Here is a 46,906-nt window from a genome sequence, read left to right on the forward strand (position 1 = left end):
CGACAGCGCCGCACCGGGCAGGAACAGCGGATTGCGATGCTCGGCGTTGATCGCCGCCACGACGTCTTCCTCGCGCGCCCACAGGCGCACCGGTGCGCCCTCGGCGGCGAGAAGCTGGGCGAGTGCGGTGCCCCAGGCGCCGCCGCCGACGACGCCGAACTTTTCAAATGACGTCATGCTGTCGCGCGTCATGCCTTTACTCCGGCGCCGCGCACGGTTTCGGCGGCGGGATCGAGCGGCCAGCGCGGCCGCGCCGCCGTGTCGAGCGGATCGCTGAGCCCCGCGGCGAAGCGCTCGACGCCCGCCCAGGCGATCATCGCGCCATTGTCGGTGCAGAGCCACAGCGGCGGCGCGACAAACGGCTTGTCGAACGCGGCGGCGAGGCCGGTGAGCGCGGCGCGGATCGCACCATTGGCAGCGACGCCGCCCGCGACGACAAAGGCGGTGGCTTCGGGGCAGGCGGCGAGTGCGATGCGGCTGCGATCGATCAGGCAGTCGACGACCGCTTGCTGGAAAGACGCGGCTACGTCTGCGGGACGGTGCGCGCCCGATGCGACCGCGCGCGCCACGGCGCTCTTGAGACCGGCGAAGGAGAAATGCGGTTCGGCGCTACCGACCAGCGGGCGGGGGAGCGGCACCGCATGCGGATCGCCGTCCGCCGCAAGCCGTTCGACCGCCGGACCGCCCGGATAGCCGAGCCCGAGCAGCTTTGCGGTCTTGTCGAAGGCCTCGCCCGCGGCGTCGTCGATCGTGGTGGCAAGCCGCCGATAATCGTCGACACCGCGCACGAGCAGAAGCTGGCAGTGCCCGCCGGAGACGAGCAGCAGCAGATAGGGAAAGCGAAGGTCGGGGTCGGCGAGCCGCGGGCTGAGCGCATGGCCTTCGAGATGGTTGATCGCGATCAGCGGCTTGCCCGCGGCATGGGCGAGCGCCTTGCCGGTGACCAGCCCGACCATGACGCCGCCGATCAGCCCGGGGCCGGCGGTCGCGGCGATGGCATCGACGTCGGCGAGCGTCACCCCGGCATCGGCGAGCACGCCTTCGACGATCGGGGCGAGGCGGTCGACATGCGCGCGCGCCGCGATTTCGGGAACGACGCCGCCATAGGGCCGGTGCTCGGCCTCCTGTCCCGCGACCCGATGCGCGAGGATGCGCCTGTCGTCGGTGACGAGCGCTGCCGCGGTTTCGTCGCAGCTCGATTCGAGGCCAAGGATGAGAGACATAATGTTGCGCCCCCTTACCCGTGCCAGGGGGGCGGGGGCAAGCGGCGGACGATCGAGTCCCTGCAAGACCGTGCGCCACCTTTTCTTTCGCGCGCCGAAGCCCTAGCAGGCGCGCATGGCATCGATTCCGCTTCCCACGCCCGACCGCCCGCTCCGCCTCGGTACGCGCGCCTCGCCGCTGGCAATGGCGCAGGCCAATATGGCCGCCGCGGCGCTGATCGCCGCCTATGGCATCGCGCCCGAGGCGATCGAAATCGTTCCGATGACCGCCACCGGCGACAAGATCCAGGACCGCGCGCTCGCCGAGGTAGGCGGTAAGGCGCTGTGGACGCGCGAACTCGACGCGGCGCTCGACGGCGGGCGGATCGACATCGCCGTGCACAGTCTGAAGGATGTCGAGACGCTGCGCGATCCGCGCTTCGCGCTCGGCGCCATGCTCGAACGCGCCGACCCGCGCGACCGGCTGGTGGTTCGCGACGGGATCGCGGCTGCGGCGATCGCCGACCTGCCGCACGGCGCGCGGCTGGGCACGAGCAGCCCGCGCCGCGCCGCGCAGGTCCGCCGCCTGCGTCCTGACCTCGAAACGACGCTGCTGCGCGGCAATGTCGCGACGCGGCTTGGCAAGCTGGCGGCGGGGGAGGTTGATGCGACCCTGCTCGCCGCGGCGGGGCTCGAACGGCTTGGCATGCATGCGGTCGGAACCGTGCAGCCGGCGGAGATACTCTTGCCCGCCGCGTCGCAGGGCGCGATCGGTATCGAATGCCGCGCCGACGATGCGGCCACGCTGGCGCTGCTGCGCGGAGTCGATCACGAACCCACCCACCGCGCGGTTGCGGCCGAACGCGCGTTTCTGGCGGCGCTCGGCGGCGATTGCCGGTCGCCGGTCGCGGCCTATGCGCGCCGGCTGGCCGACGGGACGCTGCGCCTCGACGCCGAAATCTATTCCGAAGATGGCGCCGACCATGCGATCGGCGAGACGCTGGTGCCCGATCCGGCCGCGGCCGAAGCGCTGGCGCGGCGTCTGCTGGTCGAAGCGCCCGAATCGGTGCGGCGCCTGTTCGCGGCATGACCGAATCGCTGCCGCTGCTCGTGACGCGCGCCGACCCCGGCGGCGCGGCGACGGTGGCGCGGGCGCGGGCGCTGGGGCTCGATGCGCGCAGCATGCCGCTGTTCGCCGCGCGCGCGATCGACTGGACCTTGCCCGATCCCGCGGGTTTCGACGCACTGCTTGTCACGAGCGCGCAGGCGATGCGGCTGGCCGGACCCGGTTTGCAGGCGCTTGCCGCGCTGCCCGTTCATGCCGTGGGCGCCGCGAGCGCTGCAGCCGCGGAAGCGGCGGGCCTGCGCGTCGCGGAAGTCGGTACGCGCGATGGCCAACAGCTTCTTGATGGCATGACGTCAAGAAATTATCGCCATATCCTGTGGCTTTGCGGCCGCGATCATAGCGTGCTGGCGGCGCGCGATGCTGCGTTGACCCCGCTGCCCTGCTATGCGGTCGATCCCGTCGAGCTGCCCGCCGATTGGGCCGCGCTGATCGCTGCGCCGGCGGTGCTGCTCGCCCATTCGGGGCGCGGTGCGGACCGGATCGCGGCGCTGACCGAAGGGCAACGCGGGCATTTGACGCTTGTCGCGATAAGCCCCGCTGTGGCAGCAAGGGCCGGGGGGGATTGGCAGGCGATCGCGCTTGCCGACCGGCCCGACGATGCGGCGATGGTGGCACAGGCCCGCGCTTTGTGCCACAAGAGCCCCAGACAGGGTCGTGCGAAAGAATAATATGGCAATCGAAAACGACAAACCCGTGCGTATGGACGATGGCGTCCGCAGCAGGGGGCTATCGTTCCGGACGTTGATAATTGCGGCGCTCGCGCTGCTCGTGGTCGGGATCGTCGGCGGCGGCTGGGCGATGAGCCGGCTGCTGACCGGCAAGGATGTGCCGCCGGTCGCCAAGGTCGCCGATGTCCCCGCGACCGGCACCGCGCCGGCCGCGGCGCCCGCCGGAGCCGCACCCGATGCGGGGCAGAGCGGGCAGCCGGCGCTGGTCGTCGCGCCTGTCGATGGCGCGAACGCGCTGGCGGCGCGCGTGGCCGAGCTGGAACAGCGGCTGTCGCGCCTCAATCTCGAAGCGGCGTCGGCGTCGGGCAATGCCTCGCGCGCCGAAGGGCTGCTGGTCGCCTTCGCGGTGCGCCGTGCGCTCGATCGCGGTCTGCCGCTCGGCTATCTCGAGGCGCAACTGCGCCTGCGCTTCGGCGACGACCAGCCCAATGCGGTCAAGACGATCATCGATACGTCGCGCGACCCGGTGACGCTGGAGCAGTTGCGCGCCGAACTCGACGCGCTGGCGCCCGAACTCGTCGGCCGCAGCGACGGCGATGGCAGCTTCTGGACCGGCCTGCGCCGCGAGGTCAGCGAATTGTTCGTTGTCCGTCCGGCGGGCACCCAGTCGCCGCGCGCCTCCGAACGGCTCGACCGCGCGCGCCGCTATCTGGCGGGCGGGCAGGTCGACAAGGCGATCGAGGAGGTGCAGGCGATGCCCGGCGCCGCCGAAGCGAAGGACTGGCTGATCGCGGCGCGCCGCTATCATGAGGCGCGGCGCGCGCTTGACCTGATCGAGACCGCGGCGATATTGGAGCCGCGCGACGGACCGACCGCCGCGATGGCCCGCAAGCCGGGCGATCCGACCTCCTGAGCGGGCCTGTATCGACGGGTCCGCGCTTTTGAAGAAAGCTGACCCATGGCCCTCGCCGATCCGCAGCGCATCGAAGCGCTCGACCCGTTCGATCCTCTCGCGCTCGACGCGCAGCTTTCGGAAGAGGAGCGGATGGTCCGCGATGCGGCGCGCGCCTATGCGACCGGCGAGCTGTTGCCCCGCGTCACCTCGGCCTTTCTCGACGAACGCTTCGACCGCGAGATCATGTCGGAAATGGGCGCGCTCGGCCTGCTCGGCGCGACGATCGACCCCAAATATGGCGGCGCGGGGCTCAATTATGTGAGCTACGGCCTGATCGCGCGCGAAGTCGAGCGCGTCGATTCGGGCTATCGCTCGGCCTGTTCGGTGCAAAGCTCGCTCGTGATGCACCCGATCAATGCCTATGGCAGCGAAGAGCAGAAGATGCGCTTCCTGCCCGGCCTCGCCTCGGGCGAGCTTGTCGGCTGCTTCGGCCTGACCGAACCCGACGCCGGCAGCGACCCCGCCGGGATGCGCACGCGCGCCGAAAAGATCGCGGGCGGATACCGGATCAAGGGCGCGAAGATGTGGATCACCAATTCGCCGATCGCCGACGTCTTCGTCGTGTGGGCGAAGTCCGACGCGCACGACGGCGCGATCCGCGGCTTCATCCTCGAAAAGGGCATGAAGGGCCTGTCGGCACCGAAGATCGAGGGCAAGGTCAGCTTGCGCGCGTCGATCACCGGCGAGATCGTGATGGACGGGGTCGAAGTCGGCGAAGACGCGCTGTTGCCGCATGTCTCGGGGCTGAAGGGGCCGTTCGGCTGCCTCAACCGCGCGCGGTACGGCATCGGCTGGGGCGCGATGGGCGCGGCCGAATTCTGCTATGAGGCGGCGCGCAATTATACGCTCGACCGCAAGCAGTTCGGGCGCCCGCTGGCGGCGAACCAGATCGTCCAGCTCAAGCTTGCCAATATGCTCACCGAAATCGCGCTCGGCACCCAGGCGGCGCTGCGCGTCGGCCGGCTGATCGACGAAGGGCATCTCGCGCCCGACATGATCAGCTTTCTGAAGCGCAACAATTGCGGCAAGGCGCTCGATATCGCGCGGGTGGCGCGCGACATGCACGGCGGCAACGGCATCTCGGCCGATTATCATGTGATCCGCCACGCGGTGAATCTGGAAACCGTCAACACCTATGAAGGCACGCACGACGTTCACGCGCTGATCCTCGGCCGTGCGATCACCGGCATCAGCGCCTTTGCCTGAGGCATCGTCGCCGGCGCCGGTGGCCAAGCCCCTCGCGGGACTGCGCGTCGTCGAACTGGCGCGCGTGCTCGCGGGGCCGTGGAGCGGGCAACTGCTCGCCGACCTCGGCGCCGAGGTGGTGAAGGTCGAGCGTCCCGGTGCGGGCGACGATACGCGCCAGTGGGGCCCGCCCTTCGTCACCGGCGCGGCGGGCGAAAATCTGGGTGCGGCTTATTATCACAGCTGCAATCGCGGCAAGCGCAGCGTCGCCATCGACATCGCGACCGCCGAGGGGCAGGGCGCGGTGCGCGCGTTGATCGCCGAAGCCGATGTCGTCATCGAAAATTACAAGGTCGGCGGACTCGTCAAATATGCGCTCGACCCTGCGACGCTGCGCGCCGATTTCCCGCGTCTGATCGTCTGTTCGATCACCGGCTTCGGCCAGACCGGCCCCTATGCGCACCGCGCCGGTTACGATTTCATCGTCCAAGCGATGAGCGGCTTCATGTCGCTGACCGGTGAACCCGACGGGCCGCCGCAAAAGGCGGGGATCGCCTATGCCGACATCTTCACCGGCATGTATGCGACCGTGGGCATATTGGCGGCGCTGCGGCGTCGTGACGCCACGGGGGCGGGCGCGCATGTCGATATGGCACTGCTCGACAGCCAGGTCGCGGTGCTCGCCAATCAGGCCGCCAATTATCTGGCGAGCGGCGTCGCGCCCAAGCGGATGGGCAATGCCCATGTCAATGTCGTGCCCTATCAGCTGTTCGCGACCGCCGACGGTCAGCTCGTCATCGCGGTGGGCAATGACAGCCAGTATCGCAAGCTGTGCGCGATCCTCGGCGCACCCGAATGGGCCGAAGACCTGCGCTTCGTGACCAATGCGGCGCGGCTCGCCAATCGCGCCGCGCTCATTCCGCTGCTCGCCGCAAGGATCGCGACGTGGGACGCGCAGCCGCTTTCGCTCGCGCTCGAAGCCGAGGGCGTTCCGGCGGGGCCGATCAACGATCTGGCGGCGGTGTTCGCCGATCCGCAGGTCATGGCGCGCGGCATGCGCATCCGGCCCGACGGCGCCTTTATCGACGGCGTGGCGAGTCCGATCGTGATCGATGGCGAGCGCATGGTTGCCGCCACCGGCGCGCCGCCGCTGCCCTGAACCGCCGAGCCTCTGTCCGGCGACCAAAAGAAAAGGGGCGCCGCAGCGGGCGCCCCTTTCCGTTTGTTTTGGCTGTTCGTCGGCAGGTCAGAATTTGACCGTGCCGGTGACGAAGACCTGGCGCGGGTTGCCGTAGAAGGCGGTCAAAATGCCTTCGAGGCCGAGCGTCGAGGCGCCCGCCGCATTCTGATAATTATAGCCCGACGTGATGTAGCGCTTGTCGGCCAGATTCTTGCCATGGAGGCCGATCGAATAATTGCCGCTGTCGGCGGTCCAGACGAGGCTGGCATCCCACAGCGTGTAGCCCGGCTGGTCGAGCGCGGGGATCGGCACTTCGAACTGGTGCGTCAGGCTGCGATAGGACAGCGTCGTCGATGCGTCGATATTGCCGCCCATCGCCGGAATGCCCGCGGCGAGCGTGCCCGACACCGTCCATTTCGGCGTGTTCTGGAAGGTCCGGATATTCGAGACGTCGGTCCCGGTGGGGCCGATGAAGCGCTTGTACTTGGCGTCGATATAGCCGAGCGATCCGTTGAAGCGGATGGCCGAACCGGCGCCGGCAAAATCGCGCGCAAGCACTGCATTGGTTTCGGCCTCGACCCCCTGGAGGCGCGCCTTGGCGGCGTTGGTGGTGATGCCGCAGAAGCTCTGCACCCCGCCGACGAGGCAGCCGACCGACCCCGGAATCTGCACATCTTTATAGTCCATGTAGAAACCTGCGAGGCTGAGCGTCAGGCGGCGATCGAGCAGCGATCCCTTGTAGCCGATTTCATAGCTGTCGACCTTTTCGGGGTCGAAGGCGAGGAAGTTGTAGATATCGTCATAGGTGCGGCCCGCCGACGGGTTGCTGATCGGCGCCGAGGTGCCCGAACCGCGCGGATCGAAACCACCGCCCTTGAAGCCCTTCGAATAGGAGGCATAGACCATATTGTCCGCATTGGGCTTGAAGCTCAGCGAGGCGCGCGGGGTGAATTCCTTGAAGGTGCGCTCGCCGCGGAAATTGGTCGCCACCGCGATGGCGATCGGGGTCAGCGTGCCGCCGAACTCCGGCGACAGGCCGGTGATGCGGTTCGCCTTGTAGACAAAGGCGTTGCGATTGTCGCTCGTGTAGCGACCGCCGACCGACAGGCTGAGCTGATCGGTGAAATCATAGGTGAAATCGCCGAACACCGACCAGGTCTTGGTCCGCACGTCGCCCGCCGTATAGCCGTTGAGGCCGGGCAGCGGCCCGCCGAACGCCGGCGGCAGCGCGGCGCCCGTCAGGCCGAGCAACACGTCGAACGACGTCGCGGCCTGCGCATCGAGATAATAGAAGCCGAGGAGGCCCTTCAGCTTGTCGCCTTCATAAAGCAGCTGGAATTCCTGGCTGATTTGCTCGTTGCGGTAGACCGCGGGCACGTCGACGTCGACCGACGGCAGCGAGTCGAAGTCGATCGGGGTGAAGCTGCGGTCCTTGCGCCACGCGCTGATCGAACGCAGCGTAAGCGTATCGGTGAGATTTGCCGTGACATTCATCGCCAGGCCATAGGCCCGGACGTCCTGCTTCGGATCGTTGAGCCCGGCGCGGGTGTCATAGACATTGTCGAGCACCGGCGCGCCCGAGAAGAGGCCCGGGATCAGGCGGTGGCCGTTGCGCGGCGATGATTTGTCGTGGGTATAGTCGCCCGAGATGCGGATAAGCACCGGCGCACCATTGCCGCCGAATTCCAGCGTGCCGCGGCCGGCCCACACATCCTTGTTGTAGTTTTCGAGGCCGGGGATGTTGAGATTGTCGCCGAAGCCGCCGCGCGACAGGCGCGCGACCGACCCGCCGACGCGCAGCATGTCGTTGATCGGCACGCTGGCGGTGACGACCAGATCGGCCTGATTATAACTGCCATAGGTGCCGCGGATGCGCAGCTCGGGCGAATCGGGGTTGAGCGCGCGCGTCACATATTTGACCGCGCCGCCGATCGTGTTGCGGCCATAGAGCGTGCCCTGCGGGCCCCGCAGCACCTCGATCCGCTCGACGTCGTAGATGTCGAGCACCGCTGCCTGCGGGCGGTTAAGATAGACGTCGTCAAGGTAGATGCCGATGCCCGCTTCGAAGCCGGGGACCGGATCCTGCTGGCCGACGCCGCGGATGAAGGCGGTGAGCGTCGAATTGGTCCCGCGCGAATTTTCGAGCGTGGTGTTCGGCGTCATGTTCGCGACATCGGTGATGTCGATCGCGCCGCGCGTTTCAAGCGCTTCGCCCGAAATGGCGGTGACCGCGACGGGAACGTCGATCAGCCGTTCGTCGCGCCGGCGGGCGGTGACGATGATCTCCGCACTGTCGTCGGCGGAGTTGGCGCCTTCGTCCTGAGCGAAGGCAGCAGGGGTGAAAGCGATCATCGAGAGCGCGGTCGAGGCCAGAACGGCACGACGCAGCGGGCGAGCGAAGGAACGCATGATGTGTCTCCCATGTGACGGGTGACCCCTCGTCACCCTTTGCGTTTTTTTGGGCCGGTCCTTGCCAAGCCGCGCCGCACCCAATAATGAAACCTGAACCAAGTTTCAACTTGGAAGTTGTGAAGGCTATATTTTGCCCTCCGGTGATGCAAAAAGGCCACGCAAGGGGGCCGCCGGACTTTCGGGGCGGAGAGGGAAGGCACAAGATGGATCAGCCGCGATCATCGGCACCACCGGGCGAAGGGGGCGCAGGCCCCGTCGATACGGCGGCGCCGGGCAATCCCGACAAGGCGCCGCGCACCGAACGCGGGCGGCGCACGCTGCGCAAGCTGCTCGACGCCGCGGCGATCGAATTCGGCGAGCGCGGGTTTCACGACGCGTCGATCAGCGGCATCACGCGCCGCGCCGGAACCGCGCTGGGCAGCTTCTACACCTATTTCGATTCGAAAGAGGAAATCTTCCAGGCGCTCGTCCGCTATATGAGCGAGCAACTCCGCGACCATGTCACTCCGCTGGTGCAGGCGGCGCCCGACGAAATCGCCGCCGAACGTGTCGGCCTTGAATCCTTTCTGCGCTTCGTGCGCGAGCACAAGGAAATCTATCGCATCATCGATGAGGCCGAATTCGTCGATTACGCCAGCTATCGCCGCCACTATGAAACCACGGTCGAACGTATGCGCCAGCGGCTGGAAAATGGCGCAGCGCGGGGCGAAATCCGCGCCGACGCGGGCGAGGTCCACGCCTGGGCCATCGCCGGCATGAACGTCTTTCTGGGCATGCGCTATGGCCTGTGGGACGAAAGCGCCGACATCGCCGACGTCGCCCGGATCGCCAACGACATGCTGGCGAACGGGCTCAGGAAGAAGGATTGATGCGGACTGGCGACGGCAATATTCGCCGAAAACAATGACATTGCCGGGCGTTGCGATTGACGGCCCGCGCCGATGTTCTAGCGTCTGGCACCGTTCGCCATAAAGGATCGTCATGACTTACGCGCAATCCGCCCGGATGACCTTCGCCAACATGCTGGGCACGCTCGATCACCTCGCCGGCAAGGCCATCGATGCCGGAGTGTCCGATGACGTGCTCGCGGACAAATTGACCGACGACATGTTTCCGCTCGAACTGCAGTTCCGAGTTGCCCTCAATCAGGTGGTGTTGGCGCTCAATCAAGTCGGCGGACAGGCGCTACCGCTCGAAGAGGTAGCCTACCGGTCGCTCGCCGAGGTGCGCCAACGAATTTCTGCGATTCGCTTGCTGGTCGAACAAACCGGCCCTGCCGAATGGGCCGACGCCGATGCCCTCGTCGACCTGACCTTGCCCAATGGCGTGCGCTTCCTGATGTCGGCGGAGGAAGACATCCGCGACTGGATCCTTCCGAACTTCTACTTTCATGTCACGATAGCCTATGCCTTGCTGCGCAATGCGGGTTTGGTCATCGGAAAGATGGATTTCATACCCCATATGGCGCGCTACAGGGCATCGACAGCGGAATAGAAAGAATGTCCCGGGCTTCTTGATGCCGCGCCTTCGCGGCTCAGACGCGCGAGATCAGGAAGATCGCATGTTCGGCGCGCCAGGTTGCGGCGGCGGCGCTGGTCGGCTTGTCACCCGACAGATACCAGGCCGCTTCGACGCCGATCCCGCGTGCGCGCACCAGGTCGCGAAAATCGGCGACGGTGACATGGTGGATGTTCGGCGTTTCATACCATGCGACGGGCAGCAGGCGCGTCACCGGCATCCGCCCGTTCCACAAGAGCGCGAGCCGCACGCGCCAATGCGCGAAATTGGGAAAGCTGACGAAGGCGCGCGGGGCGATGCGCAGCAGTTCGGCAATGACGCGGTCGGGGCGCTCGGTCGTTTGCAGCGTCTGCGACAGGATCGCATAATCGAACGCATCGTCGGGATAGTCGGCAAGGTCGTGGTTTGCGTCGCCCTGCACCACCGATTGGCCGCGCGCGATCGCCGCGGTGACGTTGGCCGCATCGATTTCGAGTCCGCGCGCATCGACGCCCTTATCGCGGAGCGCCGCGATCAGGTCGCCGTCGCCGCAGCCGACGTCAAGGACGCGGGTGGCCGCCGGCACCGCGCCGGCGATGATCGCAAGGTCGGGACGCAGCGCCATGCTCAGCCGCCGTTCCGCAGCGCACCGGCGACGAGGCGGTCGAGCGCCGGGACGTCGAGCAGGAAGCTGTCGTGGCCGAACGGTGCCGACAGTTCGACGAAGCTTGCCGCCGCGCCGACGCTTTGCAGCGCCTGGACGACGCGGCGCGATTCGCTGGTCGGATAGAGCCAGTCGGTATCGAAGCTGACGAGCGTGAAGCGCACGTCGCGCGCCTTGGCGAATGCGCCGGCGAGCCGCCCATCGTACGGTTCGGCGAGGTCGAAATAGTCCATCGCGCGCGTGATGTAGAGATAGGCGTTGGCGTCAAAGCGGTCGGTAAAGGCCAGCCCCTGATGGCGCAGATAGGATTCGACCTGGAAATCGGCGTCGAAGCCGAAGCTCTTGGCATCGCGCGCCTGCAGCCGGCGGCCGAATTTTTCGGTCAGCCCGGCTTCGGACAAATAGGTGATGTGCGCCGCCATGCGCGCGACCGACAGCCCTTTGGTCGGGGCGCGGTCGCTGCCGTAATATTGGCCGTCCTGCCAGTCGGGATCGGCCATGATCGCCTGCCGCCCCACCTCGTGAAAGGCGATATTCTGCGCCGAATGGCGCGCGGCGCTTGCGATCACCACCGCGGACGCCAGCCGCTCGGGATAGGCCGCGGCCCAGCCGAGCGTCTGCATTCCGCCCATCGACCCGCCGATGACGGCATGAAGCCGCGCAATCCCCAGATGATCGAGCAGCATCGCCTGCGCGCGCACCATGTCGGCGATGGTGATGACGGGAAAAGCCATGCCGAGCGGCGCGCCGGTGGCCGCATCGGGGGTCGCCGGCCCGCTCGTCCCCATGCAACTGCCGAGGACGTTGGCGCAGAGGACGAAATAGCGGTCGGTGTCGACGGGCTTGCCGGGGCCGACCATGCGCGCCCACCAGCCCGGCTTGCCTGTCGCCGGGTGATCGCTCGCGACATATTGGTCGCCGGTCAGTGCGTGGCAGACGAGCACCGCGTTCGACCGGTCGGCGTTGAGCGTGCCATAGCTTTGATAGGCGATCGTTACCGACGGCAACGCCTGGCCGCTGTCGAGCGGCAGGGGCCGGTCGATCGTCACGCTCTGGTGCCGGATCTGGTGGAGGAGGCTCGCCATGCTTTCCGGGGCGCTAGGCCGGTGCGCGAAGGCTGTCAACGTACTGGACTCGGCGCGCACAGCCGTTAAACGGCGCCGCATGACCGGTGACAGCAAAACCCTCGCCCCCAAGCCGTGGATCAGCGGCATCGCCCCCTATGTGCCCGGCAAGTCGGCGGGCGCCGACGGCCGGCCGCTGATCAAGCTTTCGGCGAACGAAAATCCGCTCGGCACCGGGGACAAGGCGCGCGAAGCCTTTCGGGCGTCGCAGGCCGCCGCCGACGCGCTCTCGCGCTATCCCGATCCGGGCGCCGACGTGCTGCGCGCGGCAATTGCAGCGAAGTTCGGGCTCGATCCGGCGCGCGTCATCTGCGGCAACGGGTCGGACGAACTGCTCCATCTGGCGGCGGGCGTCTATGCCGGCGAAGGCGACGAAATCCTGTATGTCCGTTATGGCTTTGCAGTCTATGAAATCGCGGCTCGGCGGGTCGGCGCGGTGCCGGTCGAAGCCGACGATCGCGACTATGCGACCGATGTCGATGCGCTGCTCGCCGCGGTGACCGACAAGACGCGCGTCGTCTATCTCGCCAATCCGAACAATCCGACCGGGACGCTCGCGACGAAGGAAGAGGTCGCGCGTATCCACGCCGGCCTGCCCGGCGACGTGCTGTTCGTGATCGACCAGGCCTATGCCGAATATCTGGATGCCGATCAGGATGATGGCGGGCTCGAACTGGCGAAAAACGCGCCCAATGTCTTCGTCACGCGCACCTTTTCCAAGATCCACGGGCTGGCGGCCGAGCGGATCGGCTGGGGCTATGCGAGCGCCGAAGTGATTTCGGCGCTGCACCGTATTCGCCTGCCCTTCAACGTCACGCGCGCCGGACAGGCGGCGGCGGTCGCGGCGCTGGCCGATGATGATTTCGTCGCGCGCAGCCGCGCGCATAATGCGAAATGGCGCGCTTGGCTGGCGGGCGAGATCGAAAGCCTGGGTAACCACGGGCTGCGTATCGTCCCGTCGGCGACCAATTTCCTGCTCGTGCTGTTCGAAGGCGCGATCAGTGCCGAGACGGTCTACAACCGGCTGATGGAGGCGGGCTATATCGTCCGCTGGCTGCCCGGACAGGGCATCCCGCAGGCGCTGCGCATGACGATCGGCACCGAAGACGAGACGCGCGGGCTCGCGGCGGCAATCCGCGCCGCGATCGCCGCGGGCTGACCGGCATGGCGCGCGCGATCGGGTGGGTTGCGATCGTCGGGCTGGGCCTGATCGGATCGTCGGTGGCGCGCGCGATCAAGGCGAAGCTGCCCGATGTGGCGGTGACCGGCCATGATGCCGATCCCGATGTCCGCGCCGAAGCGCGGGCGCTCGGCTTTTGCGACGCGGTGAGCGACGATGCGGCGGAGGCGGTGGAGGGCGCCGATCTGGTGATTCTGGCGGTGCCGGTGGGGCGTATGGCGGAGGCCGCCGCGGCGATCGCGCCGGGCCTGTCCGCGCATGCGATCATTTCGGACGTCGGATCGTCGAAGGCGGGGGTCGGCGCCGCGCTGCGCGCCGCACTGCCCGATCATGTCGTCGTGCCCGCCCACCCGGTCGCGGGGACCGAGAACAGCGGCCCGGCCGCGGGCTTTGCGACGCTGTTCGACGGGCGGTGGTGCATCGTCACCCCGGCGCCGGACGCGCCCGCCGATGCGGTCGCCGCGGTGACGGGACTGTGGCAGGCGCTCGGCGCGAAGGTCGAGACGATGGACGCGGCGCATCACGACATGGTGCTGGCGGTGACAAGCCATCTGCCGCACCTGATCGCCTATACGATCGTCGGCACCGCCAGCGAGCTGGAGGAAGTGACCGAGAGCGAGGTCATCAAATATTCGGCGGGCGGTTTTCGCGATTTCACGCGCATCGCGGCGAGCGACCCGGTGATGTGGCGCGACGTGTTCCTTGCCAACCGCGACGCGGTGCTCGCGACGCTGCAGCGCTTCAACGAGGATCTGACGGCGCTCCAGCAGGCGATCCGTCGCGGCGACGGCGACCGGCTCGAGGATTGGTTCACGCGGACGCGGGCGATCCGCCGATCGATCATCGAGCAGGGTCAGGACGATGCAGCCGCCGATTTCGGGCGCAAACACTGACCGTCGCCCCCGCGAAGGCGGGGCGACGACCGTTATTCCTATTGCTCGGCCGGCCTTTCCAGCAGTGCTTCGGGCGGGTTGAGCGCGTTGATCGCGCGCCAGACGCGTTCTTCGGCTTCCTCGCGCGGCAGGCCGGCGGGGATGGTGTCGCCGATGCGATAGGTGATGGTTCCCGGCCATTTGACCCAGCGGTGCGGCGGATAGGCGATGCCGCTGTTGACGGCGACGGGGATCACGGGGACGCCCAGCATGCGATAGACGCCCGCGAAGCCCGACCGCAGCGGCGGCGCCTTGCCGTGCGGCACACGCGTGCCTTCGGCGAACAGCACGAGCGGGCGACCGATCGCAAGCGCCGCCTTGGCCGCGTTCAGCATCGCGCGCATCGCCTTGCCGCCGCCGTCGCGGTCGACCGGGATCAGCCCGTAAAAGCGCGCCGCCTGTCCCCAGACGGGGATCGAGAATAATTGTTCCTTGGCGAAGACCGCGGGCCATTTGAACAGCATCGGCTGTTCGATCGTCTCGAACGCGCCCTCATGCTTGAAGACATAGAGGACGGGGATGTCGGGCATCTCGCCCTCGACGATCACGCGGTGCCCCAGGATGAAGCGGCAGATCAGCCGGTGGAACTTCGCCCAGGTGCGCACGAACCCGCGCGTCGCATGGTGCGAGATCGGCAGCGTGACGATCGCGCCGATCGAGCAGATGCTGCTCATCAGGACGAAGGCGATCCAGAACAGGATCGAACGCACCAAGGCGATCGGATAGCTCACAGCCCGAGCAGGCCGCCCGCCAGACCGGCCAGATATTTGTGATATTCGCGAAACAGCGTCGAAAAGCTCGGCTGGCTGCGCACCGCATCGGGAAGGATCGTCACCTTCTTGTCCATCGCGCGGCCGAGTTCATATTCGGCGCGGCGCATGTGCCAGTCGGTGGTGACAAGCCGGATGCTCTTGTAGTTGCGCCGCGCAACCCAGCTCGCGACCTCGGTCGCGTTCGAGCGTGTATCCTCGGCTTCGAAGCCCAGCGCGACACAGCAATCGAACAGCTTTTGCGGTCGTTTATATTCGGCAGCGAGTTCCTTCGGCTTCACTTCGCGCGCGACGCCGCTGATCAGGAGCCGCTTGGCGCGCCCCGCCTCGAGCAGTTCCAGCCCGCGGTCGATCCGGCCGGGGCCGCCGGTCAGCACGACGATCGCGTCGGTCGTCTGGTCGCCCGCGGGCAGCGGCAAGAGCAGCGCGAACCACGCGAAGCCCAGCACCCAGGCCAGGAACAGGAGAGAGATCAGCCGTTTGATCATAAAATCTTCTTGAGCGCGGCGAGCAGGGTCTGCCGCGCCGTCAGTGCCGCGAGCGCGATAGCCAATAGCGGCAGCGCCAGCAAGAGCGCCCAGCCGATCGGCCCGAGCGACGCGGTCGCGGCAAGTCCCGATGTCACGCGCGACCATTGCCAGCCGATCAGCAACAGGATGGCGGCGGCCACCGCGGTACCGAGCGCGACACCATAAGCCGTATCGATCGTGATACGGCGCTGGAACAGGCGGGCGATCTGCTGGTCGGTGGCGCCGATCAGGTGCAGCATCTCGATCGTCGCATAATGGGTGCCCAGCGCGGCACGTGCCGTCATGATGACCACCGCGGCGCTGGCGAGCGTCATCAGGATAACGAGACCGCCCGCGATCCAGGCGAGCGAGCGGATCAGCCGCGCGACGGGGCCGAGCCAATCGGCATGCGGGATGACGCGCGCGCCCGGTGCCTCGCGGGCGACGAGCGCACGCAACTGGCCCATATGGCCCGACCGATCCTCGCCGACGAAATCGACATCGACGAGCGCCGGCATCGGCAGCGAGCGCAGCACCGGATCGTCGCCGTCGGCGGTGCCGAACCATTGGCCGAGCGTCGCCTGCAACTCGGCCGGATCGACCGCGCGCGCCGATCGCACGAAGGGTTGTGCAGCAGCCGCGCGGCGCAGCGCCGCCGCCTGCTCTGCGCGCAGCACGGGATTGGCGGTAACGATCTGCACCGTGACGCGCCCCGCGATTGCCTCGCCGATCCCATCCGCCGACCGCGCAAGGCCGACGCCGCCCGCGGCGGCCAGCAGGGTAAGCATCATCAGGATCGCGATGACCCACGGTGTCGGGCCCGACAGGCGGCGATCAGGAAGCAGGCGGCGATGCTGGACGGGAACGCGCGCGAAGATCATCGGCCTTCCATCCTAGGCACGGTTCGGCGGATAGCGCAGCGCGCCGGTGGGATCCGACAGCCGCCCCTTTTCGAGCCGCATCATCTGGGCATTGTCGATGCGGCTGATCAGATGGATGTCGTGGGTCGCGACGACGACCGTGGTGCCGAGGCGGTTGAGCGCCTCGAACAAGCCCAGCAGGCGCATCGCCATCTCGGGATCGACGTTACCCGTCGGCTCGTCGGCGACGAGCAGTTGCGGGCGGGCGATGACCGCGCGCGCGATCGCGACCCGCTGTTGCTCGCCGCCCGACAGTGTCGGCGGAAAGGCGTGCGCGCGTTCGCTCAGCCCGATCCAGCTCAGCATCTCGCCCACCGGGCCCGACAGATCCTCCTCGCTGACCCCGGCGATGCGCAGCGGCAGCGCGATATTGTCGCGCGCGCTCAAATGCGGGATCAGCCGGAAGTCCTGGAACACGACGCCGATGCGACGGCGAAAGCCGGGCAGGCGCTGGCGCGGCATCGTCCCCAGATCCTCGCCGAACAGGCGCACGATGCCGCGGCTCGGCCGCTGCGCGAGGTAAAGCATCTTGAGCAGCGAGGTCTTGCCCGCGCCCGACGCGCCGGTCAGGAAATAGAAGCTGCCGGGCTGAAGGTTGAAACTGATGTCGGACAATGTCTCGGCATCGGGCCCGTAACGCAGGCCGACGCCTTCGAATTCGACCATTGCGCCGCCGGGTCGGCCGGGGGTGGTCGCCGTCATGACGCCACCATCGCGTGCCGCGATGCGCCTTGGTGCCGGTCGAAAAGGGGCGCCCCGCCGCTCATGTCGCTGCCTGTCGCACGGCTGTTTCGCGAGGACAAGCGCCAAGCGTCGGCTTTTCGACCGGCGCCCGCCATGCCTTGCCGGCACACCCGGCGCACGCGGCGCTTGCAACACCGCGAATCAGCGTGTTTAGAGAGACCCCATGATCCTGTCCTGCCCGTCCTGCCATACGCGCTATGTCGTCCCCGACACGGCGATCGGACCCAATGGCCGAACGGTGCGCTGTGCCAGTTGCCGCCATAGCTGGTTCCAGGAACCCGCTGCAGCGGTCCCGGCGGCGCCCGTGCCTGCAGCGCCGCCGGACCCGGAGCCGGTTTCGGCGCCCGAGCCCGCGCCGTCCGCCCCCTCGTCTGTATACGCCGCGCCCGCAGTCGATCGCGAACCGGCCGCGCCGCCAGTGGTCGAAGAGTCCGCGCCGCCGCCGCCGCAGGCCTTTGCGGTGACCGAGGCCGAGCCGCGCGTCATTCCGGCCAGCGAGGCCGAGCCGCCGCTGCCCTTCCGCCGCGCCCGGCGCAATCCCGCCAAGCGCTGGACGATGATTGCCGCTGCCGCCGCGCTGCTGATGATCGGCGCGACCGGGGCGTTGTACTGGTTCGGCCTGCCCGGCTGGGCGCAGGGTCTAGGCATTCCGGGGATGACGGGCGAGCCCGATCTGGTGATCGAGCTGCCGCCCAACCAGGATCACCGCGAACTGCCCGACGGCACCATCTATTTCGCGGCGAGCGGGGTCATCATCAACCCGACCGATCGCGAACAGCGCGTACCGCCGATCCTCGCCGAACTGCGCGATGCGCAGGGAACGATCGTCTATAGCTGGACGATCAAGCCGCCGGTACGGATGCTGCCGCCCAACGAAAAGGTCAATTTCAGCGAGGCGAAGCTCGATATTCCGCGCCGCGCGACGCAATTGACCGTTAGCTGGGCGCTCCCGAAAGGCTGAGCCTCAGCTACACCGCCGTGACGTCACGGCGTCACAGGCTGACGGCGGCGGCAAGCGACAGCAGAAAGCTGGTCAGCGTTGCGACGATGATCGGCGCGAAGCTGCGCCACCCCTGATCGAGCAGCAGCGCAAGCCGTGCCTTCATCGCCGTCGCGACGATCGCGAGCAGCAGCAGCGCCTGCGCCCCGGTCGCCGCCGCGCCCTGCACCGGCTTCGGAATCGCGACGATCGAATTGATCGCGGCGATCAGCAGAAAGCCGGTGATGAACCACGGCAGGCGCAGCGGGATCTTGCGCTTTCCGGCGGGCGCATCGCCGGCGCGGCCGAGCCACACGGCGACGAGCATCAGCATGGGGGCGAGCAGCGCGACGCGGGTCAGCTTGACGATCGTCGCGACCTCTCCCGCTTGCGGCGAAAAGGAAAAGCCGCCGCCGATCGCCTGCGCGACGTCATGGATCGACGCGCCGATCAGAAAGCCGGCCTGCGTGTCGGTCAGACCGATTTCGGCGGCGAGAATGGGATAGAGCGACATGGCCAGCGCGCTCGCGACCGTGATGCCGACCAGCGTCAGCGTGAAGCGCGCCTGGTCGATGCGCTTGTCACCGATCAGCGAATAGAGCGCGAGCGCCGCCGACGCGCCGCAGATGGCGGTCGCGCCGCCCGCGAGCAGCGCGGCGTGACTGTCCTGCCGGAACAGTCGCGCGCTCGCGACGGTGATCAGGATGACCGCGAGCATGATGACGACGAGCAGCGCAAAGGGAAGCGGCCCCAGTTCGACGAGCTGTTCGGCGGTAATCCGGGCGCCGACGAGGACAATGCCGATCCGCAGCGCGGTCTGCGACATCAGGTCGAGCCCGGCGTGGGTGCGCTTGTCCTGCGACAGAAAACTCATCGCGAGGCCGATGAGCAGCCCCATCAGAACAAGCGGGGCGCCATAATGATCGGCGAGCCACGCAGCGGCGAGCGCCGCGATCGCGGTCGCAAAGGCGCCGGGGAAATAATCGTGCCACCGCCGCGCGGCCGGCGGCGTCGTTTCGAGTTGCAGTTCGCCATAAAGATCGGCGGCCATCGGCCAGCCCTGGTTCGTATCCGCCATCACCGTCCCCGCAGCGGCCGCCGCATCGCGACCCCGACGCCGCTTCGCATATCCGCGCCGCGCGGTCGATAGGCCATTGCTGGCAAGCGAAGCTCTTGCTAGAGGCCGCGCTCTACCGGCACCCGTAGCTCAGCTGGATAGAGCGCTGCCCTCCGAAGGCAGAGGTCACAGGTTCGAATCCTGTCGGGTGCACCATTTCCGTTCAGCTTTGGGCACTGGGGCCGTAGGCGTCTGCGAAGCGATCACTGCGCGCTCGAGAGCAGCGTTTCGCCCCATGATGCGGATTTCACGATCACCGACCTCCACTTGGTCCACCAGCAGGTGGACGTATTCTCGACGCACCTTTTTGTCGGGGCCGCGTAGCTTGCGATTCAGCAACTCGCCAAACTCTGCAACCACAGCAGGCGTTATCCGGCGATCGCTCGCGTCCAGTTGGCGTTCGAGCACGACAATGTCAGCTTTCGCGCTGACGCGCTGAGCGCGGATATTGGCCAACTCGGTCGCAACCTGTGGGTCATCGGGGCTGAGAACCTCGTTGCGCACGAGCTTGATGACTCGGGCACTCTCGCCCTCAAGCTGGGTCAACCGAGCGCGAAGACGCTTGAGGTCGGTCTCACGCTCAGCGACTGCTGTCGCTGAGCGATCGAGCCACGTCTGGAGCAAAGCGCTCAGTCGCTCAGGTTGAGTCAGATGCTCGGACACCGCGTTGACTACAATGTCATCGAGCGCTTCCATCGGAATGCGGCGGCCTGGGCAGGCGTCGGGCCCCTGTTTCACGCGCGCCGAACATGCGTAATAGCGATACCGACCGGACTTGCCGGTGCTGGTCATCATCCCGGCGCCGCAGCCATCGCCACCGCAGCCGCACGTGGCGCGCTCGGTTAGAAGATTGGTATTGGTCTTGACCGCGGCCTCTCCCATGCGAGGATCGCGATCGGCCATCTGTTTGCGGACGGCGTAGAATACGTCCTCGCTGACGACTGGAGGCACCGGGATCGGCACCCATTCGTTCTCGGGCCGGGCTTCGCCTGTGCGCGAATTGCGTCGGTTGAAGAGGACGTAACCGATGTAGGCGGTGTTCGTGAGAATTCCGTGGACGTTAGAGACACTAAAGCGCTTCCCCCGCAGCCGCTCGCCACGATCGTTGAGCAACTGTGCCAGCACCGTGAGGCCGATCGGACCTTCTGGAGTGCCATTGTGATAGGTGTCAAAGATCCACCGAATGAGATCGACTGTTTCGGGGTCATGCTCGAGCCTCTTGCGGTCCTTGCCCCCGTCCTGCGGCACAACGAACGTCCGGAAGCCGAGCGGTGGCGTCTGACCGTTCCAGTAGCCCCGCACCGCATTGGCGAGCATTGCGCGGCGCACATGCTTGGCGTTCTCGGCTGAATGATATTCGTCAAATATCGCCAACATCGCAACGGCCATATCGGAGGCGGGGTCGTCTCCGAAGTTCTGGGTGATCGAGAGGATTCTTACGCCGCGGCGCTTCAGGCGCTCGCGATATTGCATGAAGTCGAGCGCATTTCGGAAGCCGCGCGACAAGGAGTGAACGAGGACGATATCTGCCGGCCGGCCCTCGCTATCGACCATCGCAATCATTTCGCGGAAGGCGCGACGCTCGTCCGTGGTGGCACTGCCGGACTCGGAGAAGACCCGCACCCGCGTTGCCCCATTTTCCTCAATCCAGCGATCGGCGGTCGCGATCTGATCGGGGAGCGAAATATCGTTCTTCTCCTGCCGCGTGGTCGACACACGGGCATAAACGACGACCCGCTTGCCCTCAAACGATGTCCCTGCCGCTACCATGGCTCATTTCCTTTCGAGCAGGGCGGCGAATTCGCCGCCGAAAAGCCGGTCGATTAGTGCGACTTCGGCATCCAGTATCGCCCTCCGGTTCCGCTTCGTTTCACCTGTGGCCAGCACTGGCGATGATGGCGTCATTGCACCAACATTCCGTCCGGGCCACTCAGTGGGGGCCGGTCACTTGGGATTCTCCGCAGATTGATATTCATCAAATATCGCCATCATCGCAATGGCCATATCGGAGGCGGGGTCGTCTCCGAAGTTCTGGGCGATCGAGAGGATCCTGACGCCGCGGCGCTTCAGGCGTTCGCGATATAGCATGAAGTCGGTCGCATTTCGGAAGCCGCGCGACAAGGAGTGAACGAGGACGATATCTGCCGGCCGGCCCTCGCTATCGACCATCGCAATCATTTCGCGGAAGGCACGACGCTCGTCCGTGATGGCGCTGCCGGCCTCGGAGAAAACGCGCACCCGCGTTGCCCCATTTTCCTCAATCCAGCGATCGGCGGTCGCGATCTGATCGGGGAGCGAGATGTCGTTCTTCTGCTGCCGCGTGGTCGATACCCTCGCATAGACGACGACGCGCTTGCCCTCGAACGATGCCCCTGCTGCTATCATGATTCATTCCCTTTCGAACAGGGCGGCAATCTCGCACCCGAACAGCCGGTCGATCAGTGCGACCTCGGCATCCAATGTTGACCATGAATCGCCGAGGGCCGTCGTGACAAGCCTCTCTGTGCTTTTTGTTCGCGCGGCAGCCATCGAAGACAACGACTGCGTCGTGGCCGATGGTTGGTGAGAAGAGGAAGAAGACTGACCCATGCGTCGGTCGTGCCGATGTCAAGGTTCTGGCTCAGCGGGGGGCACTCGCGAATCTGGCGCAAGTGCTTCGCTGATCGCGGATGCTGTATGGCTAGCTGCCGCCGATTAGAGCGGCACCCAGACTGTTACGGCTTCTTCTTCGTGCGGAGTAGTCGCGCCCACATTGGATCCGTTGATAGTGGCGATACGCGCTGCCCTTCAAACTGAGCGCCCATAGAGGCCGCGGTAAAAGGCGTCATTCCAATCAGAGATCCCGGAAGCGGCGATTTTCGATTGTGGCCAATTGCTCCGTGATGCGCCTTGATCCCGTGTTGTTTGGCGAGCTTGGCCAAGATTTCTGGTGGTGTCCCTGAGGGGCGTTGCCGTAAGGGAAGCGAATTGCCGTGCAGCGCTTTGCTGTGTTCGCGCACAGCCACTTTCTCAAGCTTAAGATACTGTGCGATATCGTCGCCGACATCATCGAGCCACAGATGCGCCTGACTGCGCGCAGAATAACCGAGCTCGCCGGGTTTCGGCAGCCCGCCTATCTCCGCGAGAGCTTTCTCTTGAAGCGAAAGACCAGACTTGGCGCCTAAATGGTTGTCAATCGTCAACGGCTCGATCTGCTTGGGGAGCCACTCCTCAAACCGAAACTCCTTCTTTTCTGCCTTCGACAGAACCTCGCCCAGCAATGCCTTGGCGGCGGGCCGACTCGCTTCGGCGGTCCAGCGGAACCGGATGGCTGTGATGGCGCGGGCCACGGGGTTCGCCTTACGGAAGTTAGTCGCAACGGGCAATTGGGGGCCGGAAGGTCGGTAACACCGATTCCATTCGCGGGCGGTTTCGGCTATCTCGAGCAGCCGCACCGCGGCGTTAAGCCGCCAGGCGACCCCCCAGAATATGCTGGTTCGCCGCGGTTGGATCGAGCTTCCTTTCCCCTTGCGGGGTTCGGGCAGAAATTGCGGGTGCGCTGCAAAACCGGCGCGCAGGGAATTCGCCTCAACTTCCGTTGAGGGTGCAATATCGATGCCCTCTAGCTCGCCTGCGACGAGCGCAATATGCGACGCTGCTGTCTGCACCCACGCCTCCATGGCTGGGATGTCTTCAGCCTCGATAATGCTATCTGGCAGCCCGAGTGCCAGCGTTTGGAACGGGGCGTAGCTGATGGCGCGACTGGCGGCGACCGTCTTCCCCGGTCCGAAACTGGTGCCGACGCGGTCGAGCAGCTTCTTGGTGGTGAGTTCGGTTTCGCCATCGAACGCACACTCGACGAGGCCGGCATGGTTCATGGCCGTGCGGGCCAGCTCCGCATACAAAACGGCTGTATGGAATGGAGGGAGATAATCAGCTTCCTCATCACGCCACATCTTGCGCACCATTTTGGGCCAAGGGTAACTGACAATGTCAGGGTCATATGTGAGTGCCGCTTTGAAGTTCTTGGCCAGAACCAGCCGGAACAAGTCGGGGTCGTGCCGACGCAGCTCATCAAACCATAGGGCGAGATCACGGGGTGGGTGACCGATCAGAGTCATCAAATAGCGCGATGACGGGCAGATGCCATGGCAGTTTGAAACGAGATACGGATTGTCACCGATCGGATCGCCCGCGTCGCTTGGCCGGACGAGGCTTTGCCGCCATATGCCAGCGAGCAGTTCCTGGACGGTCATGCCCACGTCCAAGATGGGCAGCATGTTAGGCGGCAGTTGCGAGTCATCGAGCAGATGGCGATGAGCTATACGGGCCATGCCTGTCCCGTCTGTATCAGGTTTGGTGGTTGCGTTCATGATAGCTCGGCTCGAAGCAAACGGGGCCGATCTGTCACCACCTCGCCGAAGCGGCTCCCAATAGTCCCAACCGCGACGCACGGCGCAGCCGGCATCAATCGCGGGGTCGATGCCCGCCTGCTGCACGTTGTTTATGAGGTCGGAGATATAGCTCATGTGGTGCTCGATTCTCCGTCTATATGGAGCAGAGAAGGTAAATTCCGGATTTCGGCGCGCAGGGCTTTCAGCTCCTGTCCGATGATCGCGTCTTGATCTGCAAGCCATTGCTCCTGCGCCCCGAGCAAGGCTTCAAGATTGGCAGCATGCGTCGCGATGTAGTCCCAAATCTTAGACGCATCTTGTTGGTTGGTTTCCAGTTCGGCTTCGGCTCGCTGGATGACCTCGATTTCGATCTCGATAATCTCGACGAGGTGGGCGTAGTCGCTGAACCGCTGGTAACGGTCGCCGACGCTGATGTCGCGGGGCTGGTCAAGGATATCCGTCATCACACCGTCTCTTCGCCAAGGACCGGCGCGCCAGCATCGTCGTCATTCTGGTCGGTCGGGTTCAGGCTTGTCGCCGAAGGCAGCACCTCGTCGGCGAGCCGCGGGTTGCCGCCGTGCCTGGCAATCCAATCATGCGCCTCGCCGCGATTCATCCGAACCGGCGGTTCGACATCTTGCGCCGCGGTGATGCGCGTGATGAGAAAGCCCTGGCCGCGGGTCGGCGGCTTCTTACGCCAGGTTTCATGCTCGGGATGCTCGCGCTGCCAAGCCGCGAACGATGCGTTCTCTGACGCATAGTCGCGCCTAGCGCGCTCAAGAAGAAACGTGTCGCCCTTGACGGTCCAGTCGGAGAGGTTTGCCGCAACCGCGGCAACCTCGATCGCGAGGTTGGAGGCTCCCGGCATCCCTTCGGCGAACGGCGCAAGCGCCTGCACATAGTCTTGGAACGGAAGCCCACGCAGGTACACGCGCGCTGATGCCATTTCCCCGTTATAGCCCGCCTCTCGATCGAGCCAGGCAAGCGACATCCGGTGCCATGTCTCACTCTTCGTGGTAGACGAGAGCAGGCGCCCCTTGGCCGTCCGGGCGGCGCGCTTTAAGCTCGCGAGCTTTTCCTCCAGCTTCTTCTGGGCGGCGAGTGCTTCCTCATACTCGCGCCGGCGGCGCATCTCTTCGCGGTCATAATCCAAGTCATTTCTCCTCGTTCGTGATCGAACGGGAGGGGTATGGATAGTGCAACGCCGCCGCTCAGCGGGGGGCACTCGCATCCGCTATGAAATCGCTGCGCCGGAGATCGGCCATGACTGCGCAATTGTTGACGTGCTCACTCAACATAATTCCCGGATGTTCAGCATCCGAATGGAGTGCTCCCCGCCGAAGAAGTGGCCGCGGAGTGACAGATCGAAATTGAGCACAGGAAGAGAAGTAGGGGGGTGGGAGTGCGAAAGAAACGTTGACCGGGGTCAACAGGCCCATGGCTTTCGTCCCACCCCCCTCTTTCAAGTGAGCAAAATGGCGCAAAGCATGCAGTTGATCGGCGAAGATGGCGTAATGGCCCAAGCCGATGCGCGGGCCTTCGCCATGCTCATGGCGCCGAACCGCACCGCGCGCCGATTGATGGCAGCGGACCGCACGATCGCAGGCGCGATCAATCGCGTTGCCACGATGCGGCGCAGGCGCGAGGCCGGGGCCGAAAGAGCTTACGCCATCGCTGACCGAGCGTTGCAGCGCGAGCTTGCCGAAAGCATTGCACCGGGTTGGGGGCGCACGTTTCGGGTAAAGATGCAAAGCCCGCCATTCAGATCGGCATCCGACCGTAAAATCAGCAGATCGAAAATGGCGCCTTCCGCTGCTCGCCCGCTACGTCGATATCAAACCCCGCTGATCGATGCTCGCGGCCGTGTCGCGCTTTATATGAACGTCACCTACAAGGGCTTCAACTCGAAGGGTTGGCGTTCCGGCCTTGCCGCAACCCACGTTGAGTATATTTTTCGCGATGGGTCGCTCGAAGAGGGCGATGTTCAGTTGGCCCATCCGATCAGCAACATGGGTGAGAGCGTCGAAGAAATCGAAGCGGCCTGGCGCATGCTGGAGGCCGTCGAGGAAGGCTATCGGGCCAACGCCAAGGTCCAGTATCGTGTGGTGCTGAACTTGCCGCATGAACTGAGTGCCGGGCAGCGCCGTTCGTTCGTATACGAGTTCTGCGAACGAACTTTTGGTCGGCTCGGTTTGGCCTACGCTGCCGCTCTCCATGTGCCGGACGAATTGAGCGATCAGCGCAATGTTCACGCCCATATCGTGTTTTCGACCCGGCCCTGCGAACGCACCGAATCCTATCAGTGGGACGTCGCGGAGGAGAAGGTCAACGGTCTTACCGACAAGGCGGGCCTGTTCCGGCTGCGCGCACTCTGCGCGGCGCATATGAATCAAGCCTGTCGCCACGCGGGCCTAGCAACACGCTTCACGCATCTCAGCTATCAGGCGCGCGGTTTGAATGCCCAGCGCCAGGAGCGGGTGGGGCCGCAACGCATGGCGGCATTTGACCGCGGCGAAACAGTCGCGGTGATCGAAAGCAACGCTCGCATTGTGACGCTCAATGAGTTGGGCGTCGCGACCGACAGCACCGCCAAAAAACTTGTCCTAGCCGAGCGTGAAACCGCGCTGCTGGCGCGTAGCGTCGAGATCGCGGCGAGACGGCGCAATCTTGCCGCGCAGCGCGATACGCTCGCCGAACTTACGAGACGTATTCGCGCCGTCACTATTCCCTCGCGTCGCCGCCCCTTACCGGACGTCGCAATCGTCCGCGACATTGCGTCGGGCGCTGCCAGTATTCGAACGGCAATTCAGGCACGGGCCGATCATTACGTGCCAAAGGGCCGCGCCGACGTGCAGAGCATCGCGGCCACCATCAGACGGATGATGGCGCACCGGAATTTGTTGGAAGCGCGCCGCACAGGGCTGGACCAAGCGGTGGAGCAGCTTAGGGCTTTGCGGCGGCGGCTGGATCAGAAACGGCTGGCCACCGCGGCTGCTACCGCAGTTGCGGCCAACGAAGCAGGTCGCGCGGTTTTGCTCGGGGCGAAAGTTGCGCCATATCAGACTGGCAAGCTCGGACTTGAGTTGGATTTATCGCGGCTCGATGCTTCCGAGGCCGCACGTGTGCAGGCTATGGATGACAATGCCCGCCGCGCGGCGCTCTCGGAGCGCCATCGCAATGATCGTCGACGTGCTGCAGATATTGCAGCGGCAGCGGCAGCGGAGGCCCAACAGGCGCAGCACCAGCGAGCATGGATTGATTTCGTGGAGGAGCTCCGCCTGAGGCGGCGCTACATTGCGATCAAGGACGGAAAGCCGGTGTGGCGTCCCGCAATGCTTGGCCGCCATGGACTTGAACCCTCCGCAATCCTGCCGACAGAACTCGAGCGTGATATTCAGGAAATTCTGCAGCGGCAGAGTAGTGAAATCTCCCAGATTTCTCAATATTGCGCGTCGTCACCGGGCAGCATCCGCAAGGTCGGAACTAAGTGGGCGGTCACTGAAAGCGCACCGCCGCAAATTCGCGACCTTGTAAGAGCTTGGGAAGAAGAACCCATGGTCCAGGCGGCACTAGAACGTCTGGCGAATATGCCACCTCAACCCCAACTTAATCCGGTCGCCACAACCTTGCCGTCACGTGCACCATCTAATGAAATGTCTGCAGTCACACCTGATCGATCAACGACGGGCAGCGCGGGAATTCCTGGGGACGGACGTCCTTCTGCAGCTGAACGGTCCAGTAGCCCTCCAACGCCGCCGCAAAGCCTGTCGCCCTACGAACTGATGCTGGTCGCCGCGGCCGAAGCGCGTGCGAAGCACGATGCACGATGGCGCCGTTCACGGCGCCTCGATATGCCGGATACGTTGATTGCGCTGGGTTCGTCGGGCGAACGAAAGCCTGGTCCTAAAGGGCCGAGAAAGGGCCTCCGCCCATTTCCGCCTGACATAGATTTCGGGCGGTAAACAACCGGACCTCATTGACCGTGCGCTATGACCAGAGCCGCTAATTGGGGGGGGGGGGGGCTCATTCAGGAATTGCTGCTGCTCGTCCCGTGGCTCTACTCTCGGCGATTGCCTGTTCGCGGGCGTCGCAAAGTTTGATCGCCGAAATTTTGAGTCCCCAGACACCCCTATGAAGAGCTGGGCAGAAGCACTCTAGATCGTCCCCTTCCAGATACCACACAGCGATGGGGCAACTGGTGCAAGCGGCTTCTGGCTCATGGATCGCATAGCGCGGGTTATCACTCTCCCGGTCGGCCTCCAGCATTTTGAGCGTGGGACTGACGTGATCGCTCGAAAGCGGTGCGAATGATCCGCGGTCAATGGTCATTACTTGCCGTCCAACTCCTCGGTGTCCGCGTGCTTATCGGCAATCGAACTTAAAAGTCCGTTTCCCATTCTGACGGTTCACGCATGTGACCGGGATGGAAAAGCGGCCGCGACCGCGTGTTCTGCAACTGAGCGATGGCTAGGAAACAGGGCGTCGCGCCACGACGATCATCGGCTACATCCCCAGAATGTTTCGCGATTACTATTCGCAACCGATGCCGTCCCATACAACCGTTGGTGTGCAATCGAAGGATTGACCGACGGGGACGACCCCGGCGGATAGAGCAAGCCTAAATATCCTTGCGGTTCTCATCATTCGGGCCATGGCTCTTCAACGCCCCAGTCGCCCCAGAAGCAATAGTTTTGCGGCCGCCCGTCGGTCGATATCCCATGGGGCTGGACTTGTTCGACCAAGGTCGCCCCACCAGCGGCGCGGTTCGACGAAGATGTTGAGACAGGTCGACGATAGCGTGTTTCAAAGTCAACCCTCGGTGGAATCGGGCGAAGCGGCCATTATCCGACTTCCAGTCGCTGTTAATTTTCTGTTAATGATAATCGGGGTCGCTCCTCTGGGGAAAAAACATGTCAAAAATCGTCTCGCGCGACGCCTATCTGGCGCTCGCGAAAATCATAGAGGATGCTCGCCGCGATGCCGGTCTCACACAAACAGAATTGGGCGCGCGCATGGGGGTCGGGCAAAAGTTCATATCGATGATCGAAATCGGAGGACGACGAGTCGATGCTCTCGAACTGCTGGCATTTGAGCGCGCGCTTGGATTGGAGAAATTCGCGCTTTTGAAACGCGTATTGATGTGCGGGGATCGTCGAAAAGCTCAGAGCTCCACGGAAATTCGATCCAAAATGGCGTAAATATAGAGGGTAGATTAAAATGTTCTATTGACTCGGTTTGAGACTCCCTTAGCCTCCACGGCATCGTCAGGGAACTGCCTGTCGGTGCAACTGCGAAAGGGAGCAGCGCATGTCCTATGTAAATGATCAGGCACAGTTTTCGCCCGCTGGCGAAATCCAGGAATTGAGCTTCGATGAGATCGAACAGGTCGATGGCGCCAAGGCCACGGTATCGACAGTACTCGCCGTGGGGGCAGCTATCACCGGCGGCGCAGCGCTCGTACTGGCTGCTCCTGCAATTGTCGGAGTGACGGGAACCGCCGCTGCGGTATATGGTGCGACCTCTGCCGTTATGGCTCTTGGGTCGGCGCTCGCGGCCCTGAGCGAATAATTTGCGTGAAGCTGGGAGTGGCTGCGCCACTCCCAGTATAGCTTGGAGCTTGGTATGGCAAAAATAGTTGTAAAGAGTTTCTTTCGCGCACAGGAGTTTAATTCGAGATTTGAATTTAACCCCATGTCGTTTGACGCTTTATTCCTTTTTTTGATTTCCGCTTTTTCGGTTTTTGTTTATCCAATGGAACTCCCTGTAGAGAGCCCCATCTTAATAAAGGGGATTATGGTTAGCATAGGGTCTATATTTGTATTGGGCTTGATTTGCTCCATATCCGCCTTGCCGCGATCCGGAAAAAGTGAAAAGTTGAATGATGGAAATATCGTGGTCGCCAATTTCAAATATTATATATTGCTGTGCTTTGGACTCATCATTCTGTCATTTTTCATTCAAAGACTTATTTCTTAGGCTATTCGCCCCCTGATCGCCGCAAGATGCTTCGATGCACTTAATCCTCTTTGTTTCATGAATTGGTGGTTCGGGATTTTTCGTTGTTCCGTCTAGAGGTTCTATCCCAACGAGCCGAACATCTTTCGGGGGACGTTTCTATAGCGGTGCCAGTGCCGTGGCAGAGCATCGGCTATCTGCTGTTTGGCGGCGTAGCGGTTGCCGTCGCCTTCCTGTCGCTTGCGAGCTATTCGCGTGTCGAAACCGTCACCGGCACGATTACGCCCGACAAGGGCGTTGCGACGATCCTTCCAACACGCAGCGGCGTCATTTCATCCTTATCGGTCCGCGATGGACAGACGGTCGAAGCAGGCGCCGAACTCGCGTCGATCCGCGCCGAGGAAGACAGCGCGAGCGGCGTTTCGACGGCCGCGCAGATAGCGGCGGCCGTTGCCAATCAGGACGCCAGCCTTGCCGCGCAAATGACTGCCGCCAATGCCGCGTCGGACGCTCAGCTTCGCCAGCTGGCTGCGCAGCGTTCTGGCCTCACCGCCGAGATCGCCCAGCTCCAATCGCAAATCGGCCTGCAACGCGACCTGATCGAATCCGCGCAGAAGGATTATGACCGCGCCAGCAAAATCGCTGCGCGCGGTTTCATCAGTCAGCGCGACTTGCAGGTGCGCGAAGAGACATTGCTCGCCCGGCGGCAAGGCTTGTCGCAATTGACCCAATCGCTCGCGACGAAACAGTCCGCCCTAGCGGAAGCAGAACGTAGCGCGGCACAGGTGAGCGCGCAGGCGCAGGCGCAACATGCCGGCATCGCGGCAAGCCGAGCCGAGGTTGCCCAGCAAGCGGCGACCACGGCGGGATCGCGCGCCTATGTCTTGCGCGCACCTGTCGCGGGTAAGATCACGGCGCTCACCGCACGCATTGGACAGCCCGCCAGCACCCAGACTCCGCTGATGACCATTGTGCCGGCGGGGTCGGTGCTGCGCGCCGAACTGGCGGTGCCGAGTGCCGCGATCGGCTTCGTCAAGCCGGGGCAGACGGTGCGCCTGTCGGTCGATGCTTTTCCCTATCAGCGTTTCGGGACGGTGAAGGGGAAGGTGCTGACCGTCGCGACGAGTTCGATCGGCGTAGACGGTCCGGGCGGGACAACGATCCCCGTTTACCCCGTCATGGTTGCGCTCGACCGGGCGGCGGTATCCGCATTCGGCCGCGATGAACCCTTGGTGTCAGGAATGACGCTTTCCGCCCGCATCGTGACCGAGAAGCAATCGCTCCTCGAATGGCTGTTTGAGCCGTTGTTCGCCGTGCAGCGGCGATAGGCTGGGCACGGGGGCAAATATCATGCTCGATCTTGGATTCCTGACCCGCGCGCGGGTGCGCCTCGTGCGCCAGACCGAGATCGCCGAATGCGGCCTTGCATCACTGACGATGGTCGCCAATTACCACGGCCTCGACATCGACCTTGGCAGCATGCGCCGCCGCTTCGCGCCGAGCTTGCGCGGTGCAGCGCTCCGTTCGCTGATCGGGATCGCCGACAAGATCGGGCTGACGCCGCGCGCGGTTAAGCTGCCGCTTGAACAACTCGCCAACCTCCACGTCCCTTGCATCCTGCATTGGGATATGAACCATTATGTCGTGCTCGAACGGGTGAAGGGCGATCGGGCTCTGATACACAACCCCGACGGGCGTTCGAGGTGGATGCCGATGGCCGAGGTGTCCGACCACTTCACCGGCGTCGCGCTTGAGCTTCGTCCGAGCGATAACTTCGAGACCGGCAAGCAGCGCGAACGGCTCAAACTGTCGCAGCTCTGGCGGCGCATGACGGGCATGAAGCGCGCGCTCGCACAGGTGCTCGTGCTCAGCCTCGTCCTGCAAGCCTTCGTGCTCGCCTCGCCCTATTATATGCAGATCGCGATCGACAATGCGCTGCCCGCGCTCGACAACGACCTGCTGACCGTGCTCGCACTCGGCTTCGCTCTGTTCACACTGATCAACGTAGGCGCGACGCTACTGCGTTCGTTCGTGCTGCTCGTCGCGGGCACGTCGCTCGGGTTCGGGCTTGCCTCGAACATTGCGCGACGCCTGTTCCGCTTACCGATCGACTGGTTCGAGAAGCGGCACACGGGCGATATCCTCTCGCGCTTCCAGTCGATCCTTCCGATCCAGAATATGCTGACCCAAGGCGCGGTCGCCGCGATCGTCGATGGCGGGATGGCGATTCTGACGCTCGCGCTGATGGTCTGGTATAGCCCGCTGCTCGCCTTCGTCGCGCTGGTGGCCTTCGCGCTCTACGGCCTGGTCCGGTTTGTTTCCTTCGCCTTCGAACGCGAAGCGCAGGAAGCCGCGATCATCACCGGTGGCAAGGAGCAGACGACGCTGATCGAAACGCTGCGCGGGATGACGACGCTGCGCCTGTTCGGCCGCGAGACCTTGCGCCATGCCCTCTGGCAGACGCGGCTCACCGATGCCGTGAACGCCGACGTGCGCGTCGCGCGCATTGCCATCTGGCAGCAAACCGCGAATATCCTGATCTTCGGGATCGAGAATATCGTCACCATCTGGCTCGCGATCGGCTTCGTGATCGAGGGCGCGGGCTTTAGCGTCGGCATGGTCTTCGCCTATATGGCTTACAAGACCCAGTTCATTCAGAAGGCGGCGGCACTGATCGACCAAGGCATCGCCTTCAAGATGCTCGGGCTGCATCTTGAACGCCTGTCGGACATAGCCTTGTCTGACGAAGACAAGAGCTTCGGTGCCAGCGCCGACATCGAGACGCCCCTTAAGGGCCGGATCGAACTGCGGGACGTCTTTTACCGATACGCCCCGAGCGATCCGCTCGTCCTCGAAGGCGTCAATCTCACCGTCGAGCCCGGCGAGCATGTCGCGATAACCGGCCCTTCTGGCGGCGGCAAATCGACGCTCGTCAAGCTGCTGCTCGGACTTGTCGAGCCCGATAATGGCGATGTCGTCGTCGATGGCCTTCCGCTCGCGCGCTTCGGCTACAAGAGCTTCCACGGCCAGGTCGCGGCAGTTTTGCAGGAAGATAGCCTGTTCGCGGGCACGCTCGCCGACAATATCGCGCTGTTCGACGAGGCGGTCGATATGGAGCGGGTGGTCGCCTCCGCCGTTGCGGCGTCGATCCATGATGATATCGCGAAAATGCCGATGCAATATGAAACGCTGGTCGGAGATATGGGTTCGACACTTTCCGGCGGTCAGAAGCAGCGTGTGCTGCTCGCACGCGCGCTCTACCGGCAGCCCAAAATCCTCGTCATGGACGAGGGCACCGCGCATTTGGACGCGGCGCACGAGCAAGCCGTCAACGCCGCCATCGGCGCGATGGGTATTACCCGCATCATCATTGCGCACCGCAAGGAAACGATCGAGATTGCCGAGCGCATTCTCGTGATGGTCGCAGGCCAGCTTCACGAAATCCCGAGAGAGCAACTTGCCCCCCGACCCGCTTTGCCGGAGCAAAGCGACACCAGCGAAGGACCGTCCGAATGAAATATATGAGCCGCGCGACACTCGCCGCACTACTGCTGCTGAGCCAGCCTGCATTCGCTGACGAGGCTCCCCAGCGGCAGGACGATAAATGGGTCCAGGATTATACGGGTCGGCAAGCCGATCCCGCCGTCCGCTTCGGAACACTTCCGAACGGCCTGCGCTATGCGATCATGCGCAACACCACGCCGGCTGACGGTGTTGCGATGCGGATGCGGATCGGCTCGGGGTCGATCGAGGAACGCGACGAGGAACGCGGCCTTGCCCATTTCCTCGAACATATGGCGTTCCGCGGCAGCACCAATGTTCCCGACGGCGAGGTCGTGCGCATGTTGCAGCGCCTCGGACTCCAGTTCGGTCCCGACACCAATGCCGCCACGTCGCAAGAGCAAACGGTGTATATGTTCAACTTCCCCAAGGCCGACGCTGCCTCGCTCGACACGGGGCTTATGCTGTTCCGGGAGATTGGCGGACGCCTCAAGCTCGACGACACGCTCGTCGAGGCCGAAAAGGGTGTGATCCTGTCCGAAGAGCGGCTGCGCGACACGCCGCCTTATCGCGCTCTCAAGGCCAACCTCGGCAATGCGCTCGCCGGAACGCGCGCTGTCCAACGCTGGCCGATCGGCACCATCGAGACGATCAAGGCGGCGACCGGTGAGCGCTTGCGGCGCTATTACAACGCCAACTATCGTCCCGACAATGCGACGCTGATCGTCGTCGGCAACATCGACCCGGCAAAGGTCGAGACGGAGATCAAGGCGCGCTTCGCCGACTGGCGACCGGCAGGGACCGGGGACGATATCGATCTCGGCACGCCCGCCCCCAAAGGATCGGCCGCCGAGCATGTCGAAGCGGGCACGCAAGACCTTGTGACGCTGAGCTGGATCGGACCGGTTGATCGTCGGGCGTTTACCGAAGCGGTCGAGCGCGAGCGCTTCATCCAGCTTGTCGGATTGACGGTGCTCAACAATCGCCTCGCCGACCGGGCTGCCAAGCCCGGAAGCCCGTTCGTCGCGGGACAGGCGGCGCAGGTTCCCGCTCTCGTCGGCACGGCATCGCTCACCCAGATTGCGATCGTCGGCGCGCCGGACAAGTGGCGCGAGGCGGTCGATGCCGTCGCCGAGGAGCAACGCCGGCTCGTCGAGACAGGGATCGGTGCGGCCGAACTCGAACGTGCGAAGACGGTGCTTGGCACCTATTTCGAGACGCTGGCGTCGCAGGCGGCGACGCGCGAAAATGCCAAACTCGCCGATACGCTGCTCCAGACCGTGAACGAAAGCGCCCTGTTCACCAGCCCGGCGCAAGACCTGGTGCTCGTCAGGGATGTCCTTTCCAAGCTGACGGCCGACGAAGCGACCACCGCGCTGCGCGCTGCCTTCGTGGGCAAAGGACCGATATTGTTCCGGTCCGCGCAAACAGGACCGGCTACCGTCCCGGTCCTGAGCGCTGGTCTTGCCCAGGCCTATGCCCGCCCGCTTGCGGCGCAGGCGCAACAGGCCGCGATCGTCTGGCCCTATACGGATTTCGGCAAAGCCGGCACGGTCTTGTCGCGGAGCGAGGATGAACAGCTTGGCACGACGCTCGTGACCTTCGCCAACGGCGCGCGCCTCCTCGTCAAGCGCACCCCGTTCGAGGAAGGCAAGATCAGAGTTGCTGCCTGGTTCGGCGCCGGCCGCAAAGGCGCGCCCGCTGAACTCGCGCGCGCCCTTTGGGCGGTCGATCTTTTCTCGGTCGGCGGGACCGGCAAGCTCTCCACCGGCGATGTCACCCAATGGGCGCAGACGAGCGGCAAGTCGATCGCCATCGCTGCCACTGCTGATCGCGGCGGCTTTGCGCTGACCGGCACCACCCGTCCTGCCGATTTCGAGAGTCAGATGGAACTTCTCGCCGCCTTCGCCAGCGATCCGGGGTTCCGGCCCGAGCTTGGCGAGAAGATAGCCGCGGTCGCACCAATGGTTGCGGGACAGGTCGAGGCCAATGCCGGTGCCATGTTCAACCTCGAAGTCGATCGCGTCACGACCGGGGGCGATACGCGCTTCGCCTCGCTGCCTGCCCCGGCGGACCTTTCAGCCACCAAGGCCGACGATGTGGTGACGCTGCTGCGCCCCGCGCTCGCCGGTCCGGCCGACGTGACGATCGTCGGGGACATCAGCGTTGATGACGCAATTGCAGCGACCGCGAAGACCTTTGGCGCGCTCAAAGTGGAGAATCGTCCGGCAAGCACCGATGTGCACATTGCACCACTTGCCGCGCGCAACACCCCTTATGTCGTGACCCACAGCGGCCGCGCCGATCAGGCCTTCTATGGCGTCTATTGGCCGATGCCCGATTATCAGGCCGACCCCGCGCTCAGCTACACCGCCGATGTCGCGTCGGCCATCCTCCAGTCGCGTCTCGTCGATACAGTGCGCGAGAAGATCGGGATTACATATTCGCCGCAGGTCTCGTCGCTCGCTTCGCTGCAATTGCCGGGACAAGGCTATATCGGCGCGGCCATCGAGACGCCCGAGGCGAACTTTACCGCTTTCCGCGCGATTCTCGATCAGGAACTTGCCGCTATGGCTGCCAAGCCGGTGAGCGACGACGAATTCGAGCGCGCGCTTCAGCCCTTGATCGAAAGCGCGACGAAGCGGCTCGAAAACAATGAATATTGGATCGGCCGTCTTCCGCTTATTCTCCGCAATCCCGCGTTGAAGCAGTCGGTGACGGATGAAGTTTCTGGCTTGCAAGCGGTGTCGGCTGCCAAGGTTCAGGATATGATCCGCCGCTTCGTCACAGTCAAAAAGCCGCTCGTTGTAATCTCCAAGGCAAAATGACGAATTGCTCCGCTGCGTTCGATGGACGAACGCAGCGGAGCAATGACCCGGAGCGCCAGCCCCGCTGCCTTCGGATGATCGGCGCAGCGTGCTATCTGCTCTGAACTGAAGCCTTGTATCGCCTTATGGCGGATCACGCATGTGACCGGGATGGAAAAGCTGCCGCGACCGCGTCTCCTGCAGCCGGGTGAAGAGGGGAGGAAAAGCCTCGCCTCCGCTCGGCGGGTAGCAAACAGGAGAAAATCCATGACCATCGATAACGACGCCGCCTCGTTCGAGGCGGCGCTGCGGCTCTGCGCGTCGTGCGCGGATGTCTGCATCCTTCGGCGCGTGCGGCCGATTGCCGAACTTGTGAACGACGGACCGCCGATTGGACGGACGCGGCGCATTGCGATCGTCGATACCGAAACGACCTCGGTCGATGTCCAGACCGCCGAGGTCATCGAAATCGCTGCTGCCGTGGTGCTGGTCGACGACGCCGGTGAAATCCGCGCCATCGAGACAGCGCTTCGCGGCCTCCGCGATCCCGGCATTCCGATCCCGGCCCAGGTGCAGCGGCTGACCGGCATATCTGACGACAACGTGGCGGGACGGGCGCTGAATGTGCCGCGCTGGGAAGCACTGCTCGGCGGGTCTGACCTGATTGTCGCGCACAACGCGGCCTATGATGCTCCCATTGTTGAACGCCTGTTGCCCGGGATCAAGGGGCATGCCTGGGCCTGTTCGATGCGCGAAATCGATTGGGCGGCGCATGGGTTCGATGGCGCAAAACTCGGTCACCTCCTCATGCAGATCGGTCACTTCAGCACCGGGCACCGGGCGGACGCCGATGTGATCAGTCTCGCGCATCTGCTGACCTATCGTCCGGACGGCGCGCGCCCGCTGATCGCGGAGCTGCTTGCGCGGGCAGCGCAGCCGTCGCTGCGGATCGAGGCAACGGGCGCGCCGTTCGACAAGCGCCATCTCCTCAAGGCGCACGGCTATCGCTGGGACGCGCGCGAGAAGGTATGGTGGCGCGAGATCGCCGAAGCTGCGCATGAGACCGAGGTTCTATGGCTTTCGCGCGATGCGGAACTCCGCGCAACGCCGCGCGTGACCCAACTCAGCTGGCACACTCGTTATCGGTAAGGGGACGGCCTCGCTGCTCAGGTCGCGCGAGCAGCGAGGCCAGCGGGCGTTCAAATCCACAACGCTCGCATGAACAGGAGGTCGCAACCTCGCCGTTCCCACAGCCGCTTAGCCTCCAATTTTCAAAATCCGGTAAATCAACAGCCTGCGGCCATTGCTGGCGCCTGCAGGCGCAAGCCTCCGCCGATGCGGCGGGATTGAGCACCGTGAGAGAGCGGAAAAAGGCTCCGGCCAAAGCGGCCGTCACCCAAGAGTAAGGAATACAGCATGAACGACACCATGATGCAGGCGCTGCAGCAGGAGAAACACGCCTGGGCTCTGCGCCACGAAATGGGCTTCCCGGCGGACCACAAGCTAACGCCGTCAATCGAATTCGGCACCGGCGGCGCGATCGACGGGTGCATCGTGCGTGAACTGGTTCTCCGCGCGATGGAGTGTGACCAGGACATTATTTATGCTGGTTCGGCACATGTCGGCATGTCCGGGCCGCGTGAATATCTGGCAGTTATGCGCAACCAGCATTTGATCCACATCTTTCGATGCCGACCCTGGTCGGGCGACAGCAATGCGCCGGTCATCCTCGTGTCGGAATGCGGGAAAGTCACGATCCGGCTCGGCAGTGATGGCGCGTTCGAGTGTCTGGCGGGAGCGCCCTCCGACATCGCGGTCGGACATTGTCGAGCCTTGGCTCGCATCGAACACGTCGCCGCCGAGACGCGCTCTCGGATCTAGACGCACACGTCCCAGCCGCGCGCCAGCGACAAATAATCGGGGCCGGTGCCGGCACCCAACATTCTCAACCCACTTAACATCGCGGCAGGCCGAGCCTGCCGCGCATTCCAAGGAAATTTCTATGAAATACGAACCCCGTATCGGCGTTGAACGCCGACCGCGCAGCTATATCGTGCTCGACGTCGAGTCCGCCGTCATCGATGAAAGCGGTCATCGCCGTTACCAGGCCACAGAGCGATATAGCCCCGGCAACGACAACAACCAGCCCGCGCGCCGCGGCTATACCCGCAGCGAAGATCCGCTGACTTGCCCGCGCTGGGTGTTCCAGACCATCGTCACCGCGTCTGTCATGGTGCTGACCGAGCATGCCGACGGTAATCTGGACATCGCGCAGTTCGTTACCTTGAGCCAGCCGGACCATGACGAGCGCGCAATCGTGGCCGGCCTGTTCCAGTTGCTGCAGACCTGGCCAGACGCCGAGCTCGTGACGTGGGCGGGGATGGTGCACGACATTCCGCTGATCATGATGGCGGCCTACAAGCATGGCCTGACCCTTCCCCGCAGCTGGCGCTGGCTGTCGTTCGGCGGCAACGATCCTGCTCGCCACCTGGACTTCGCTCGCATCGTGACCGGGGGGTTCAAGATGAAGCCGATCCATCTGGCCGAGGTGTTGGCAGCGCTCGATATCCCGGCCAAGATGACGGCGCCGGCGTTTGCAGTCACGGGACTCATTTATGCGGGCGCGTGGGACTCCGTGCAGGAAGCCTGTGAATGCGATACCATTGGCGTTTCGTTGCTACTCGCACGCTGGCGGCGGTGCCATGATGGTCGCGCCGATATCAATGTCGCGACGGATCGCCTCCTTCGCCGGATAATCGAATTGCGCGAGGGGCGTGGCTATGTCGCAGAACTGCAAGCGCGGCGACGACGGTTTCTGTGGGAATCGGTCCGCCGGGTTTTGGCGGCCTAGGTCAAAGCACCTTCGAGACGGTCACGCTCAGATCTCATGAACCTAAAGGCTTCTCCTGCGGTTGAGGTATTCAGGCTTGGGGGGGTGGCTCTTCGGAGCGCTCAGCATCGCGCCATCGAAGGCCGCAAGTTGCTCCCCAAGCACTGAATCGTCGCCGAGCCATTATCGGCAAGAGAAGGAAATGCGGCACTCAGGTCGCCGAAAAATCTCTGCGTCTTGTAAAGCTGAATGTAGTCCTTCGTGTATTTATTGCTACTACTAAGCCGGCCATAGGTCGCTCTAGGCGGCGCGATGTCGGTCACGGCTGCTGCCGGCGCTGCTTGTTCGCCGCTCGATTTGGCCGAACCATTCGCCTCTTTCTTTGCCACTTGCGTCTCCCTTAAACGTGTTCCGGATCATCGAGGGACGACGTCGAGAGCGGCCCCCTTAGCCCTTTGGGTAACCGCTTTGCGGCGGCTGTCAACGACGGCGCGTAGAACCTGCGCAAATGATCGACATGTAAATTGCAGCCATTTTGGAGTTATTATCGTCAACCTTATTTACTGTTCTCGCCGGTGTTTTTGGAAAAGGCGCAGAAATGCGACGTTGCAGCGCGGTTAATATTCTGTTCGCTCCGATCTCCGGACCAATGCATAATGAAAATCAGCAAGAAATTGCGGTTGCATGATTGGCGGGTTGTGGCATCAACCGTATGTCGGGGTAGGGAATCTCGGCTGATTCCACATGCTTATCGTCAGGCTAAGTCTGGCGATTGTTAGCGTGTGCCTGAGGGGCGGGGGCGGTGCGATGCAAGTAATTCTGCGGGTCCTGTTGTGAAGAGCAAGGCCGCCACGTCCGCCTTGGTAGCAGTGCCGCCAGCGGCGCCTAAACTTGTTTGGAAAAGCGGCGATGATCGCAAAGGATTGACGGTATGAGGCGGCGCGACCTGATAGGGGCGATGGCCGCATGCGGCTTGCTTGCGGCTTGCGGCAGTGAGCCCGGATCATCCGGGGCGGCAGGAAAAGGCACTAATACGCTACGTTACAAGATGACGGTTGAGGTGGACACCCCTCATGGCATCAAGAGCGGATACGCAATCCGCGAACTAACAAGGCGGAGGCCTTCTGACTCCCTAGGAATTGGTCAAGATCGTGGGTCAACGAAATTGCGTGGTGATGCCGTGGTCGTTCGCCTTCCCGATAATAGGGAAGTATTCGCATTGTTAACTGGTGTGTCTGGAGATGTGAACTACTCAACACAAATTATCTACTGGTCTGAATTGTGGGGAAAGCCGGAAGGGGCTTCGTTGGAGCTTTACCCAGCGATACCGAGGATGGACAGTTTAGACAGCGGAAATGCGCTGCCCATGCTGGTCCGCTTCGCAGTCCAGAACGATTCGCGAACGGTTGAGCAATTGAGACCCGAGGAGTTTGAAAGAGTATTTGGTGCTGGGGTGAAGATAAGGAGAATTTCGGCCAGCATAACTGCCGATCCAGTCACCAATTTCCTGGAGAATCACCTAGAAGGTCTGGGCATTAATAAGAACGAGAGTCTTGACGGGGATTTTCGACCTACGACCAGACCAACTTTGGCTCAGAAGCTTGGGTATAACGATTTTACTAGGGAGCAATAGAGATGAATAGGGATCTGTTTATCACTATTCTCTCTATGGACTCATATAATCGAGGCTATGGACAATCTATCAGAGAGGATAAGCTTCGGGGTAGTCGGGTCGGGGAGGAAATTGGTCACGTTGCAGCTGCTAACTGTCGCGTGGCTGGAGGATTTGGTGCATGATTTCCCGCCGAGGCTTCGCCTGCTCGATAGCGTTGATTTTGCCGCTTCTGGGAATGTCTGCCTGTGACCAGCCAATCGACGCTGGCCAGTTTGCATCATTTTATGAACCTTATCGTTTTCGTCTTGTCATCAACGTGGAAACGCCGGACGGTCCTAGGGTTGGCAGTGGAGTCATCGAAGTAAGATGGTCGGATTCCAGCTTCAAGGTAATCGGAGAAGCTGTACCCATTGATTTGCCGAACGGAGAGACATTGTTCGTTCTGCTCCAATCGCGAGGCGACGTCGATTGGGCAAGCAAGTCGGTGACTTGGATTCCGGAGGATTTGCGTAAGTCGTGGGCCATGCCCAAATCCGAAGGCGGTCCACCTGCAAGCGAACGCGGTAAATTCTTCTGGCACAATGTGGCCGCCTTCCGTGGCACAGTTCCAGTCCCGAGAACGAGGAAGTTGCCGTCATCAGTTGTAGAAAACTATCCTCTGATTGTGCGTTTTGCGGACGCAAACGATCCTTCGACAATAGCAGAAGTTGACCCAGATAAATTTTCTAAAAGTCTTGGTTCTGGATACAGTCTTGTGAGTATAATTGCGACGTTTACGGATGCTCCAGTTTCTACAGGGATTCGCAAACGCCTTCCATGGATTGATGATTATGATCGTCGAGACGCTCGTCTGAATGGAAGTACGAGCGTAGCGATTGCGACTAACGACTTGGCCGACAATCTTGGTGCTGGCGCGTTTAGTGTAGGAACTCCCCAATGAACCGCAAAGTTTTTCTGTCGATATTGGCGATGGATGCCTATGCGCAGATATTCCATATCGTATGACGAGTATCCATTCAACATCTTGTGAATTCGTCATTGTTTGCCCCCAACGATAATTGCCTCAGGTGACTTATGCGCCTCAACCTCCCGGCGACTTTGTGCTGCATCATGTGCCGGCCGATGGAGGGTATTCTGAAAAGCAATCCGACATTAACGTCGCCCTGTCTGTCATCTGCGACGGAGAGGATGACGTTTACGATGGCGCATTCTTGCTTTCGGCGGATTCCGATCAAGTGGCGACAGCAAAATTCTTCAAAGCTCGCTTGGAAGAAAAGGGCAAAAGGCTTTTTGCAGCGATCCCACCCGGTCAGACCTATCCGCCTGACTACAAAGGGCTTGGCGTCCCGCGTCGAAACATCTCGCTTCCAATGATCGAACGATGTGTAATGGGCGCACAGGTCGAAGGTGCTAATGGACTTATCAATCGCCCGCCGGAATACGACCCTCCGGCCGATTGGGTTCATCCAGATGATCGCCCGAAAGGGAAGCCGCCTAAAATCCCGGCTGGGACCAAGTGGCGCACCGTCGCCAAGGGCTAAATTCAAACTAATACAACTACCGTAGCGACGGCGCACTGGCGCAAGCTTGAGGAGCGCGTGGGCACGGGTGTGGGCAATCCCTTTCCGCTGGTTCTTGTTAGTCTTCCCTACGATATGGTCTCTTTTGGGGGCGGGCAGGAGCTTCTCGCCGAAGCCGCGATGCTCGAGCAGACACACCCTGAGACGGCGGATGGCCTGAACGGCTGGCGGTTGACCGCACCGCACCCGGTCGGGGTTGGGAAGGTTTGCGAATGGCGCGCAGTTGAGTTGTGGCGACTTTGGTGAACGTGCTTGTCTTGCTGCCGCTCCTAATTCATTCACATAGCATCGGGGCGTCACGTCGCCGTCGAGCGGTCGGGGTGAGGATGATGCGGGTAGCGCGGATCGTAATTCAGAATTTTCGCACCTTCGCGTCGCTTGACGTGAATGTCGCTGATGATCTGTGCTGCATCATCGGCGAGAACAACACCGGCAAGACTGCTATCCTGCGCGCGATCCAGATTTGTCTCGACAATATGTTGCCGTCGAGTTTCCGGTCATTGCTGCGCGAGGACATCCACTCCGCGATCGATATCGCCGAGCCGAGCCAAGTTCTGATCGGCATTGAGCTGACTGGGTTTGAGGGCAGGGTGAACGAGGAGGCACTGGTCAGCACCTGGAAGACGGCCGCGGATCGTGCGCGCATATTCTACCGCTTCCGCCCGCGCCCGGCTGTCCGGGAGCAGCTTGCGAGTGGTGACGTCATACCCGGCACTTTGACCCTTGAGGACTATCAATGGGAAATCCGCGGCGGCGGTGATCCTGCGATCGACCTCACCGAGATTGCCTGGAATGACGAGGGGATCGGCGAGTCCGTGCGCTTTGCTGACCTGCAATCCTACCTACTCGTCCAACTCCCCGCGCTCCGCGATGTCGAGAATGATCTACGCAATCCACGCCAGTCACCGCTTATCCGCTTGATCGAGGCGTTCGAGATCGATGCGGCTGAGCAGGATGCCCTGATTGCCATGCTTGACCAGGCCAATCATGCAATCGCGAACTCGCCGACGATCGCCGAGATAGCAGGAGCAATCGACACGCGCTTCAAAGATGTCTCCGGCCCCGCGTTCGAGATGGACGCCACGCTCGGTCTATCCGCCGCGACCTTCCGCGCGATTATTCGCAACCTGAAAATCATCTTGTCGGACTTGTCGCTTACGTCGTTCGAACCCGGCCGAAACGGTCTTGGCATGAACAATATCCTCTACATCGCGATCCTGATGGAATATCTCCAGCGGCGGATCGCACTCAACCGATCGGCCGGCCAACTGATCCTGATCGAGGAACCCGAAGCGCATCTCCATCCTCAGTTGCAATTCTCGCTGATCGCGGCGTTGCGCGCGATCGGCGTGCAGACAATCCTGACCAGTCACAGCACGCAGGTGACCTCACAAGTACCGCTGAGCAGCATCATATCCCTCACCAAGCGAAATGACGCGACCATTGCTGCTGGCAATCTTGCGCTTAATGCGGCGCTGAGCGCGCCAGAGATTGCCGATCTCGAACGCTATCTTGACGCAACAAAGAGCGCATTGCTCTACGCCCGCAAGGTCATGCTGGTTGAAGGACCAGCCGAGATGTTCCTGATCCCGGCACTGATCGAGCAGGTGCACGACGTGAAGCTCGAGCGGCTCGGCATTTCGGTTATCGCAATTCATGGCGTCCATTTCGGCGTCTATGCCAAGCTGTTCCGCGCTGGCTCCCTTGAAAAAAAATGCGCCATCGTGGCCGATGCTGATATGAAGCCTTCCGACGCAGAAGACTTCGATCCGGAAACCGACGCGCCCGACCTCGTGGCGCTGCAAGGCGATTTTGTGTCCACATTCGCGGGCGCTACGACTTTTGAACGCGAGTTGGTATCGGTCGGGCGTCTGCCGATGCTGATTGAGACCGTTCGTGCTCTCGGCGCGCCGCAAATCCTCGCGCAAATGGAGAATGGGCTTGAAAGGCTTGCGCTCGGGGGAATGGGCATCGCTGACGAAACGGCACTGCGCGTTGAACTGGGCCGTATTACGCTCAACACCGCCAAGCGTTTTGGCAAGGCCCGTTTCGCGCAGATAGCATCGCGCTACGCTAATCTTGCGACCGATCTGCCGCCTTACATTGAGCAGGCCTATGAGTGGCTCATCGAATGATCGGGCTGACACCCGAACAGCGCGAGGCGGTCGAACATGACGGCAATCTGTTGCTCACGGCTTGCCCGGGCAGCGGCAAGACGCGCGTCATTCTCGCTAAGCTGCTGGCGCTGGCCGATCAGGTGGTGGGCACATCCCAGTTCATCGGCTGCATCACCTATACTAATGCGGCGGTCGACGAGATCGAGGCCCGGTTGCGCACCTATGGCAACAATGTGATCGCAGACCGCTGTGAAATTTCGACGATTCACGCATTCTGCCTGCAATTCATCCTGCGTCCCTATAGCTGGCTCATTCCCGAAGTGCCGACATCGTTTCAAGTGCTGTCCCGCGAGAACAGCTTGTTCGAACAGATCGTAACGGCGGTCGAGGATGCGTTCGGCCGCATGCCAGCCGGACAGGTGTTCGAGGATTATGAATCGCTTCGCATTGACGTGAACGGCGAACCCTGCGGTTCGGGTATAGAGACGGGCATCGTCACTGCCGAATCCGCCGCTCTCTATTGGGAGTGGGTCCGCGCGCACGGATACCTCGATTTCGCGATGATCCTCTACTATTCATGGAAGATTATCGAACAGCATCCGTTCGTCGGACGCGGTATCGCGAGTCGTTTTGCTTGGCTGCTGATCGACGAATTCCAGGACACCACCGACATCCAAATCGCCATCTTCGGTGCTCTCCGAAATTTTCTCCACACCCGTTTCTTTCTTGTTGGTGACCAGAACCAGTCGATCATGCGCTTCGCCGGCGCTCGTCCCGAACTCGCAGAACAGTTCGGCGATCAGATCGACGCGCACCGAGATACATCGCTGACCGGCAACTTCAGATGCGGGACGGCGATAGTCAGCGCTGCATCAACACTCATTCCGACCGTTCCGGGTATGCAGTCGGCGGGCGATGCAGCCCAGCTCGAAGCGCAAGTAAACTATGTCCATGTCGCCCGGCCGATCGACGCCATCACAGATTATTTCCTGCCCGCCCTCCAGGATGCCGGCATCCCGCTCGGCAAGGCCGCGATCCTTGCGCCATGGTGGACGCATCTCATCCCCGTCGCTCGTGTTCTCCGCGAATTCAACGTTCCGGTCTTCGGTCCAGGTGCGCGCCCGTATAAGCGTCGGCGTCTGCTTGCCGGACTTGCCGAGCAACTTGGAGCCTGCGCCGAGGCGGGCAATTACCTCGGGGTTCCTGGGGTCGAGCGGGCACTGTTCCGGCTCATCGGTGATCTCACCGGGAACTCGCGCTACGATATGTTCAGCTATCAAGGGCGTCGCGTGGCGCTTGGCATGATCTATCTTGCTCGTGAGCTTGCCGACCAGCATCTGGGCGGTGTCCCTTGGCTGCGCGCCCTCGCCCGCGAGGCTGGTGACTATCTCGAGCACGAGGAATGGTTGCCGGCCAGCGCCAAACAGCCGCTGATCGATTCCGCCGAGGAAATGCTGTCCGATATGCAGGCCAGCAAGGTCGATCTTGCAAACCTGCTGATCTCCGATATGGGGCTGTTCGCCAATCCCGAGCATGCGCTCAAGCTGATCACGCTGCACAATTCCAAGGGGCGCGAATTTGACGGGGTCGCTCTGATCTGCATGAACTATGGCAGCATCCCGCATTTCTCGACATCAACGCAGGAGGCGTATGACGAGGCGCGACGGCTATTCTATGTTGGCTTGACCCGCGCCAAACGCATCCTTGTCATCGCATCCGATCAGTCTCACTGGAAGAACACACCAACCCCGTTTATCTCGGAGGCAGGCCTTGGATGAGCGCCTGCCCTGAGCCGAGCGGTCCCCGCGCCGGAAGGTCCATGCGAGTGTGGTCTAAATTTGACCGACAGGTAACAACAAAGCGCTTGTGGGCGTTGGCCAAGCAGCCCTCATAACGCTCTTGCAAGCAGAATTTCCCAACGATCTGAGTGCCCATCGCTTTGACGTCGGGTGCGCCAGCTTTCTCCAAGACCATGACCTCGACGAGCGTTTGCGTCGGCGCGCTGGACGCCCGCGCATTTTTTGGTCATGCTTGGCGACATCGGCCAAATGGGAGAGCGATGATGAAATTCCGGGGCATGACGGCAATCGCGCTGGGTGTCGGGCTGCTCTTGGCTGCCGCGCCTCTGCAGGGCTTCGCGGCGCTCAAGCCCGGCGTGAAGGCGCCCGATTTCACGCTGGATGCGGCACAGGGCGGGAAGCCCTTCAGCCTGTCGCTGAAGCAGGCGTTGAAGCAGGGTCCGGTCGTCCTCTATTTCTTTCCCGCGGCTTTCACGCCCGGCTGCACGATCGAGGCGCATCTTTTTGCCGAATCGACCGACGATTTCAAAAAGTTGGGCGCGCGCGTCATCGGCGTCACCGCGGGCAATATCGACCGCGTCGCCGAATTTTCGCGGTCGGAATGCCGCGACAAATTTGCCGTGGCGGCCGATCCGGGCGCGAAGGTCGCCGCCAAATATGACACGACGATGCGCACGGCGGACAACCGGATTCTCTCCGAACGCACATCCTATGTGATCGCGCCGAACGGGACGATCCTGCTCAGCTACACCGACAGCAAGCCGCAGGCGCATATCGAGAAGACGATGGCGGCGGTGCGGGCATGGAAGGCGCGGAAGCGCTGATCGCCGCCGCGTGCTCGCGCGATCCGCAAGAGATATGTTGACGACAGCGCGGTCATCGTGGCACTCGGACGCCGCATCGCGAGGGCAACTGCAAAACGCGTTTTAAAACAGCGCGGCAGGCAGGGGCCAAGTCGTTGAAATGCGGGTGTAGCTCAATGGTAGAGCAGAAGCTTCCCAAGCTTACGACGAGGGTTCGATTCCCTTCACCCGCTCCAGCCCCGCCGTAAGAGGCTCGGCGCAGGCCTCCCGCTTCCGACATTTAGGATATTCTTGTGACGGCAAAGCGCACCATTCCGTTCATTGTGGCGACCATCTTCATTGACGTGCTCCCCTGAAATGTG

General features: G+C 63.2%; 43 protein-coding genes and 2 tRNA genes (1 of these 45 cut by a window edge). 27 read left to right on the forward strand and 18 right to left on the reverse strand.

Features of this window, described 5'->3' with window-relative positions:
- Positions 1 to 192, reverse strand: the 5' portion of a protein-coding gene (locus tag EBMC1_RS06545) for an NAD(P)H-dependent glycerol-3-phosphate dehydrogenase (RefSeq protein ID WP_003042372.1). Its footprint begins 816 nt before the window's first position; only the first 192 of its 1,008 coding nucleotides appear in the window; it begins with the start codon at positions 190 to 192; the stop codon falls past the left edge of the window.
- The gene (tsaD, locus tag EBMC1_RS06550; protein ID WP_003042375.1) at positions 189 to 1,223 is read right to left on the reverse strand and encodes a tRNA (adenosine(37)-N6)-threonylcarbamoyltransferase complex transferase subunit TsaD; all 1,035 of its coding nucleotides are present in this window, start codon (positions 1,221 to 1,223) and stop codon (positions 189 to 191) included. Before tsaD ends, EBMC1_RS06545 begins: the two co-directional genes overlap by 4 nt.
- 115 nt (positions 1,224 to 1,338) lie before the next feature.
- Here tsaD and hemC point away from each other — a divergent pair, with 115 nt between their 5' ends.
- Genes hemC through EBMC1_RS06575 form a run of 5 tightly spaced genes read left to right on the forward strand, consistent with a single transcriptional unit; the run spans position 1,339 to position 6,295 of the window.
- Positions 1,339 to 2,292, forward strand: a complete 954-nt coding sequence (gene hemC, locus EBMC1_RS06555) for a hydroxymethylbilane synthase (RefSeq protein WP_003042378.1) — start codon at positions 1,339 to 1,341, stop codon at positions 2,290 to 2,292.
- Positions 2,289 to 2,996 carry a uroporphyrinogen-III synthase gene (locus EBMC1_RS06560; RefSeq protein ID WP_003042381.1) on the forward strand — a complete coding sequence of 236 codons (708 nt, stop codon included), beginning with the start codon at positions 2,289 to 2,291 and terminating at the stop codon, positions 2,994 to 2,996. Before hemC ends, EBMC1_RS06560 begins: the two co-directional genes overlap by 4 nt.
- A 1-nt stretch (position 2,997) precedes the next feature.
- Entirely contained in the window at positions 2,998 to 3,909 is a 912-nt protein-coding gene (locus EBMC1_RS06565; protein ID WP_003042382.1) for a mitofilin family membrane protein, read from the forward strand.
- Between the two features lie 45 nt (positions 3,910 to 3,954).
- Positions 3,955 to 5,157: an acyl-CoA dehydrogenase gene (locus EBMC1_RS06570; RefSeq protein ID WP_003042386.1), complete on the forward strand. Its 1,203-nt coding sequence runs from the start codon at positions 3,955 to 3,957 to the stop codon at positions 5,155 to 5,157.
- Positions 5,158 to 5,176: 19 nt separating this feature from the next.
- A complete protein-coding gene (locus EBMC1_RS06575) occupies positions 5,177 to 6,295 on the forward strand; it encodes a CaiB/BaiF CoA transferase family protein (RefSeq protein ID WP_003042388.1) in 1,119 nt (372 codons plus the stop codon).
- A gap of 87 nt (positions 6,296 to 6,382) precedes the next feature.
- Here the strand turns inward: EBMC1_RS06575 and EBMC1_RS06580 are convergent, their stop codons facing one another.
- Positions 6,383 to 8,725, reverse strand: coding sequence for a TonB-dependent receptor (locus EBMC1_RS06580; RefSeq protein ID WP_003042391.1), 2,343 nt, complete (start codon positions 8,723 to 8,725; stop codon positions 6,383 to 6,385).
- 206 nt (positions 8,726 to 8,931) lie between these two features.
- Here EBMC1_RS06580 and EBMC1_RS06585 point away from each other — a divergent pair, with 206 nt between their 5' ends.
- Together EBMC1_RS06585 and EBMC1_RS06590 are read left to right on the forward strand one after the other, a co-directional pair.
- Complete coding sequence (locus tag EBMC1_RS06585) at positions 8,932 to 9,597, forward strand: TetR/AcrR family transcriptional regulator (RefSeq protein ID WP_003042393.1); 666 nt, start codon at positions 8,932 to 8,934, stop codon at positions 9,595 to 9,597.
- Between the two features lie 112 nt (positions 9,598 to 9,709).
- On the forward strand, positions 9,710 to 10,222 hold the full coding sequence (locus EBMC1_RS06590) for a DUF1993 family protein (RefSeq protein WP_003042396.1): 513 nt from the start codon (positions 9,710 to 9,712) through the stop codon (positions 10,220 to 10,222).
- Positions 10,223 to 10,262: 40 nt separating this feature from the next.
- Here EBMC1_RS06590 and metW read toward each other — a convergent pair whose 3' ends face one another.
- Both metW and metX read right to left on the reverse strand, forming a co-directional pair.
- A complete protein-coding gene (gene metW / locus EBMC1_RS06595; protein ID WP_003042398.1) occupies positions 10,263 to 10,850 on the reverse strand; it encodes a methionine biosynthesis protein MetW in 588 nt (195 codons plus the stop codon).
- Positions 10,851 to 10,852: 2 nt separating this feature from the next.
- Positions 10,853 to 11,974 (reverse strand): homoserine O-acetyltransferase MetX, encoded by a 1,122-nt coding sequence (metX, locus tag EBMC1_RS06600; protein WP_003042405.1) that lies wholly within the window; start codon positions 11,972 to 11,974, stop codon positions 10,853 to 10,855.
- Positions 11,975 to 12,053: 79 nt separating this feature from the next.
- Between metX and hisC the strand changes: the two genes are divergently transcribed.
- On the forward strand, positions 12,054 to 13,172 hold the full coding sequence (gene hisC / locus EBMC1_RS06605) for a histidinol-phosphate transaminase (protein ID WP_003042407.1): 1,119 nt from the start codon (positions 12,054 to 12,056) through the stop codon (positions 13,170 to 13,172).
- A 5-nt stretch (positions 13,173 to 13,177) separates the two neighbouring features.
- Positions 13,178 to 14,086, forward strand: a complete 909-nt coding sequence (locus EBMC1_RS06610) for a prephenate/arogenate dehydrogenase family protein (protein WP_003042410.1) — start codon at positions 13,178 to 13,180, stop codon at positions 14,084 to 14,086.
- Positions 14,087 to 14,124: 38 nt separating this feature from the next.
- On the opposite strand, the gene EBMC1_RS06615 is transcribed toward EBMC1_RS06610, so the two are convergent.
- The 4 genes from EBMC1_RS06615 to ftsE are packed head-to-tail and all read right to left on the reverse strand — an operon-like array spanning position 14,125 to position 17,026.
- Positions 14,125 to 14,856: a lysophospholipid acyltransferase family protein gene (locus tag EBMC1_RS06615; RefSeq protein ID WP_003042413.1), complete on the reverse strand. Its 732-nt coding sequence runs from the start codon at positions 14,854 to 14,856 to the stop codon at positions 14,125 to 14,127.
- Positions 14,853 to 15,383 (reverse strand): YdcF family protein, encoded by a 531-nt coding sequence (locus EBMC1_RS06620; RefSeq protein WP_003042416.1) that lies wholly within the window; start codon positions 15,381 to 15,383, stop codon positions 14,853 to 14,855. Before EBMC1_RS06620 ends, EBMC1_RS06615 begins: the two co-directional genes overlap by 4 nt.
- Positions 15,380 to 16,285, reverse strand: a complete 906-nt coding sequence (locus EBMC1_RS06625) for a cell division protein FtsX (protein WP_003042420.1) — start codon at positions 16,283 to 16,285, stop codon at positions 15,380 to 15,382. The genes EBMC1_RS06620 and EBMC1_RS06625 overlap by 4 nt, the downstream gene beginning before the upstream one ends.
- 12 nt (positions 16,286 to 16,297) lie before the next feature.
- A complete protein-coding gene (gene ftsE, locus EBMC1_RS06630; protein WP_003042422.1) occupies positions 16,298 to 17,026 on the reverse strand; it encodes a cell division ATP-binding protein FtsE in 729 nt (242 codons plus the stop codon).
- Positions 17,027 to 17,231: 205 nt separating this feature from the next.
- Between ftsE and EBMC1_RS06635 the strand changes: the two genes are divergently transcribed.
- Complete coding sequence (locus EBMC1_RS06635) at positions 17,232 to 18,029, forward strand: zinc-ribbon domain-containing protein (RefSeq protein WP_003042424.1); 798 nt, start codon at positions 17,232 to 17,234, stop codon at positions 18,027 to 18,029.
- A 31-nt stretch (positions 18,030 to 18,060) separates the two neighbouring features.
- Here EBMC1_RS06635 and EBMC1_RS06640 read toward each other — a convergent pair whose 3' ends face one another.
- A complete protein-coding gene (locus EBMC1_RS06640) occupies positions 18,061 to 19,125 on the reverse strand; it encodes a YeiH family protein (RefSeq protein WP_003042427.1) in 1,065 nt (354 codons plus the stop codon).
- A 118-nt stretch (positions 19,126 to 19,243) separates the two neighbouring features.
- Here EBMC1_RS06640 and EBMC1_RS06645 point away from each other — a divergent pair.
- Positions 19,244 to 19,320 (forward strand) — tRNA-Arg (locus tag EBMC1_RS06645).
- On the opposite strand, the gene EBMC1_RS18060 is transcribed toward EBMC1_RS06645, so the two are convergent.
- From EBMC1_RS18060 to EBMC1_RS06680, 6 genes are all read right to left on the reverse strand, one after another.
- On the reverse strand, positions 19,291 to 20,934 hold the full coding sequence (locus EBMC1_RS18060; RefSeq protein WP_003042430.1) for a recombinase family protein: 1,644 nt from the start codon (positions 20,932 to 20,934) through the stop codon (positions 19,291 to 19,293). The two genes, EBMC1_RS06645 and EBMC1_RS18060, sit on opposite strands and share 30 nt — an antisense overlap.
- Positions 20,935 to 21,108: 174 nt before the next feature.
- Positions 21,109 to 21,549, reverse strand: a complete 441-nt coding sequence (locus tag EBMC1_RS06660; protein ID WP_003042433.1) for a recombinase family protein — start codon at positions 21,547 to 21,549, stop codon at positions 21,109 to 21,111.
- A gap of 3 nt (positions 21,550 to 21,552) precedes the next feature.
- A complete protein-coding gene (locus EBMC1_RS18320; RefSeq protein WP_156000995.1) occupies positions 21,553 to 21,753 on the reverse strand; it encodes a hypothetical protein in 201 nt (66 codons plus the stop codon).
- A 125-nt stretch (positions 21,754 to 21,878) separates the two neighbouring features.
- Positions 21,879 to 23,672, reverse strand: coding sequence for a hypothetical protein (locus EBMC1_RS17775; protein ID WP_003042436.1), 1,794 nt, complete (start codon positions 23,670 to 23,672; stop codon positions 21,879 to 21,881).
- Positions 23,669 to 24,001 carry a hypothetical protein gene (locus tag EBMC1_RS06675; protein ID WP_003042439.1) on the reverse strand — a complete coding sequence of 111 codons (333 nt, stop codon included), beginning with the start codon at positions 23,999 to 24,001 and terminating at the stop codon, positions 23,669 to 23,671. Before EBMC1_RS06675 ends, EBMC1_RS17775 begins: the two co-directional genes overlap by 4 nt.
- On the reverse strand, positions 24,001 to 24,690 hold the full coding sequence (locus EBMC1_RS06680; RefSeq protein ID WP_003042443.1) for a hypothetical protein: 690 nt from the start codon (positions 24,688 to 24,690) through the stop codon (positions 24,001 to 24,003). Before EBMC1_RS06680 ends, EBMC1_RS06675 begins: the two co-directional genes overlap by 1 nt.
- A gap of 334 nt (positions 24,691 to 25,024) precedes the next feature.
- Here EBMC1_RS06680 and EBMC1_RS06685 point away from each other — a divergent pair, with 334 nt between their 5' ends.
- A complete protein-coding gene (locus tag EBMC1_RS06685) occupies positions 25,025 to 27,499 on the forward strand; it encodes a MobA/MobL family protein (protein ID WP_040589534.1) in 2,475 nt (824 codons plus the stop codon).
- Between the two features lie 61 nt (positions 27,500 to 27,560).
- Here the strand turns inward: EBMC1_RS06685 and EBMC1_RS18325 are convergent, their stop codons facing one another.
- Positions 27,561 to 27,866 carry a hypothetical protein gene (locus EBMC1_RS18325; protein WP_156000999.1) on the reverse strand — a complete coding sequence of 102 codons (306 nt, stop codon included), beginning with the start codon at positions 27,864 to 27,866 and terminating at the stop codon, positions 27,561 to 27,563.
- A 581-nt stretch (positions 27,867 to 28,447) separates the two neighbouring features.
- Between EBMC1_RS18325 and EBMC1_RS06690 the strand changes: the two genes are divergently transcribed.
- The 8 genes from EBMC1_RS06690 to EBMC1_RS06730 all read left to right on the forward strand — a co-directional run bounded on the left by EBMC1_RS06690 (position 28,448) and on the right by EBMC1_RS06730 (position 38,651).
- Positions 28,448 to 28,735, forward strand: coding sequence for a helix-turn-helix domain-containing protein (locus EBMC1_RS06690; protein WP_003042447.1), 288 nt, complete (start codon positions 28,448 to 28,450; stop codon positions 28,733 to 28,735).
- Positions 28,736 to 28,844: 109 nt separating this feature from the next.
- Entirely contained in the window at positions 28,845 to 29,105 is a 261-nt protein-coding gene (locus tag EBMC1_RS06695) for a hypothetical protein (RefSeq protein ID WP_003042449.1), read from the forward strand.
- A 560-nt stretch (positions 29,106 to 29,665) separates the two neighbouring features.
- Positions 29,666 to 30,820: an HlyD family secretion protein gene (locus EBMC1_RS06705; protein ID WP_003042451.1), complete on the forward strand. Its 1,155-nt coding sequence runs from the start codon at positions 29,666 to 29,668 to the stop codon at positions 30,818 to 30,820.
- A 22-nt stretch (positions 30,821 to 30,842) separates the two neighbouring features.
- Entirely contained in the window at positions 30,843 to 33,008 is a 2,166-nt protein-coding gene (locus EBMC1_RS06710; protein ID WP_003042454.1) for a peptidase domain-containing ABC transporter, read from the forward strand.
- The gene (locus EBMC1_RS06715; RefSeq protein WP_003042456.1) at positions 33,005 to 35,821 is read left to right on the forward strand and encodes a M16 family metallopeptidase; all 2,817 of its coding nucleotides are present in this window, start codon (positions 33,005 to 33,007) and stop codon (positions 35,819 to 35,821) included. Before EBMC1_RS06710 ends, EBMC1_RS06715 begins: the two co-directional genes overlap by 4 nt.
- Before the next feature lie 246 nt (positions 35,822 to 36,067).
- Positions 36,068 to 36,949: a 3'-5' exonuclease gene (locus EBMC1_RS06720; RefSeq protein ID WP_003042459.1), complete on the forward strand. Its 882-nt coding sequence runs from the start codon at positions 36,068 to 36,070 to the stop codon at positions 36,947 to 36,949.
- Between the two features lie 267 nt (positions 36,950 to 37,216).
- Positions 37,217 to 37,681: a hypothetical protein gene (locus EBMC1_RS06725; RefSeq protein ID WP_003042461.1), complete on the forward strand. Its 465-nt coding sequence runs from the start codon at positions 37,217 to 37,219 to the stop codon at positions 37,679 to 37,681.
- Positions 37,682 to 37,802: 121 nt separating this feature from the next.
- Positions 37,803 to 38,651, forward strand: coding sequence for a hypothetical protein (locus tag EBMC1_RS06730; RefSeq protein WP_003042464.1), 849 nt, complete (start codon positions 37,803 to 37,805; stop codon positions 38,649 to 38,651).
- Between the two features lie 101 nt (positions 38,652 to 38,752).
- Here EBMC1_RS06730 and EBMC1_RS18330 read toward each other — a convergent pair whose 3' ends face one another.
- A complete protein-coding gene (locus EBMC1_RS18330; protein WP_156001005.1) occupies positions 38,753 to 39,019 on the reverse strand; it encodes a hypothetical protein in 267 nt (88 codons plus the stop codon).
- Between the two features lie 542 nt (positions 39,020 to 39,561).
- Between EBMC1_RS18330 and EBMC1_RS18335 the strand changes: the two genes are divergently transcribed.
- From EBMC1_RS18335 to EBMC1_RS06760, 7 genes are all read left to right on the forward strand, one after another.
- Entirely contained in the window at positions 39,562 to 40,263 is a 702-nt protein-coding gene (locus EBMC1_RS18335) for a hypothetical protein (RefSeq protein WP_156001007.1), read from the forward strand.
- Positions 40,264 to 40,423: 160 nt separating this feature from the next.
- Positions 40,424 to 41,185, forward strand: a complete 762-nt coding sequence (locus EBMC1_RS18340; protein WP_156001009.1) for a hypothetical protein — start codon at positions 40,424 to 40,426, stop codon at positions 41,183 to 41,185.
- 127 nt (positions 41,186 to 41,312) lie between these two features.
- Positions 41,313 to 41,786, forward strand: a complete 474-nt coding sequence (locus EBMC1_RS18345; protein WP_156001011.1) for a hypothetical protein — start codon at positions 41,313 to 41,315, stop codon at positions 41,784 to 41,786.
- A gap of 365 nt (positions 41,787 to 42,151) precedes the next feature.
- A complete protein-coding gene (locus tag EBMC1_RS06745) occupies positions 42,152 to 43,960 on the forward strand; it encodes an ATP-dependent nuclease (RefSeq protein WP_156001013.1) in 1,809 nt (602 codons plus the stop codon).
- Positions 43,957 to 45,720 (forward strand): UvrD-helicase domain-containing protein, encoded by a 1,764-nt coding sequence (locus EBMC1_RS06750; protein WP_003042472.1) that lies wholly within the window; start codon positions 43,957 to 43,959, stop codon positions 45,718 to 45,720. The genes EBMC1_RS06745 and EBMC1_RS06750 overlap by 4 nt, the downstream gene beginning before the upstream one ends.
- Positions 45,721 to 46,001: 281 nt before the next feature.
- Entirely contained in the window at positions 46,002 to 46,565 is a 564-nt protein-coding gene (locus tag EBMC1_RS06755; RefSeq protein ID WP_003042476.1) for a peroxiredoxin, read from the forward strand.
- A gap of 141 nt (positions 46,566 to 46,706) precedes the next feature.
- Positions 46,707 to 46,780, forward strand: a tRNA-Gly gene (locus EBMC1_RS06760).
- Positions 46,781 to 46,906: the final 126 nt, after the last annotated feature.

Source organism: Sphingopyxis sp. MC1 (assembly GCF_000371385.1).
In the GTDB taxonomy this organism is placed as follows: Bacteria; Pseudomonadota; Alphaproteobacteria; order Sphingomonadales; family Sphingomonadaceae; genus Sphingopyxis; species Sphingopyxis terrae.

Bases quoted from the DNA above. Each gene is read 5' to 3' on its own strand.
- EBMC1_RS06625 (WP_003042420.1), bottom strand. From the start codon at position 16,285: ATGATCTTCGCGCGCGTTCCCGTCCAGCATCGCCGCCTGCTTCCTGAT.
- EBMC1_RS06690 (WP_003042447.1), top strand. From the start codon at position 28,448: ATGTCAAAAATCGTCTCGCGCGACGCCTATCTGGCGCTCGCGAAAATC.
- EBMC1_RS18060 (WP_003042430.1), bottom strand. From the start codon at position 20,934: ATGGTAGCGGCAGGGACATCGTTTGAGGGCAAGCGGGTCGTCGTTTAT.
- EBMC1_RS17775 (WP_003042436.1), bottom strand. From the start codon at position 23,672: ATGAGCTATATCTCCGACCTCATAAACAACGTGCAGCAGGCGGGCATC.
- EBMC1_RS06685 (WP_040589534.1), top strand. From the start codon at position 25,025: ATGCAGTTGATCGGCGAAGATGGCGTAATGGCCCAAGCCGATGCGCGG.
- EBMC1_RS06560 (WP_003042381.1), top strand. From the start codon at position 2,289: ATGACCGAATCGCTGCCGCTGCTCGTGACGCGCGCCGACCCCGGCGGC.
- EBMC1_RS06620 (WP_003042416.1), bottom strand. From the start codon at position 15,383: ATGATCAAACGGCTGATCTCTCTCCTGTTCCTGGCCTGGGTGCTGGGC.
- EBMC1_RS06755 (WP_003042476.1), top strand. From the start codon at position 46,002: ATGATGAAATTCCGGGGCATGACGGCAATCGCGCTGGGTGTCGGGCTG.
- hisC (WP_003042407.1), top strand. From the start codon at position 12,054: ATGACCGGTGACAGCAAAACCCTCGCCCCCAAGCCGTGGATCAGCGGC.
- metX (WP_003042405.1), bottom strand. From the start codon at position 11,974: ATGGCGAGCCTCCTCCACCAGATCCGGCACCAGAGCGTGACGATCGAC.
- EBMC1_RS18335 (WP_156001007.1), top strand. From the start codon at position 39,562: ATGAGGCGGCGCGACCTGATAGGGGCGATGGCCGCATGCGGCTTGCTT.
- EBMC1_RS06580 (WP_003042391.1), bottom strand. From the start codon at position 8,725: ATGCGTTCCTTCGCTCGCCCGCTGCGTCGTGCCGTTCTGGCCTCGACC.
- EBMC1_RS06720 (WP_003042459.1), top strand. From the start codon at position 36,068: ATGACCATCGATAACGACGCCGCCTCGTTCGAGGCGGCGCTGCGGCTC.
- EBMC1_RS06565 (WP_003042382.1), top strand. From the start codon at position 2,998: ATGGCAATCGAAAACGACAAACCCGTGCGTATGGACGATGGCGTCCGC.
- EBMC1_RS06610 (WP_003042410.1), top strand. From the start codon at position 13,178: ATGGCGCGCGCGATCGGGTGGGTTGCGATCGTCGGGCTGGGCCTGATC.
- tsaD (WP_003042375.1), bottom strand. From the start codon at position 1,223: ATGTCTCTCATCCTTGGCCTCGAATCGAGCTGCGACGAAACCGCGGCA.
- EBMC1_RS06695 (WP_003042449.1), top strand. From the start codon at position 28,845: ATGTCCTATGTAAATGATCAGGCACAGTTTTCGCCCGCTGGCGAAATC.
- EBMC1_RS18320 (WP_156000995.1), bottom strand. From the start codon at position 21,753: ATGGGTCAGTCTTCTTCCTCTTCTCACCAACCATCGGCCACGACGCAG.
- EBMC1_RS06570 (WP_003042386.1), top strand. From the start codon at position 3,955: ATGGCCCTCGCCGATCCGCAGCGCATCGAAGCGCTCGACCCGTTCGAT.
- EBMC1_RS06750 (WP_003042472.1), top strand. From the start codon at position 43,957: ATGATCGGGCTGACACCCGAACAGCGCGAGGCGGTCGAACATGACGGC.
- EBMC1_RS06660 (WP_003042433.1), bottom strand. From the start codon at position 21,549: ATGATAGCAGCAGGGGCATCGTTCGAGGGCAAGCGCGTCGTCGTCTAT.
- EBMC1_RS06675 (WP_003042439.1), bottom strand. From the start codon at position 24,001: ATGACGGATATCCTTGACCAGCCCCGCGACATCAGCGTCGGCGACCGT.
- EBMC1_RS06640 (WP_003042427.1), bottom strand. From the start codon at position 19,125: ATGGCGGATACGAACCAGGGCTGGCCGATGGCCGCCGATCTTTATGGC.
- EBMC1_RS06725 (WP_003042461.1), top strand. From the start codon at position 37,217: ATGAACGACACCATGATGCAGGCGCTGCAGCAGGAGAAACACGCCTGG.
- hemC (WP_003042378.1), top strand. From the start codon at position 1,339: ATGGCATCGATTCCGCTTCCCACGCCCGACCGCCCGCTCCGCCTCGGT.
- EBMC1_RS06585 (WP_003042393.1), top strand. From the start codon at position 8,932: ATGGATCAGCCGCGATCATCGGCACCACCGGGCGAAGGGGGCGCAGGC.
- metW (WP_003042398.1), bottom strand. From the start codon at position 10,850: ATGGCGCTGCGTCCCGACCTTGCGATCATCGCCGGCGCGGTGCCGGCG.
- EBMC1_RS06715 (WP_003042456.1), top strand. From the start codon at position 33,005: ATGAAATATATGAGCCGCGCGACACTCGCCGCACTACTGCTGCTGAGC.
- EBMC1_RS06710 (WP_003042454.1), top strand. From the start codon at position 30,843: ATGCTCGATCTTGGATTCCTGACCCGCGCGCGGGTGCGCCTCGTGCGC.
- EBMC1_RS06730 (WP_003042464.1), top strand. From the start codon at position 37,803: ATGAAATACGAACCCCGTATCGGCGTTGAACGCCGACCGCGCAGCTAT.
- EBMC1_RS18325 (WP_156000999.1), bottom strand. From the start codon at position 27,866: ATGACCATTGACCGCGGATCATTCGCACCGCTTTCGAGCGATCACGTC.
- EBMC1_RS06590 (WP_003042396.1), top strand. From the start codon at position 9,710: ATGACTTACGCGCAATCCGCCCGGATGACCTTCGCCAACATGCTGGGC.
- EBMC1_RS18340 (WP_156001009.1), top strand. From the start codon at position 40,424: ATGATTTCCCGCCGAGGCTTCGCCTGCTCGATAGCGTTGATTTTGCCG.
- ftsE (WP_003042422.1), bottom strand. From the start codon at position 17,026: ATGACGGCGACCACCCCCGGCCGACCCGGCGGCGCAATGGTCGAATTC.
- EBMC1_RS06635 (WP_003042424.1), top strand. From the start codon at position 17,232: ATGATCCTGTCCTGCCCGTCCTGCCATACGCGCTATGTCGTCCCCGAC.
- EBMC1_RS06745 (WP_156001013.1), top strand. From the start codon at position 42,152: ATGATGCGGGTAGCGCGGATCGTAATTCAGAATTTTCGCACCTTCGCG.